Raw genomic sequence first — 46,416 nt, forward strand, 5'->3', positions numbered from 1 at the left:
AATGCTCTCTCCCGAACACGGACGCGAAGCGCGTCGAAGTTTTTTGAAGGGGGTCCGGGGGGAATTTTTTTCCAAAAAAGTTCCCCCCGGAAAATCTCTTATCCCTCCCCCTCCTCCCCTTCCGGATAGACCATCCCGCTCATGGCCAAAAGCACCGCGTCGAGGCCGATCCGGTCCCGGGCCGACGCCAGCAAGGCCTCGCCGGGCACGGCGGCCCGCAGGGCGGCCAGCGTTTCGGCGTCCAGCAGATCGATCTTGTTCAAGACCCGAATCTGCGGCCGTTCGGCCAGTTTCGGGTCGAAGCGGGCCAGTTCCTCGTCCACCACGGCAAAACCGGCCATGGGGTCTTCCAGGTTGATGTCCTCCACGCTCATGAGGTGCACCAGGGCCTTGGTGCGCTCCACATGCTTGAGGAACTGGTGCCCCAGCCCCAACCCCTGGTGGGCGCCCTCGATGAGCCCGGGGATGTCGGCCATGACGACCCGCCGGCCCTCGGCGTCCTCGATGACCCCCAGGTTGGGGGACAGGGTGGTGAAGGCATAGGGTGCGATCTTGGGCTTGGCGTGGGACACGGCGGCGATGAGCGTGGATTTTCCGGCGTTGGGCAGGCCGATGATGCCGATGTCGGCCAGCACCTTGAGCTCCAGGCGCAGTTTCTTTTCCTCGCCGGGCTCTCCGGGCTGGGCGAACCGGGGGGCGCGCATGGTGGCCGAGGCGAAATGCATGTTGCCCTTGCCGCCGCGGCCGCCCTGGCAGGCGATCCAGGTCTGGCCGTTTCGCACCAAGTCCACGGCCAGGGTTTCCGCGCCGTCCTCGGCGATCTCGTAAATCTGGGTGCCCGTGGGCACATCCACCACCAGATCCGGCCCGGCGGCCCCATAGCGCTGCTGCCCCATGCCGCCCTTGCCGTTTTTGGCCCCGTAGACGCGCTTCAGGCGCAGATCGTAGAGGGTAAGCAGGTTGTCCGAGGCCCGAAAGACCATGTCGCCGCCCTTGCCGCCGTCGCCGCCGTCGGGGCCTCCCAGGGGAACGAATTTTTCCCGCCTGAAGGAGATGCTTCCGGCCCCGCCCTTGCCCGATCTGACGGTGATCACCGCCTCATCAACGAATCGCATGGAGATGTCCTGGTGGCCTGTTCGCGATGCTGGCGAACAATGCCATGTGCTTGTTAAGATTGATAAACCAATGCCAGGGAAACATCGGCCCGGGCATAACCGGAGGCGATGCCTTCGGGAATTCCCCTTCCCGGACGGGCTGCGGCGGCGCTAGGGTTTCAGGTCGCCCAGTTTTTTTTCATTGCCCACCACCACCAGGAAATCGCCCTGGCGCAGGGGCTCGTCGGCCTTGGGAATATAGCTGTAGTTTTTCTCACCCTGCAGGCGGTAGGCGATGACCTGGACCCCAAAGGTGTTGGTCAGGGCCAGTTGCCGCAGGGTCTTCCCGGCCCAGGCCTCCACGGTCAGCTCCTTGATGGCCACCTGCTGGTCCATGGGCAGAAACTCAATCAGCCCCGGGTTGACCAGCCTGTGGGCCAGTTGCTTGGCGGCGTAGCGTTCGGGGATGAACACCTCGTCCACGCCGATGCGGCGCAAAATCTTCTCGTGGTCCGTGGACACGGCCTTGACCCAGATTTTCGGCGCCCCAAGCTCCTTGAGGTACAGGGAGATGAGGATGCTGGCCTCCATGGAGTGCCCCACGCTGACCACCACATGGGCCATGTCCGCAACCCGGATCTGTTCCAGGGCCTTTTTATCCGAGGCCTCCAACTGATAAACCTGGGTGAGGACGCTTTGGGCGTTCCGCACCTTTTCCGGGTCGGCGTCCAGGCCGAGCACCTGATGCCCCATGCCCATGAGATTCTTGCCCAGGTAATAGCCGAATTTCCCCAATCCGATAATGCCGATCTGCATGACGGCCATGACTTTTGTCCTCGCCTTTTCTCCGGAAAAATCCCGGGCCGGGAGACATGTCCGCCCGTCGACGCGCCGACACGCCGACGCCGGGGACGGCTATCCGATGAGCATGCCCTGCTCCGGCCACTGGTAGCGCGGCCGCTCCTGGAGCCCCTGGAGCACGGATAAAAACACGATGGGGCCAAGCCGCCCGACAAACATCAGCACGATGACCACGATCTTCCCGGCGGGCGTGAGATGCGGGGTCAATCCCGTGGAAAGCCCCACGGTGCCGAAGGCCGAAACCACCTCGAACAAAATATCCATGAATCGCCCCGGGGCCAGATGATGGGCCATGGTGGCCCCCTCGGTGAAGCACAGCACAAGCAGGGCCACGAGCACAAGCCCCAAGGCGAAGATGGTCAGGGTCAGAGCCCGGTTCAGGGCGCCCTCATCCACGGCGAAACGGCCGATGACCGCCTGCCTGCCGCCGCGCATCTGGGCCCGGCCGAAGGCGGCCAGCACCCGGAAGGTGGTGGTCTTGATTCCCCCGGCGCAGGAACCCGGCGAGCCGCCTATGAACATCAAAAGGATCATGATGACCAGGGAGGCCTCGCCCATATGCCCGATGTCCAGGGTGTTGAAGCCGGCGGTGCGGCAGGTGACGGACTGGAACAGGGCGGCCAGCACGGCGTCGCCCTTGTCCGGTCCGGCCGAACCGGTGTTCATTTCGCCGACAAACAGCAGGATCGCCCCCAAAATAATCAAAAAGGCGCTGGTGGACAGGACCGTGCGGGAATACCAGCTGAGATTGCGGCGGGGAACCAGCCGTTCCCGGGGGCGCAGGCGTTCCCGTCCCAGGCGGTACATCTCCACGAGAACCGTAAAACCGAGCCCCCCCAGGATGATCAGGGCCATGATGACCAGATTGACCCCCACCTTCCCCCGGTAGCCCATGAGGCTGTCGGGAAAAAGGCCGAATCCGGCGTTGCAAAAGGCCGATACGGAATGAAACACGGCCGAGAACTGGGAAAAGCCCTGGGGGTCGAGAAGGTGCAGCACCAGGGCGCCGAGGCTTTCGATGACCACGACGCAGGCCAGAACCCGCAACAGAAAATGCCCCAGATGAAAGGACGGATCCTGCATCAGGCTTTGACCCACGGCGATATGGTCGGTGAGGGAGACCCGCCGCCGCCACAAATAAAAAAAAAGGCTGGCGTAGGTCATGATGCCCAGGCCCCCGAGTTGGATGAGCAGCAGGATGACCACCTGGCCGAAGGTGGAAAAGGCCGTGCCTGTGTCCACCACGACCAGACCGGTGACGCAGGTGGCCGAGGTGGCGGTGAACAGGGCGTCGAGGAAGGAGACGTCCGCCCCGGCATGGCTGACGGGGCTGCACAGCAGCGCCGCGCCGAGAAATATGGCGGCGGCGAAGACGTAGATGGGCAGAGCCAGGGGGGAAAGGAGCTTTTTGGTGGACATGGGTTCGCCCGTCACGGGCTTAAAGAGCCATACGCCAACTCGGGCCGGAAACATAGCCTCCGGGAGGCGGTCTTAAAAAAAGGTGGGGGGCCGTGAAGGCCCCCGCGCAGGAGTTGAAGGAGAGGTCAGAACAATAGGGAGGTATTGTCTGCTCTTGTTTTTTATAATCCAAAAATCGTACCACCCAGCACATGCCTGCCCAACCAGCTAAATAACTCATTATTCAAGCATGATAGCTTGTTCCGCTTTTTCTTTGCACCATAACCGCACGCACCGCCGCAACACTATTCCGGTTTTTCACCACTTCTTCCTGAAAAAATGGAGCCCTGCTACCGGGTGGCCAGGCCGTATTTGCGTAAAAGATCGTACAGCCGCGAGGGCGAAAGCCCCGACAGGGCCGAGGCCCTGGTCACGTTCCCCCCTGCGGCGGCCACAAGCTCCCGAAGATACCGGTGTTCAGCCTCTTCCAGGGCCATGCGGCGATACTTTTTCCAGGCGCTTATGGGCGCGGACTGGCCGCTTTCGGCCCCGGTCCCGCGGCTTTGCCAGGCGAGGGAACCGCCCCGGGCATCGCTTTGTCGGTCGTGCAGGCCCTCACCGGACATTCCGCCGCCCCTTGCCTCGGCAGGGAAGTTCCGACCCGCCCTGCCCGCTTCCGGCTCGGGGGGGGTGGCCGCGCCCGGCCGCCCCCCGGCCCGAATGGCCCGGATGCGGATATCGTCCGGGAGATGCATGGGATAGAGCACGGGCTGGTCCCGGTGCTGCAACAGCACGCGCTCCAGGGTATTAAACAACTCCCGCACGTTTCCGGGCCAGGCATGGGTCGCCAGGGCCGCAAAAAACTCCTCGGAAAACCCCTTGGTGTGGATGCGGTAGCGTTCGCACAGCCGGTTCATGTGATGGATGGCCAGGGGTTTGATATCCTCGGGACGGGTACGTAGCGGCGGCAGGGAGATGACCATGGTTTTCAGGCGATACAACAGATCCTCCCGAAAGCCCCCCCGCTCGGCCATGATGCCCAGATCGCGGTTGGTGGCCGCCACCAGCCGGAAATCGCTCTGGGATTCGTGCTTGGCCCCCACGGCCCGAAACCGGCCGTCCTGGAGCACCCGCAAAAACACCTTCTGAATGGCCGGGGACAGTTCCCCGATCTCGTCCAGGAACAGGGTGCCTCCGTCGGCCAGACGGAAAAGGCCGTCCCGGTCCCGGTCCGCTCCGGTAAACGCGCCCTTGACGTGGCCAAACAGCACGCTCTCCACCAGGGTCTCGGGAAGCGCGGCGCAGTCCACCACCACGAAATTGCTGTTGGCGCGCAAGGAATTGGCGTGAATGGCCCGGGCGAAAAGCTCCTTGCCCGTTCCCGTCTCCCCCGTGACCAGGACCCCGGCATCGGACTCGGCGGCCTGGGCCACCAGTTCCAGGCATTCCTCGATGGCCCGGCTGCCGCCCACGATGCCCTCGCGCTTGAGCACGGCCCGGGGCCGCTTGGCGGCCTTTTGGGCCCGGTATTCCAGGGCCCGGGCCAGGGGCAGGGCCAGGGAGGCCGGGGTCACGGGCTTTTGCAGATAATCCCAGGCCCCGCTTTTGATGGCCAGTTCCGCGCCCTGGGGGTCTTCCTCGCCGGTGACGATGATGACCTCGGGCGCGTCCAGGCCCTGCTTCAAGTCGGGCATAAGCGACAGCCCGTGCCCGTCGGGCAGGCGCAGATCCAGGAACACCACGTCGGGGCGTTCGGCCCACAGCCGGATGCGCCCCTCTTTGAGGTTTTCCGCACAGGCCACGTCATGGCCCATGCGCGTCAACACGCGACTCATGGTTTCGCGAAACACCGCGTCATCATCGAGAAGCAAAAGCCTGGCCATGTTTCCCCGTTTGCGTCCTGTCCCGCAGACGGGTCGCGGCGCCGCGCCCGTGCAGCCCCGCGACCCTTTTTTGCCTCAATCGTTTTTGTGGCGTGCGCCATGGGCCGCAGACATGACCGTCTTCACATAGCGCCTCAGAAACGGCGAATCGATTTTTTTGAGTTTGGGGGTCCAGGCCGCCCGGCGTCTGGCCAGTTCCTCGTCGGACACCTTGAGGGCCAACACCCGGTTCGGAATGTCGATCTCGATGAGGTCGCCCTCTTCCACCAGGGCGATGGATCCGCCCTCGGCCGCCTCGGGGGAGATATGGCCGATGGCCGCGCCGCGCGTGCCGCCGCTGAAACGGCCGTCGGTCAGAAGGGCCACCTCGCCGCCCAGGCCCATGCCCATGATGGCCGAGGTGGGCGAGAGCATCTCGCGCATGCCCGGGCCCCCTTTCGGGCCTTCATAGCGGATGACCACCACGTCCCCGGGCTTGATCCCTCCGGCCAGGATCACCGGAATGGCCGCCTCCTCGCTGTCGAAGACCCGGGCCGGTCCCGTGCGGCGCATCATGGACGGGGCCACGGCCGATTGCTTGACCACCCCGCCGTCCGGGGCCAGGTTGCCGCGCAAAATGGCGATGCCGCCCTCGGGGCTGTAGGGATTGTCTACCCGGATGACGTCCGGATCCTTCACGCAGGCCTTCACGTCCGCCAGATTTTCCCCCACGGTCTTGCCGGTCACGGTCAGGGCGTCCAAGTGAATGAGCCCCATCCCGGCCAGGGCCCCCATGACCGCCGGTATCCCCCCGGCCTGATCCAGGTCGGACAGGTAATGGTGTCCGGCCGGGGACAGCTTGCACAGGTTGGGGGTCGTGCGGCTGACCGCGTCGAAGGCCGTCAGGTCCACATCCAGGGCGGCCTCGGCGAAAATGGCCGGCAGGTGCAGCACGGTATTGGTGGAGCAGCCCAGGGCCATGTCCATGGCCATGGCGTTGTGGACGCTTTTTTCGGTGACGATCATGCGCGGGGTGATCTTTTTGGCCAAAAGCTCCATGATCTGCATGCCCGCCTTTTTGGCCAGACGAACCCTGGCGGCCGAGACGGCCGGAATGGTCCCGTTGCCGGGCAGGGCCAGGCCGATGCTCTCGGACAGACAGTTCATGGAATTGGCCGTGAACATGCCCGCGCAGGAGCCGCAGCCCGGGCAGGCCGACTCTTCCAGTTCGGCCAGCTCCTCCGCCTCCATCTGGCCCCGGCTGACCTTGCCCACGGCCTCGAACACGGTGATCAGATCGCAGCTTTTGCCCCGGGATCTGCCCGGCAGCATGGGGCCGCCGCTGACCATGATGGCCGGGATGTCCAGGCGCAGCATGGCCATGAGCATGGCCGGGACGATCTTGTCGCAGTTGGGGATCATGACCAGGGCGTCGAAGGGATGGGCCGAGGCCATGATCTCGATGGAATCGGCGATGATTTCCCGGCTGGGCAGGGAAAAGCGCATGCCCGCGTGGTTCATGGCCAGTCCGTCGCAGACCCCGATAGCCGGAAAGGCCATGGGCGTTCCCCCGGCCATGCGGATTCCGGCCTTGACCGCGTCGGCCAGGGTGTTCAGGTGGATATGGCCGGGAATGATCTCGTTGGCGGCGTTGACCACCCCGATCAAGGGGCGGTTCATTTCCTCTCGGGTCAGCCCCAGGGCATGTAAAAGCGAGCGATGCGGGGCCTTTTCCAGCCCCTGGGTCATGAGTTTTCCACGCATGTCGGATCGTCCTCCTTTGGCGGGACGGTGTTTCGGCGCAAACGCGTCACGGGAGGGGAAGGATTCCACAGAAGGGTTGATTTAGGCAAGAGCCTACAGACCCGACGCCCGGCTCAGACGCCGACCAGACGCGCAAAAACGGCGCAACACGCCACTATTCGCCCAGGCGTCAGCGGACCCCGGCCGTACCGTGCGACAAGGGCCCTCCCGCCCCGGCCGCACACGGAAAAGACCTTACTTCGCCTCGCTTTTCCCGGCTGGGACGAACCGTACCAGCCCCTCCCCCTCAGACAGGTCCAAACGGTGCGTGGAGCAGGAGATGCACGGGTCGTAGGCCCGCACCAGCATGCTGAGCTTGAGCTCCACGGCGGCCTTGTCCTCCCGGGCGATCAGCGGGGTCAGGGCCTCCAGATCCTTTTGGATGTTGGCATGGTTCTGGTTGGTGGGAATCACGCAGTCGGCGTGGGTCACCCGGCCGTTTTCGTCGTATTCGTAGGCATGGAATAAAAGACCGCGCGGCACCTCCACCGCGCCCACGCCGCGTCCCGCCGTACACCGCACGGTCTGGGGCTTTTCGGCCTGTACCCCGCGCTCCAGAAGCCTGTCCGTAAGCGATATCGCATCTTCAATCGAATGGACAACCTCGACGATTTGCGCAAGCGACATGTAATACGGATTGTAACACGGAGCCTTCAGGCCAAGCTTTTCCGCCGCCGCGCGACCAGAGGCGTTGAGCTGGCCGCTATTGATGTTGAACCTGGCCAGGGCCCCGACCATGTACGCCCCCTCTGCACCCTTGGACCACTTGGCCGTGGACCCGGGCACGCAGTATTCCCGGGCCACGTCCTGGTAGAGCGCGGCCGGACGCCTCGGGGCGGCCGTCGAGGCCACCTCGCCCCAATACAGGCCGTATTCGGAAGGGGAGGACAGGCCCACGTATTCCGTCTCCCGGGTGAAGTCCGGAAAATTGCCTTTGACTGCGGCGAAGAGATCCACCACGGCCTGCATCTCGGGTACGGCCCCGGTCAGAATCTCCCGAAGTTTGAGGAGATCCTCTTCGGTGGGCAGCTTGGCCATGCCGCCGACCATGAGCCGCTGGGGATGGGTGGTGCGTCCGGACACCAGACGGCAGAACTCGTTGGACATGGCCCGGGACTTGACCAGATGCAACAGCTCCTCGCGATGGGTGGAGGCCAGGGGGATCACCGAGTCCACCCCCAGGAGATCGGGCAGCACCAGATAACCGACATGCAGCAGATGGCTTTGGATGTTCTCGCCATGCAGGGCCAGCTTGCGCAGAATCAGCGTCTGCTCCGAGACCATGACCCCCAGGGCCTCTTCCGTGGCCTGGAGCGAGGCCAACTGATGGCCGATGGAGCAGATGCCGCAGATGCGCGAGGCGATGTGGTGGACATCGTGATAGGAGCGCCCGAGCATCATGGCCTCGAAAAAACGCGGGGCCTCAGGCACCTCCCAGCGGCAGGCGGTCACGGTCCCGGCCTCGTCCACCTCGGCGATGATGTTGCCGTGGCCTTCCACCCGGGTCAGATAGTGGACATTGATCTTTTTGGCCGTACTCACGGCCCTTTCCTTGGCTGCCTTGGCCATGGTCGTTCCTCGCGGTGGGAAATCGGTTTGCAATGTCGCGCGCCACCCTCGACGGCCGGACTACAGCCCAGCCTTGGTGTCGCCCAGGAAAAAACGCATGAGATCCTGGACCTGTCGCCGGTCGAACCCGGCCCGGTCCATGACCTGGCGGGCCGCGTCCAGGTTGGCCGTGGGAAAAAGCCCCCGGCATCCCCAGCAGTGGGCCCCCTCGGTGACGCAACAGGCCCCGCACCCGGCCCGGGTGATGATGCCCAGACACATCTTGCCCATGTCGAAGCGGCAGATGTTTCCGGCCATCTTGCATTCCACGCAGACCGGATAGTCCGGCAGCCAGGGGGTGCGGCCAAGAAGGAGTTCCTTGACCACCCGGGCGAACTCCAGACGGTCGATGGGACAGCCCGGTATCTCGGCGTCAACCTGAACCACGGCGGAGAGGGGCCGGGCCGCGTAGGTCTTGTACCACCCGGCCTGGGGCCCGTAGACCACGTCACGATAAAAAGCCTCGCCCATGAAATTTTTCAGGCAGTTGATGCCGCCAATGGCCGCACAGGCCCCCAAAGCCACCAGCACCTTGGCCTTGGACCGGATGTCCCTGATGCGTTCCTCATCCTCGGGCCGGGTGATGGACCCTTCCACAAAGGCGATGTCGTAATCGTCTCCATGTCCGGTCTTGATCTCCCGGAAGCTGACCACCTCCACATGGGCCAGGATGTCCAGCAGCTTTTCCTCCAGGTTGGCGATCTGGAGTTGGTCGCCCTCACACCCCGCAAAATCGAAAAAGGCGATGCGTGGTTTGGCGGATAAAAGACAGGTTTCGTTGGACGAGATCATAACCGGTGCGGTTTCCATGGCGGGCCTTCTTTTACAGCTTCATGGTCGGACGTGCTGATCCACGGACGGACGAACCGCCCCTTCCCCGGGCCGTCAGATGGCCTCTTCCAGGCTTGCGATATCCGTATAGCGGAACACCGGGCCGTCCATGCAGGCGTTTAGGCTGTTGATCTGACAATGCCCGCATTTGCCCAGGCCGCATTTCATGCGGCGCTCCAGGGATACCCAGATGCGATCCGAGGCGATGCCCATCTCCCGGCACTGGCGCAGCACGAACTTGTACATGACCGGCGGCCCGATCATGGCCACGTGGGTGTTTTGAGGCTCCACACTGGCCTTGGGCAAAAGCGTGGTGATGACCCCCACGTTTCCCTTCCAGTTTTCGTCCGGCACGTCCACGGTCTCCAGAACCTCTACGTCGCCGCCCCGGGCCAGGGCCTCGATCTGGTCGATGAAGATGCGGTCCCGGGGGGACCGGGCGCCGATGAGCACGCTGATGCGGCCGAATTCCGCGCGGTGGCGCAGTTGGTAATGCAAAAGGCTGCGGATGGGGATATAGCCCAGGCCTCCGGCCACCAGCAGGGTGTCCTTGCCCACGAACTCATGCACTGGAAAGCTGGTGCCGAACGGCCCCCGGATGCCCACCTTGGCGCCCACGGGCAGTTCGGACAGGGCCTTGGTCACGACGCCGATCTTGCGCACGGCGATCTCGAAGACGTTGGATTCCTTGATGGGCGCGGAACTGATGGAAAACGGGGCCTCGCCCACGCCGTAGAGAGACACCATGATGAACTGCCCGGGCTTGTGGGCCAGGTTCTTGCCGTTGTCCAAGGTGAATTCGTACAGGGTCACCAATTCCGACAGGGCCGACTTGGACACCAGCGTGGCCGGGCGAGGCACATAGGGGGAAAACGTCCTAGATTTCATGGCGGCTTTCCTCCCACAAGGTGTTGAAAATCTCGCACGGGTCCGCGATCTTGCTGGTGCAGGCCCGCACGCACCGCCCACAGCCCACGCAGCCAAGCTCCCCTATTTTATCGAAAATGTATTTCCCCTTGCGCATATACCGGTGCCGATAGCGTTCCGAGGCCTGGGGGCGGAAGTTGTGATTACCCGCCACCAGGGCGAAGCCGTTTAACATGCAGCCGTCCCATTCCCGGAAGCGGTGGCCGGTTTTGAGCTTCTCGTCCACCTCCTCGCGGATGTCGAAACAGTAGCAGGTGGGACAGACGATGTTGCAGGAACCGCAGCCCAGACACTTTTCGGCCTTGCGATGCCACAGGGAGGAGTTCCAGGACCGGCCCATGACATGGGGCGTCTCGTGCCAGTCAAAGTCAAGCTTGCGTCGCAGGCCGAGGTTTCGGGCCCGCACCTGGGCCTTGCGCGCGGCCTCGCGGCTTCCGGCCGTGGCCGGGGACAAGGGCCCGGCGGCCAGGAGCAATTCCTCGCCCTTGCCCGAGCCGATCTCCACATGGAACGTCCCCGGGCCGATCTTTGTCCAGTACAGGTCGAACCCCTGGTCCACCTTGTCCGCCCCCACCGAGGCCCAAAACGCGGTCTCGGACACGGCCATGGGGGTCAGGGCGAAGATCACCGTGGCGTCGCGGCGGGAGAAATAGTTCTGGTCCACGCTGCCGCTTTCCATAAGCTGGTCGAGCTGGGTCACGGCCTTGACGTCGTAGGGATGCACCCCGAAGAGCAGGATGTTTGGCGCGGCGAACACGGGCTTGGCCGCATAGGTCTCCAGGTCGAAGACGACCATGTCCTCGCGCGGCGGCATAAAAAACCGTTTGAGCGGGTTGTAGGCCACGTCGTATTCGAAAGCGATTTCCGTGCCCGGCCTCCAGGGCCCGAAATCATAAAACCCGTTTTCCAGGGACACGGGGACGTGTACCTGACATTGTTCGCTCCAGGCCGCCAAAAGCCCGGGGAGCTGCTCCATCTGTACGGTATAGGCCGTCATGGTACCTCCGCTTTTCCGGCGGGAAATGCGTTTTTGTGTCTGCTGTGCGCCAGCGGACCCCACTCCCTGGTTGCGTACCGGCACGAATCCAGGTTGGATTTTATACGACTGTTTGAGAAGGGTTTCAAGCGTAACGCGTTGAATTGACCGTAATTTTTTTGACAGTCCTGGCGCTTGAACCGGTCATGATTTTTTATATGGGATGTATTTTATACGACTTTTTTTCATTCATTCACCCCCTGCGCGCTTTGGAGCGTCACGCGTGACACGGCCTTTTCATAGTATTCGGCATCTTTCTCCAAATATACCGGTCGATTTCGCCGCTGGTTGATCCGCATGACCACGCATTGCAGCTTGCGCATGCGTAGGTACCGCTCGTGTTCATCCGGGGCGTTGGCCAACAGGTCGGCCGCCGACAGAATCTCTTTTTCCTCCAGTATCTCCGGTGGCAGATATCCCGCGTTTTTCATGACCTTATACGCCATGCGCAAATCTTCCGGAACCATGGAATCGTCCTCGAAGACCAACTTTTGCCCGGCGCCCTCGAGATTGTCGAACTCCCCCCGCTGCATGGCCTCGACAATCCGCTGCTCGGAGATGGCCGCAAAAACCGCCAGCAACGAGCTCACTTGGCCGACTCCGCGAAGCTCTCCGCCAGGGGCCCGCCCATTCCCGCCGTCAACCACGCCACCGCCTCGGCGGCGATACGTGAGACCGCCCGGGATGCGGCATCGGCGATGGCCTCCGGGGTTTCGGAGGCAATGGGGGTTTCCACCGCAAAATCACGCGATCCCACCAGCCGTCGGGCATCCTTGGTCCAGAGTTCCAGCCGCACGCCCGCCACAAACCGCAGCCCGTTTTTGCGTTGGACGTTGAAGGCCGTCACGTTGCCCGACAACACGGCCTGATGCTCGACCCGCGGCCTGTATTTCAACACCCCGGCCACCCCGGGCTGGCAATTGACCGCTCGGATGATCCCACCCCCCATCACATCCTGAGGGGCGCCTTCCCAATACCACCGGGTGCTCGGGGCCAGCACGCTGCCGTTGGCCACCAGCACGGCCGGACGGTCCAGGTTGTCCAGGGCCGTCAGGTCCATATAGGCCACCACGACGCCAGGCGTGGCTGTGGCGTGTCCTGCGCCCTTGTCGCATCCGGCGGTCGCCGCCTCCACCCGCAGATAGTGCTCCACCGGAGGCGCAGAGCCCAGACACCCGGCCATGAGCAGCAGCCCTGCCGCTGCGGCCGCCTTGATGAACATGTTCACGGCAAAACCTCCTTGGGCGGCCTGATGACCTGCCAGGGCCGTTCCTTGACCCGGGCCGTCAGATCCTTGAGATCACGGCTGGTACGATTGAGATTCTCCAGGATGCTCTCCACTTGGCGCTGATCGTAGTCCAGGCTCACCCGCAGTTCCTCGGCCACCTTGCCTGCCGTCTGGGTATGAGTGCGGATTTCATCCAGCGTGACGGTCAATTCCTTCTCCACCACCGCCACGGCCGTTTCGGCCCGCTGCAACGTCTTGCCCAGGGCGTCTGCGGCGGACTCGCCCTTGCCCACAAGCCGCGCCCAATCCGTGCGAAACGACTCCACGGCCGTCTTGGTCTCGGCCAACAGTTGCGGCCCCTGCTCCAGCATGCGGCTGACCAGCTCCACGTTTTTGGGCGAGAGCAACCGCTCGATGTTGTCCGCAATCTCGTCGATCTTTGGCTTGACGCTTTGCAGCATATCCCCGGCCACGGCCGCCAGTTCCTGCATGTCCATGGTCCGGGCGGCCGGGATCTCGCTTCCCGGTTCGATGCGCGGCCCAGGCGCCCCCTGCAGGTCCAAAAAGACATAGTAATCGCCAACCAGACCCTTCTGGGCGATCCTGGCCTGGGTGCCCTGATACAGGGGAAAATCCTCCTTCACCCCAAGACTCACCCGGATCAGACGCGGATCGTCCGGATCGAGCTCGATCTTTTGGATGCGCCCGATGTCCATGCCCCCATATTTGACCGGCCGCCCCGACACCAGATCCTTCACCGTGGCGAACCGCACATGATAGGTCGCCAGGTTTTCCCAAAACCAATGCCCTCCAAGGATCACCATGAACACGGACAGGATGCCAAGCCCAAGCGCCAACGTCAGCGAGGCCTTGACGTATTCTTTCTTTTTTCCGCGTTCATCGAGCATAGCTGCTCCCCTTGCCGGTGTTCATAGGGTTTTTTCCGCGATATCGGGCGCCCTTCCGGCATGGCCGATCTGTCCGGCTGTGATGACCCGGCTTTCCCGCGTGGGCATGCGGCCGAGAAATCTGACGATGAAAGGGTCCGTATTTTTTTTCAACTCCGCAAGGCTTCCTTGGAACAACATCCTGCCTTTGTCCAACACCACCACAAAATCCGCGATGGTGAAAAGACTCTCAAGGTCGTGGGTGACGACCACAATGGTCATGGGAAAGGTCGCCTTGAGTTCCAAGATGAGCTGGTCCAGGTCGGCGGAGGTGATGGGATCAAGCCCCGACGTTGGCTCGTCGCACAAAAGGATGGCCGGATCAAGGGCCATGGCCCGGGCCAGACCCGCCCGCTTGCGCATTCCCCCGGACAATTGGCGAGGAAAATACTGCACAAAGGGTTCAAGCCCCACCAGCTTAAGCTTCATGCGCACCACTTCCTCGATCATTCCCTCATCCAGGCTGGTATGTTCGCGAAGCGGCAGGGCCACGTTTTGCCCCAGGGGCATGGAGCCCAAAAGCGCCCCGTCCTGGAACAACACCCCCAACCTGCGGCGCATGGCCATGGCCTCCTGAGGGCTCATGGAATACAAATCCGAATCACCGAGCCGGATATGGCCGGTTTTCAGGCTGACCAATCCCAGGATATTGCGCAAAAGCGTGGACTTGCCGCACCCCGACCCGCCCAGGATGACGCTGATCTTCCCGGCTGGGAGCACCGTGGTGATGTTCTCCAAAACGACCCGGTCGCCATAGCCGACACTGACGTTTTCGAGAACGATCTCCGGCGCCTTGAGCCTGCCTTGCTTGCGCATACGTTCGTTCCGATCCTTTCCTTCGTCTTTCGCCAAACACCGTTTAACGACGTTGCTTTTTGCGTGAACGCATTCCCCTTTTCTCCGCAACCGATATGTTTCCTCTTCCGAGGTAGCGTCCAAATTTCCTTTTTGGATCGTTTGGTTGTTGAGCAACCAATGCTAACATACTAAAAAAAGACGAGATTTAGCGTAAAATATAATTTAACGCCGTAAAAAACAGATCCAGCAGGATCATGACAAAGATCGACTGCACCACGGCCATGGTGGTTCTTCTACCCACATCCGCCGCACCTTCGCGGGCCATCAACCCCTGGGTGCAACTGATGAGGGTGATGGCCATGCCGAAGGCCGCACTCTTGACCAGGCCCGACATGACATCGCTGACCCGCAAAAAGGTGGCGGTCTGCTCAAAATAGACCTTGCCGCTCAAGCCCAGGGCGGTCGCAGAAAAAATGCCGCCGGCCATGATGCCTACGAAATCGGCCCACAACGCCAAAAGCGGGGCCATAACCAGCATGGCGACAAATTTCGGCCAAATCAAAAAACGGATCGGATCGATGCCCATAACACTTAAGGCATCGATCTCTTCGGATATCTTCATGGTGGCTATTTCAGCGGTGAAGGCCGCGCCGGCCCGGCCCGCCAGGATGAGGGAGGTCAAAAGCGGTCCAAGCTCCGTGACCAGTGAGAAACCCACTAGATTGGCCACATAGCTTAGCGCGCCGACCTTCTCGAGTTGCATGGCCGCCTGCAGGGCCAAGATGATGCCCGTACATCCTGAAATAATGCTGACGATGGGAAGGGAATCGGCCCCGACCCAGGAAAGATGGTCCCAGGTCCGTTCGCGCTGGTAGGGTTTTGAGTGGTAGCGCCGCGTCATCGAGAGCCACAGGCAGCGCACAAGGCCGTTGACCACCTCGAAAAAGACGCCCAAGACCTCTCGCACCGGCGGCCCCCCCTCCAGGCGACCCGGAGCATCGGGCCACCGCATGTCGGTCACATGTAGCTATAAACCGAAAAGTTCTCCGATCTGCGTCAATTCAAAAAGCTTGCGAACTTGGTGCGATATGGCCGTGATGGTAATTTTACGTCCCTTGGCCTTGAGCAACTTGCGGCCTTCGATCAAAGCCGCCAAGCCTGAACTATCCACATAAGACAGATTCCCGAGATCCAAAAACATATCTCCCCTGGTCTGCTCGATGAAGGCCACAAATCGATCACGGACAGCCGGACTGACCGTAAAATCCACCTCGCCGCCAATCGTGGCCGTATTCGTACGTGGATCGGCATCCCAGGTCCAGGTATCGCCGCTTCCCTGGCTATGTTTCCTATCAGACATCGTTTTCCGCCTTTCTTTCCTACTCGCTGGGATTGTATATTGTATTATTTCAAAATGTTATCGTTTGTAACACAACCTACGACGGATCGGCCTGAAGCCACCCCTCAACGAGAGGTTCCGCTTGTCCTCCGAGTCCGGCCAGCACGTCTTTTTGGCTCACCGTGGCGCTGCCGACCTGCCCAACGACTATCCCTGCGCAATAATTAGCCAATATACAGGCATCCAGCAGATCGAGACCACTACTGAGACCGACGGCCAGAGCCGCGATGACCGTGTCGCCCGCACCGGTCACATCAAAGACCTTGCGGGCCATGGTCGGGATGTGGCGAACATTTCCCGGGCCGGAAAAAAGCGCGATCCCATCAGCGCCCAGGGTGATCACCAACGATCTGCAGCGAATTTTTTTGAAGATGGCAAGTCCGGCCCGGATGATCTCCGTTCGTCCCGTCAACCGCAAACCAGCCATCTCTCCGGCCTCTCGAGCGTTGGGCGTCAGCAGATCCACCCCCTGATAGATGTCCCTGTTGGGAACCTTGGGATCCACCAGAACGAGCGGCCTCGGCGACAATTTGGCCGCCGCCTCCAGAACCGCCTGGATGATCGGACGGGAGACAAGTCCCTTGGCGTAATCCGAAACGATCACGCAGGCGTGCCCCGGCATAAGTCGAATCATGGCCTGAATGACCGCGTCGCGGACCCGGCTCGAAACCGGTTCATCGCTTTCCCGATCCACCCTGACCACCTGCTGGTTATGCGCGATGATACGGGTTTTGATGGTGGTCGGCCGCGTCCCGTCCGGAACGATGATCGATTCGAGACCTTCACGTTCCGCAAGCTGCAAGATCGCCTTGCCGGGATCGTCCTCCCCGCACACGGACAGAAGCGTCGGGCTTGCCCCCAGGGCGGCAAGATTCTTGACCACGTTCCCCGCCCCACCCAAGGTGTGCGCCTCGCTCCGCACCCGGACCACCGGCACCGGACCTTCGGGAGATATCCGCTCCACATCCCCCATGAGATAATGATCCAGCATGAGATCGCCTAAAACAAGAATGCGTTTCCCGGTAAAACCAGGAACCGCCTTGGCGATCATTTCCATACGGGAAGAGGGGATCATGTCGACTATCCGCTTGTGAGCCCAAGACGCGCGATGATCTCTTTTCGGGCGTCTTCAGAGGCAAAATGAAAGGTTATGCGTCCCCGACTGGGGGTTCCGGAAATCTGCACCTTGGCGCCATACAAGGATTCCAATTCCCGCTGCAAATCGTGAAGTTGCCGGTCCAGGGGTGGCGCGGCGCGGCGCTCAGCCTTGGATTTTTCTTTTTTCTCCCCCCCCGCGCCCGTTACGGATTCCACCGACGCACACTCTGGCGGGTTGGCCAAGTCGGGCAGTGCGCCGTGGGTTTTGGCGTAGGACGCCATATCTTCGGCCTGCCGCACCGACATGCCAAGCTCAAGAATGCGCACCCACAGGGCATTACGAAGTTTTTCCTCCGACAAGGCAAGAAGCGCCCGGGCATGACCGGCAAAAATGCGCCCTGCGGCCAAATCCGCGCGAATGGGTTCGGCAAGCTGCATCAGGCGCAGGGTATTGGCGACAGCCGACCGGCTTTTCCCCACTCGCTCAGCCAGTTCTTCCTGAGTGACGCCGAAGCGGCTCATAAGCAGGGCAAATCCTGCGGCCTCTTCCATGGGGTTGAGGTCTTCTCGTTGTAAATTTTCAATGAGCGCCAGGGCAAGGCTTTGCTCGTCATCCACTTCACGGACCAAGGCCGGAATCACCTCAAGCCCCGCAGCCGTGCATGCCCGCCAACGCCGCTCCCCGGCCACGATCTCATAGTCATGCGTCCCATCGTTGATGGGTCGAACCATCACGGGTTGCAGCACGCCTTGTTCTTTAATGGAACGCGTCAGGTCGGCCATGGCCTCGTCGGAAAATTCCCGTCGAGGTTGTTCCGGGTTCGGCCGAATCTTCCCAACCGGAATTTCCATGACCTCACTGGTCGTTTTGGCATCTCCCATGCCACCTAAAAGAGCCTCAAGTCCCCTTCCCAACCCACGTGCAGATTGCGCCATATGATCTCCCTCGCCGCCAGCATCGCCGCAATCAACGGCACATATGACGGCACAATCCAAAAAGCTTGACAGTATTCCGTGAAACCTTACCCTCAGGTGCGCATGAAAGACAACCCTAAGGCATCGCTTGAAGGCGATGTCCTTCACACAAAAGCCTTGAAGGAGCACCTCATGTTTTCATCGCCCAAAGAATTCCTCACGCTCCACGACGTATCCGGCAAACCGCTCGGGGTCTTTATCGGGTCCGAAATCTGGGAAACCTGCAAGAATGAGGTGTTGCCGATACTAACGCAGGCGATGCATCCCGAGCCTGTTGTCGTCCAACGGCCTCCCGAACCCCTGAAAGACTGGGAGGCGTTACTTGGGTATTGGGATTTCACCTATCCCCCCGCCTATGATCTTGTCTGCGAAAACTGCGGCGCCGCGACGGATGATTGGCGTGCCGATGACCCCCGCAAATTCTGGCTGACCGCCGCCAACCTGGGCGGGCTTGCATCCTTTCAGTGCCTTCATTGCAAATCCCGGATCATGAAACGGCACTTCAAGAAACATGTGAGCGTGGAATGTCGGCCCTATGTGGATAAATCCTAATTTCACATCCCGGCCTCTCGTCTGCTACCTCACCTTCCCTTTAGCGGCCGGACGATTCGGATCGCGCCGGACAACTTCTTGAGCCAGGGAAAGGTACGCCTCGGAACCGCGCGACTTGATATCATGGGCAAGAACAGGCTTTCCGAAGCTCGGGGCCTCGGAAAGCCTGACGTTTCTCGGCACCAGCGTGTCGAAAACCAATTTGGGAAAACATTTCCAGATTTCACGCTTCACATGGCGGTTCAGCTTGTTCCGTCCGTCGTACATAGTGAGCAGCACGCCGAGCAAGGACAGATTTTTATTAAAACGCTTATGAACCAACTCATATGTGCGTAAAAGCTGCGCGACTCCCTCCAAGGCATAGTACTCACATTGCAGGGGAACCAACAGCTCGGTTGCGGCACAGAGGGCATTCAACGTCACCAAGCCCAGGGAGGGGGGGCAGTCCAGCAGAATGTATTCATACTCGCCAACCAACTCCTGAACCACCGCCCGAAGAAAAAACTCCCGGCTGGACTTCCCCACCAATTCGATTTCCGCCGCTACAAGATCCGTACTTGAGGGCATCACAGACAAGAAGGGAAAATCCGTCTCTAAAACCGCCTCACGCGCCCGCGAAGGTTCATATAAAATCGTATACAGATTCTCTGCTGTTTTTTCTGAGTAGATCCCCAATCCACTGGAAGCGTTCGCTTGCGGGTCACAATCGATTAAAAGCGTTTTTTTCTCCATGACCGCGAGAGACGCGGCTAGATTCACAGAAGTGGTCGTCTTCCCCACTCCACCCTTCTGATTGGCAACCACGACGACTCTAGCCATGTCCCTCTCCCGGCGCATACACACCGAATCAAAACCATGTTAAAATCTAAAAACTTCCAGAGCTAACCCCGTGATCACTTTGCCTCGTCACGATTACCTGAAAATGTTTCACGTGAAACATGTCGCCTACTCGCGAAAAGTTCGGTGACAATATGCCTGAGCGTCCTGAAGGGATTCCACGAGCATGACGCTGCTCTCTACATCATTTTTTTTCACAGCATTAAGTAATTGGTGGGATAAATGCGAAAAATCCTCAGCCTCTCCGATCCAGACGTCATCAGCAATTTGGTGCATTCGTTGACAAAGCCGATAGAACTTGTTCACAGCGATTTCATCAGGCAAGAGCCCTTCGTCGGTCCGAGCTGTGATCTGTTCAAAAACCACCGCCATCTCATGCTTGATCGTCGAGAAATCCATGGACCGTCCCCATCTCCTGTGGAGCAATGCTGAAAGGTTAACGTGGCAAATTCTTTATGGACTATCTGCGCACCATGTCAACTTAAACATGGAAATAGTCACGATACCATTCAATAAACTTTGCGATTCCAACTTCAATTGGGGTGGATGGTTTAAAACCAACATCTGCGATCAAATCATCCACATCGGCAAATGTCATGGGAACATCACCTGGTTGTAGTGGTAAATATTGTTTTTCAGCCTTCTTGCCAAGTTGTTCTTCAATGACTTCTATAAAACGGGCAAGCTCAACGGTATTATTGTTGCCGATGTTATAAATTTTATACGGTGCAACGCTGGAAGACGGATCTGGAGCATTCGAATCCCAATCCGGATTTGCTGTCGGAGTCCTACCAGTAATGCGTGTCACGCCTTCAACAATATCGTCAATATAGGTAAAATCTCTTCTCATTTTGCCATGATTGAAAACAGTAATGGGTTTTCCCTCCAAAATAGCCTTTGTAAAGAGAAAAAGCGCCATGTCGGGTCTTCCCCATGGTCCATAAACTGTAAAGAAGCGTAAACCTGTGCAAGGCAGGCCGTAAAGATAACTGTACGTATGAGCCATCAATTCATTGGATTTTTTTGTCGCCGCATATAAACTGATAGGATGGTCAACATTGTTATGAACAGAAAAAGGCATGTTGGTATTCAGACCGTATACAGAGCTGGAAGAGGCAAAAACCAAATGGCGAACTCCACCATGCCGACAACCTTCAAGAATGTGGGAAAAACCAACAAGATTCGTTTCAACATATGCCCCAGGATTTTCGATGCTATACCGAACACCTGCTTGAGCAGCCAAATTGACGACATGACTAAAGTCATTTTCTTGAAAAAGTTTAAAAACTGCCTTTTTGTCAGCAAGATCAATTTGAGCAAACTGAAAATGTTCATACTCATGAAGTTGTGATAAACGATCTTGTTTAATTTGAACGGAATAATACGAATTGAGATTGTCCAAACCCACTACGGTATGACCCATTTTCAGAAAACGTCGGCAAAGATGATATCCAATAAATCCAGCAGCACCAGTAACAAGAATTTTCATAATCACTCACCATTATTGAAGGTTACAAAATAAAAAAAGTTACCTAGACATTAATTGAGAAAGAATTTGTTTTGAAATGAGAGAAAGTTCATGATCAGTGGATTGAAAAAGAAGCTCGATATGAGGGAAAAAAAGCAATTTAGGACGTGGTATATTTTGTAAAGGAAGTGTTTGCTTGATTGATTGTTCGCAGTCATCGCCAAAACAAGCAACAAGAGATGGAGTAAAAAAAGCAATTGTTTTAAAAAAATCCGAAATTTGTACCTGATAGGTCGATTGACTGAAAATGGCCAAAGGCCAAAAAGCAATAGAACCTTTTGGAAGATGAAAAAAAGGGATAAACCGACGCCAAAAGGTTCTCCTGTCAGAATTACCAAGACCGGCAAGATCTTTTCCTAAATCATAATACGTAAAAAAAAGGAATGCGGTAGGGGGAACTTTTGAAAAGAACTCACACCACGGTGCTTTCCAAGTAGATGGCTGATCCTGCAAAGAAAAATTACTTTTCTCCTTTTTTTCTATAAAAAAATGTCGTATGCCTGCAAAATGCCAAGCACGTAAGCACTCAGGGATGTTTAGACGTGATTCGTCCAATCTAAAATCCTCCAAGCAACTTCAGGTTTTGGAAGAACAGGCCATTTTTCGTAACGACCATGTTTATCAACAACTTCTACATCATTGGTAGTAGATGAAAAACCAGAATTATCACGCCCAATAAAATTAGCGACCATTATATCACACTGTTTTCTAAGAAGTTTTTCTTCAGCATGCATTTTTAATTCACTTGTTTCAGCGCAAAATCCAATCAATTTTTGATTTTGCGATTTAATATATCCTAATTTAGCCAAAATATCAGGGTTTGATATAAATTCAATATGTGGAGCAGTTTTCCCAGTTATATCTCTTTTAAATTTATTTTTACTTTGACTGTAGGGAACGGGAGAAAAATCTGCTACTGCGGCAGCCATACAAATAATGTCAAATTTTGGAAATTCAGAAACCATTGCTTCATACATTTGATGTGCTGTAGTTACAGGCGTAATCGTAATGCTTTCAGGAAAAAAGAAAGTACATGGTCCTTGAACGACATGAACATCGGCCCCACGAAACCATGCGGCAATGGCCAGACAGGCACCCATTAGACCAGTTGAGGGGTTTGACCAATACCGGGCAACATCAAAATATTCGTGGGTAGGTCCTAAACAAACAAGAACCCGTTTTCCAGATAAATCATGGGGACTCAGAGCATGTAAAATTGCTAAAAAAATATCATTTTCATCTGCGAGTTTTCCATGTCCAGTATCACCACAGGCTAGCAAACCTTCTCTTGGAGAAAGAATGGATATATTACGTGACGCTAAAACTTGAATATTCTGCTGAACTGGTTTTGAAGACCACATCATCGAATTCATAGCGGGAGCAATTATTTGCTGATGTGGAAACGCAAGGGTCTGACAGGATAACATATCATCAGCAATACCATGAGCCATTTTCGCAATAAAATTTGCAGTAGCAGGACAAATAACCTGGCATTGCGCAGTACGTGAAGGTGCGAGATGTGAAAAAGGGTCATCCAAAGGATTAAATAATTCAGAATAAACAGGATCAACACCAAGAGCATGAAACGAAAGAGGTGTAACAAATTGGTGAGCAGATTTTGTTAAAGTACAACTTGTATGAATTCCGAATTTAATTAAAGTCCGAAGAACCATAACCATCTTAAACGCAGAAATACTGCCGGTAATACCAACGTGCACACGTTTATTATGAAAAATATCAAATTCAAAATGAGGCTGCATAATATTAATTTCGCTTTAAATTATCAATACGTGTTTTAACAGCAAGAGTATTAGGATATGAATCAACTATTGATTCAAATATCTTTATTGCTGCAGGCCTATCATGTTTAAGTTCATATATATCTCCAAGCAAAAAACTCGATTCTAAATAAATATCTGAATTTTTGCGAAAAGAATTCCTTAAATTTAGAAGTAAAGCTGAAGCAGCATCAAATTCATTCAATCGAAATAATACTTGTGCTTCTTGCAACTGACACAAAGAAAAAACACCATCTAAATCAATTGTTTTATTGCAGTCGCGCAAACTTTTAAGGGCCAAATCAAAATTATTACAAAATAAGTATTGCTTAGACAATTGTATTCGAGCTTCATTTTTTTCTATATCAGTGATTTCAACAAGACCAATATATTTATTCCACAGTTGAATTGACAACTCATTATTATTTAAATCAGATTGTAAAACTGCAGTCTTTTTCAATAACGATGGATATAATTGTTTTTCATTTGCAAATTCGAGAAGCATTGCCTCAAGTAAAGGCAAAGCATTAATCTTATCTTTTCTTAAATTTATAGTAATATCATAAATTCTTTCCCAAGCTTCTAATCGGTATTTTCCTTTAGGAAATTGTTGAAGATAGTTTTTATAAAATTCCTCAGAAGTTATATTTTCACCAGTTAAATACGCTGTTCTAGCGCTATTAATAATTTTACTTTCAATATCATTATCTTGCGAACAACTTTGAGATAAAAAAATTAAGAATATTAATAAAAAGCGGAGCAGGAAAGAATACATTCTATATTATTCCAAATCTGTAGAGTCAGTATTTTCAGCAAGATCAAAACCAATTACCGTATCATCTTCCTCCATGCGTACAAGCATGACTCCTTGCGTCGCTCTGCCAACGGTATTAATATCACCTATGCTCAATCTAATGATTTTATTTGCAGAAGTAAGAAGTAATAACCCATCGTCAGGCTTAACCATGGCCGCGCCGATGACTGGACCTGTTTTTGGGGTCACCTTCATGTTAATTACACCAAGTCCCCCCCGGTTTCGTAAAGGATAGTGTTCAAGAGAGGTTCGCTTTCCGTACCCATTAGCAGATATTGCCAGCATTTCCGTTCGTTCCAAACCAGAGAAGATGACTCCGGCGGTAACTTCATCACCACCGCGCAAGGCAATACCACGTACTCCAGATGCCGCCCGACCCATGGGCCTTACATCATGAGCCCTAAAACGTATGGATAATCCATTTTTTGTTGCTAACAAGATTTCAGCGTCAGGAGAAATCTCTTTAACAACAAGCAATTCATCCGTAGGACGTAGAGTGACGGCGATAAGTCCACTACTTCGACAATTTTTATATAACTCAACAGCAGATTTTTTAACCATTCCACGTTTGGTGACAAAGAGAAAATGGCGATCGGGAGCAAATTCTCGTAAGGTCATAGCAGCGGCTATAAATTCCTCCTTATCAAATGGGAGGAGATTGGCAATATGAGCGCCGCGAGCTGTCCGTCCTGCCTCAGGCACCTGATGAACAGGAAGCAGGAACATGCGACCAAGGTTGGTGAACAAGAGTAATGATTGATGATTAGACGTAGTACAAAAGGATTGAACAAAATCATCGGTACCGGTCATCACACCAGCAATTCCTTTTCCACCTCGTTTTTGCTGTTGATAGTTATCCATCCGGGTACGTTTTATATAACCACGTCTGGAAAGGGTTATAACAACTTCATCATCTGGTATTAGATCAAGAATATCAATTCCTTCAAGATCTTCAAGAATTAATGTCCGGCGTGGGGTGGAAAACTTTTGTTTTAATTCTGTAATTTCATCTCGGATGACTCCAAGTAAAATTTCTTCATTCTCTAAAATACTTTTAAGGTATTCAATTAACTTCAAAAGTTCAGCATATTCTTCAAGCAATTTATCTCTTTCAAGATTTGTAAGTCTTTGTAAACGCATTTCCAAAATAGCTTGAGCTTGTCTTTCCGAAAGACAAAATCTTTCAATTAATCGAGTTTTAGCTTCTAACGGTGTTTTCGAAGCACGAATAAGCGAGACAACTTCGTCAATATTGTCTAAAGCAATCTTTAAACCTTCAAGAATATGAGCTCGTTCTTCTGATTTGCGGAGATCAAAACGCGATCTAGCAAGAACAATTTCTCGCCTATGATTAAGGAAATGCACTAAAATTTGTTTTAAATTTAATAAAGCTGGACGATTTCCAGCCACGACAAGCATATTCATTCCGAAAGATGTTTCAAGAGGAGTAAATTTATATAAAGCGTTGATAATTATATCGGGGATAAAACCCTTTTTAAGATCTAAAACAACCCTGATTCCACGACGATCAGATTCATCACGAAGATCAGAAACGCCTTCAATTTTACGGTCATTAACAAGAGCAGCAATTTTTTCAACAAGTGAAGATTTATTTAAAGCATATGGAATTTCACGAATTACAATAGATGAATGGCCTTTTTTCCGTTCTTCAACTTCAACTTTTCCTCGAATTCTAATACTGCCACGACCAGTAGTATAGGCCTCAATAAGACCTCTACCTCCATGAATGCTGGCCCCAGTTGGAAAATCTGGTCCTGGGATACATTTGATGAGTTGCTTAATATCGCATTCAGGATCATCAAGAAGAACCAATAATCCATCGCATAATTCACCAAGATTATGAGGAGGAATATTGGTAGCCATGCCAACAGCAATTCCAGATGAACCATTTAAAAGAAGATTCGGAACTTTTGTAGGTAGAACTTCGGGTTCTTCCAAAGAATTATCGTAATTAGGGCGGAAAGAAACAGTTTCTTTTTCAATATCAGCAAGAAATTCACTTGTAAGTCGAGACATGCGGACTTCTGTATAACGCATTGCTGCCGCAGCGTCGCCATCAATAGATCCGAAGTTACCTTGACCATCGACAAGAACATCGCGCATGGAAAACTCTTGCGCCATGCGGACTAAAGCATCATATACAGCAGAATCGCCGTGTGGGTGATATTTACCAATAACATCACCGACAACACGAGCAGACTTTTTATATGGACGGTTAAAATAATTGGAAAGCTCGTGCATAGCGAACAAAATGCGCCTATGCACGGGTTTAAGACCATCGCGCACATCAGGGATCGCTCGTCCTATAATAACGCTTAAAGAGTATTCAAGATAGGACTTTTTAAGTTCAGTTTCAATACTAATCAGTTCACTCACTCTACACTCCTCGTAAATATAAGTATTATCAGAATAATACTAAATATCTAATTCACGAACACTTAAAGCGTTTCGCTCAATAAATTCTCTTCTTGGTTCAACTTTTTCGCCCATAAGATCAGAAAAAATATCACCAGCCTCTGAAAGGTCATCAATATTAACTTTAAGGAAAGTTCTATTTTCAGGATTCATGGTTGTCTTCCATAGTTGTTCAGGGTTCATTTCGCCAAGACCCTTATAACGTTGAATATGAATCCCTTTATGCGCCTCATCCATTACTGCTTGATAAAGTTCAAATATACCAGAAATTTCGCGAGTATCTTCTTTTTTTGTAAGTAAAAACTGAAAATTGTTGCAAATATTATTCAATTCATTGAATGACTCAAAAGCTCTTCGATATACTTTTGATTGAAAAAATTCTAACCCAAGTCTAAATCTTGATCGACTAGAATTCTCAAAAATTAAGTACTTTCGCTTCTCATCTTCTTCATCTTGTTCTTCAAATTCCAAGTTATATCCTAAATTAGTTAGAAACTGATAAATATCTGAAGGAATATTTCCAAAATGAAAATCTTCTATTGTAATCTTTCTTTCAAACTTCAAAAGAGTTAATAAAATCTGTTCAGGAATACCGTAAGCTACAGCCTCTGAAATGCGTAGTTGAAGATTTCGAATTTGCTGAACCATTTTTGTCAGTTCTTGTCCACGAAATATCTGATCATTAACTTTTACAGATAAATCTTCTCCAATACGTCCGAGAAGAAATTGTGTCATTTCTTCTTCATCTTTAATAAAACGTTCAAAATCACCCTTATGAACACGATATAACGGCGGTTGCGCAATATATATATGTCCACCATCTATAAGTTCAAGATATTGACGAAAGAAAAAAGTAAGTAATAATGTTCTGATATGTGCGCCATCGACATCAGCATCGGTCATAATTATAATCTTATGATAACGAAGTTTCGAAATATCTTTCTCATCGTCACCAATTCCAGATCCCATGGCAGTAATTAAGGCACGGATTTCTTTATTACCAAGCATTTTATCCATTCGTGTTTTTTCTACATTCAAAATTTTCCCACGAAGAGGTAAAATAGCTTGAAAGCGAGGATCTCGTCCTTGCTTTGCGGAACCTCCGGCCGAATCACCTTCGACAATATAAAGTTCACTTTCCTCGGGATTTTTACTTTGGCAATCAGCAAGTTTACCAGGCAAGGAATGATCAGATAAGGCACCCTTACGCCTAACAAGCTCCTTGGCCTTGCGAGCTGCCTCTCGAGCTCGGGATGCATCGACGGCCTTTTCAACGATCGCTTTGGCATCTTTTGGATTTTCTTCAAAAAAAACATTTATACTGTCATAAATGATTTTTGAAACAATTCCAGCTACTTCACTATTACCAAGTTTCGTCTTGGTTTGACCTTCAAATTGAGGACGGGGAAGTTTAACACTGATGACAGCTGAAAGTCCTTCCCGTACATCATCACCAGAGAGTTTTTGCTTGTATTTTTTTGCAAGATCAGATTTTTCAATATAGGTATTAATTGCACGCGTTAAAGCAGTACGAAAACCCTCCAAGTGTTTTCCGCCTTCACGTGTGCGAATATTATTTGCAAAAGTAAGAACATCTTCTTTATATTTTGCATTATATTGCAAAGCAAATTGAACAACAACACTATCAAGTTCACCTTCACCAGAAATTATATCATGAATGACAGATTCGCCCGAATTCAAATCGCGAACAAACTGACAAAGACCACCTTCAACATGAAAAGATTCACGTTGCTGGTTTCGATCATCTCGAAAATCAATTTCAAGACCACTATTTAAATAGGCAAGTTCCTCAAACCTTTTCCGAAGGATATCATGAGAAAATTGCAGGGTTTCAAAAATTTCCTCATCAGCACGAAAACGTACAGTGGTTCCAGTTGATTCAGATTCACCAATTAATGTAACTTGAGTAACTGGAATACCACGCTCATAACGCTGTTGATAACGTTTATTATTCCTTTTAACAGTGACTTCAAGATATTCTGATAAAGCATTTACAACTGAAACCCCGACTCCGTGTAATCCACCCGAAACTTTATATGCATCATTGTCGAATTTCCCACCAGCATGAAGGACAGTCATTACAACTTCGACTGCGGGCTTACCTTCCTTAGGATGGATATCGACAGGTATTCCGCGACCATTATCACTGATTGTCACACTGTTATCGAGATGAATTGTAATAGAAATTCTATCACAATAACCAGCCATAGACTCATCAATTGAATTATCGACAACTTCATAAACAAGATGATGAAGTCCACGTAAATCAGTTGATCCAATATACATGGCCGGTCGTTTTCGAACTGCGGAAAGGCCTTCAAGAACAGTAATACTATCGGCATTATATGTATTTTGGGTACCATTTTGAATCATGAGATAGATTCCTCATTATAGTAGGTCTCTTCAACTATTTTCATAGGCATGATAATGACAACATAATCAGGATCATCAGAACCGGTTATCCCACAAGGTCCTTCAGATCCCGTCAAAGTTAATGTAACTTTTTCAGAGTTAAAATGCCCAAGAATGTCAATAATATCTTTTGTAGGAAAGGCAATTTGATGTAAATTTCCAGAATATTCAGCAATCAAAATTTCACTAGCTTCGCCGGATTCCTGCCCCTGACTTCGCAATGAAAGTTCTCCAGCGGTTTCAAATTGAAAATATGCACAACGATTAGTGTCTGTATTAAAAATAGCTACACGATTTAAAGCATCTGAAAGTTCCTCACGACTAATTGAAAGCACAGAAGTATCATTTTGAGAAAGCTTAGAAACAAAAGAACTATAATCAGGATATTGATAATAACTCAACGGAAGGCTGAAAGTTTCCTTTTTTTCCGTGCCTCTAAAAAAAAGACGTTTTTGACTGATTGCAAGTTCTATTTCATCAGCTGTCAACCACTTTTTCAATTCAGAAACATATTTCTTTTGAATAAGAATACCTTCACCAGGAAGCATCCCATAAATATCATCATTTAGAAAGGCAGCTAAAGCAAATTGATGTCCATTAAGCCCACAAATCTCAACTTTGGACTCAACATTTTCAGGCTTGAGATACATGCATGCCATTGCTTGCATGGTATCTTCATCACTAATACAATAGGTGACACGATCAATTAATTCTTGAAGAAAATCTCCAGACCAGACAACAACACCACTATCCGGAAAAGATGAAAAATTTTGAAACCAACTTTTATCACTTGTGGGAAGTTTATATTTTTTGCTTCCTTGAGTAATAATAAGATTACCAGTTGTAGGATCCAAACGCATGCCAATTTCACCTGAAGGAAGTTTTCGAATAAGTTCATGGAAATTTTTTCCTTGAACTCCTACTAGACCTTCATCTTCTATAATAGCATTATATTCACCAGTAAATTCAAGACTAGAATCAGTTGAAAAAATTCGTAATGAACCATTTTTAGCTTCAATCCAAAGAGTACGAAGAAAAGCTGCACCAGTTTTTGTAGGTATAATGCTGGATGATTTCTGTAAACCATCAATGATGTCATTTCGAAAAACTTTTACATGCATGGAATTCTCCTTACTGTTCTCTTCAGTGTCATATTAGGAAAAAATAAAACTCTGATGATATAATTAAAAGAATTCTTTATCGTTATCGTTATAGAAAAGATGCATATGTGCATTATGAAGTTATCATCCTTAAATTATTGAAAAATTTGTTAACATAAAAAAGGATCGTAAGGAACCGTGTCGACAAAAAACTCATCACGGGGATTTTTAAGCAAGTTGCCGACATTTTTTCGACAGGGTTTGGAACAATTTTTTCGTATCCTCATTAACAAGCTGTAATTGTGTGATTTTTTTTATGGAATACAAAACTGTACTGTGATCCTTTCCGCCAAAATATTTCCCCAAAGCGGGGTAAGACATCCCAAGAAGGCTACGACATAAAGCCATGGCTGTCTGCCGTGCCGTAACGACATTTTTGGTTCGTTTCGTCCCCATGAGATCATTGATCTCAACCTGGAAATGGGTGGCCGCCACGGAAACAATGTGCTCAGCGGTCAAGTTGGCCCCTTTTCGCTCATCACTTTGCCGGATAAGGCGTCGAAATTCAGGCTCTGTGAGGCGTTCACGCTGCATATGCTCACGGTAAGCGTCTATTTTAAGCAAGACGCCACGAAGTTTGCGGATATTTTCAAAACGCTTAGCCAACGTGAGAATATTATCGTGATCTAATCCAAGTTTTTTCTTTTTGTTGATATTTTCTGTATAATCAACACGTACATCGAGGTCTGGTTCTTTGAGGTGGACAACTAAACCCCACTCCAAACGTGAGCGTAAAGTTGGATCAAGAAAATCAAAAGAGGAAATTCGCTCAGAACTGCAAAAAACCATTTGTTTTTTGCGATCATAAAACATATTAAAAAGAATCGTTAATTCTTCTTGTAAATCGAGATATTTTCTTAAGGATTGAAAATCGTCAACAAAAAGCCATTCAAAACCTTGAAGATATTTTCTTGCCTCATAGGTCTTCCCAGGAAATTTTACTTCAAATATGTTTTTAATATCATCAATATTACCGTAAAAAATTTTTTGTTTATCATTGTGTCTGCTAATATCATTGGCAATTGCCCGAAGAAGATGTGTCTTACCAGTGCCTGAAGGACCACAAATAATGAAAGGATTATATTTGATTACAGTGTTATTGGCTATTTCTCGAGCCAAAGAAACGGGGAAAAAATTTTTTTCATTAGCGAAATATGTATCAAAAATAAAACCGTGGCCAAATGGAAAATCGATATGGCTGATAAATTCGGGAAAAGAGGTATCCTTGGAACTTGTCGGTGCAGAAGATCGACAATGGTACTGCATGACATAGCCAGGTCCCATAAATTGTCCAACTTCTTTTTCGAAAATATCTTGAATACCCTGTCCGAACCATTGGGCAAAATAAGGGTGTGGAAATTCGACAGAAAAAACTTGGATTGGTTCGATCACCTCGACTTCCAGAGGATCGTACCATCGCTTTAAATCCTGCTCCGGGCAGGCACGCGACAGATGTTGGCGCAAGGCGTTTTTGAGCACGTTTCGTCCAATGGAAATGAGGCATGCCAAGTTCAGGAGGTAAAAAAAGAAGCAATATAATGAACGAGTTGAATTGTGCATTCGAGGGTTCCTCCCACCCTTGAACGAACCCATTCAACTTACCCGATTTTGATGCCCAAGCCAAGCCCGGACTCTCCCTGGAACATGGAGGAGAGCGATGACGAAATGAGTGATAATGTGCCAAAATTAAGAGTAAATCCGGCGCATCACGTCAAGAAGGGTCTCCAAACGATGCCGATAGGTGTGCTTGGCCAGAATATGTTTTCGAGCTTTCGCAGAAATGCCTCGCCGTTCGGATGGATTGGACAGGTAATGCCGAACCAGGGTGGTAATCTCACTCGGATCATCATAGCAGGCCGTTTCGTTGGGGAAAAAGGCAAGTTGAAGCTGCTCACGCCGATCCGTGAGCACGAAGCCTCCGCAGGCCGGTATGTCAAAAACACGCTGGTTGATGGCGCCTTTCATCTGCATGCTGGTGCAATTGAGGTTGACCTGGGACCAGGGGTAGAAACGAGGCAAGTCGCGATAATAGTCCACGGGCGGCAGGAGGCGCCAGGAGGGATCTCGCGGAAGGGTTTCCTTCCACCCTCGATCGCCGACGATATTCGGCGTAAAGGGCAGTATGGCCGTCACACAACGTGTCCGGTACTGGCGGGTGGCCTCCCAGGTGAGAAGCAACTCGAAGTCCAGACGGCGCCGGACATCGGGAAGGGATTGAAAAGCGGCAAGCAGATCGGGTCGGGCCTCGGCTAAAAAGTGGGCTACGCTGCGATGGCCCTCCTGCGCAAAATGAACGGCGAGGTCATTGATATCGCCGATAAGCTCGGGAGAATCCGACAATCGGGCCAATGGTTCGCGTACCTGGCGTACCATGGAGCTTCCCACAAAGGAGACGTCAGTCGACCAGCCTGGCTCAGGCGGACGATCCGTGGGGCAGGGTCGACGGAAATGGTCAGGGTCCGTGGCCAAGGGCAAAAAAACGGGGTTGGAAAAACCCATGGCGGTCAAGGAAGCAACCGTGTCCTGGTCCCAGGTAAAGACTGTACACCACGGACTGGTCTGGCGGGGAAAATCGTGAAGAATCAAATGGGGGTTGTCCACGAACCAGGATGCCAGTGGGAGCTTCAGTTCCGACAAGAGATCCATGAGCCGACCTTCGCGGTCCATCCCCAGATGATTGACGGTCAGCAGAAAATCCGGCCGGAATGCCGTGACGGCGGCCAGAAGCGCCTCGATGAAAGCGGTCTGGCCGCGAGCCAAGTCGGGCAGCGGCAGAAAGGCGGTGGGGATTTCAAGGCGATGCAGGGCCGCAGCGATCTCCGCAACAAGGAAATAGTCGCTTTGTACGAGAAGAACCCGGGGCCTGGCGGCGGCGAATTTGGGATAGCTGACCTGCTGCCGGAAACAAGCCCTGGCGCGCAACCGATTGGCCACTTCCGAATAATACCTGGGGTTGAGTCGAACGTAGGCCGGATGGATGACGACCCGGACGCGGCCTCCAAAAGAAGCCGGAAGATGCGACATGGCGGCCTGGGCCGCACGATCCGGATCAGGGTCGGAAACGATGATCAACCGGGCATCTCCGGCAAGGCCGGAGGCCGCCAGGGTGACGTCGAGAATCGGGGTTTCGCGGTCCACCACCACAGTCAGCCCGGCGCCGGCCGCAAGAGCCGCAACAGGACCGCACCCCATACCAAAACCGACGAACACCAGCCCTTCGTGGGCGGCCATGGCCTCCTGGACCGCAGCCACAAGCGAAGATTCCCCGTCCCGGCCACAAAGATGGCGGCGTTTGCCCGCTCCCTCCAGGAGCACGTCAACGAGTCGTCCGGTCTCGGGATCGCTGACGGCGGCGGCGGAAAAGGGCGTGCGCTCCACGTGGCCTCAATTGATGTTGAAGATTTTTCCCAAGGCCTTGCCAGGCATGGTGATGATGCCTTTTAGGATGCGGTAGACCATGTCTCCGAAAAGTTTGGAGCGGTCGATCTCAAGCTTGGGGTCTTCCAAGGGGCCGCGGATGGTCGCTGGAATCTTGGCGCCGCTTTCCAGGGTCGCGGCCACGGAAAGGTCGATGGATTCGTCGCGCAGATCGACATAGCCAGAGCCGTCCACCCGCATCTCCTTGCCTTGAATGAGGAAATCATTGGTGATGGCCACCCCCTCGCGCACCGCATAGGAGGATGACAGAACGGAGAACGGCAAAAGATCGAACTTGGGTTCGGCCGCCGTCTTGGCTGCGGCCGTAGTCGGGACGCTCTGGGCGTTTTGGTGCTCAGGCGCGCCCGTTGCGCCCGTTCCAGGAGAAGAGGGGGGAGGGCTGCCGGATTCACGGATTTTCAGGGCCCCCCGGGTGACCTGGAACCGGGCGGAACCGGAGATGTTGCGGCGAAGGGCGCGTTCCGTAAGGCCGTTGCTTTTAATAGCCAAAACAAACGTTGTGCCTCCCGAGGCCAGCACGTCGCCCTCGGCCCATTCCTTGAGGAAGGTGGCGGCGTCAAAACCGTCAATCTGCAGATCCAGAGACGTCTTGAGCACCACGTCCCGGGCGTCGCCCTTGAGATCGGCTAAAAACCGACCGCCAAAAAAATCCGCCGCTTCATGATGCGCAGAAAAGACGCCGCCCCGGGCAGAAAGACTGGATACGCCGTTTTTCCAGACCAGATTTCCTTTTTTAAGGAAATGGAAGCGGATACGTGCCTCCATATCGTAGGTGCGCAAGGACGCGAGGTCGATGGGCACGTCCTGGTTTGCAGGCGTTGGTTTTTGCGCAGCAGGTTGCGGTGGAAAGTAGCGGTCGAAATCCAAGTGGGTGACGTCCAGCTCGATTTTAGGGCGGCCCAGGCCGCTTCGCAGCACGACCGTGCCTGTGGCCCGCATGTCGTCGAGATGTAGGGAAATGCCCTTGATTTCTGTGCCGACGGCGTTCTCCGCCACCAAAAAGGTCAGCGAACCATGGCGCAGATCATCGTTTGCGGCATGGAGTGGAGCGGCAAAGCCCAGGGCGGGCAGCAGGTCGCGGGGATTGATGTCGGGAAAGTCGAAGGCCCCGGAGAGTTTGCCGCCCTCGTCGCGACCCTTTTTTTCGAGTTTCCCCGTGCCCTTGGTTCCGCTGGCGTCCAGGGTGATGTTGCGGGCGGCAAAGGCGCCTTTGGCCGAATCCAGGCTGAAATCCGAGCCAAAGGCCACGGTCAGGCCGCGTTCGCTCTTCTCGGAGGGCATGGCCAGGGTGGTCGTGCCGGAAAGCTTTCCTTGGCCGATCTGCACCGCATCCTTCCCAAGGGTGGCCACGCCCCGGGCATCGGCCTTGATCTCCCGCAGGGAGGACGGGCCGGACGCCGTCAGGGCGGCGGTCAGGTCGTAGACGCGCGGCGCATCGGGCGTGCCGTTGTGCTGGGCTTTGAAGTCGATCCCGGCCTTGATCCTGGCCAGGGGAAGGTCGCCGGCCTTGCGTCCGGGTTTCAGTTCCCGGTTCATTTCCGCCTCAACGCGGCCGGACAGGGCCGACAGCATGGCCGTTGGGGTGGCTCCGGCGCCCTCGGCCGCAAGGCGCAGGGTGCAGGGTCCGGTCAGAAGACGGTTCGTCAACGCCCCGGAATCGGCGCCAGTCAGGGTGGCGTTGAGCGCCAGGCGGTGTGCGGCGGGGGACAGACCGGCCTCCATGCGGCCGGAGAGTTTGCCTCCGAAAAGATCGCCGCCAAGGGAGGTCACCTCGGCCCTGCCTTGCCGGTATTGCCCCTCAACCGTAAGATTTTTGGCCTCAACCCCGGAAATTGTGGCCTTGCCGACGGTAATGCGACCCGACAGGGCGGGGATGGCGATATGCGCCGTCGTTGGTCCCGAGGTCTCCACGGGCGCACCGTTTTTTGCGGGGGCCATGGCCGCCCACAGGACGGCCAAGCGATCCGGTTCCAGGGTCTCCAGGTGCAGTCCGAGTTCCACGGTCGTTTCCGGACCATTTTTCACGGTCACGCCGCCGCTGATCACATCCGGTCCCAGGCGGGCCTCAAGGCCTGTGAAATCGAGCCGGTCCCATATTCGATCCTGCCCTGGGGTCAGGGTGAACGCGGCCTTGCAGGACAGTCCCGGGGGAGCGGCCATGGCGGATGCTGATGACTCGGGCTGGCCGAGAAACCGGGCTACGGAAAGGGGATCATGCGCGGTCAACTGGAGATTTCCCGTGGCCCGCGCGGCGTCGGCCGTTCCCATGAGCACCAGGGTGGTGGTCCGAACGGGCCGGGAAGACGTTTTCCGGCCATCCGGCGGGGTCTGCGAAATTTCGGCCTCGGCGGTCACGTCCAGGGCCTGACCCCGGACCTCGCCGCGAACATCCGCCGCCAGGATGCCCTCGGGAGTGATGGCCGAAAGAGGATACAGGCGGAACTGACCATTTTCGGATGCCGCCGTGAGCGCGGTCTGGGGCAGGGTCACCCCGGCCAGGGTCATGTCCCGGGCGTCAAGCGTGATGCGGCCATAGGCGTCGGTCAAAAACGACAGGGGCAAGACAAAGCCCTGCCCGCCGGTCCCCCAGGGAAGCCGGTCCAGATTCAGGCCCTCGGCGTGGAGATCGGCCGTCAGCCGGGGACGCGGGCCAAACTGGTAGTCGGCATGCCCGGTCACGGCGGCGTCCCGCAGATGCAGGCTTACGGATTGGAGACTGACCCGATCCGCCGTGGCGGATAGCTGGGCCTCCAGGGTCAGGTCGTCCAGGGGGCTGGTGGTCTTGGCTGGCAATAACCGCTTGGAAAAATCCAGGAAGGAGCGTTTTTTTTCGTCCGGCGCAGCGGACGGCGTAGGGGGGGCGCTTTCCCCGGTGTTGGCGGCCAGCGGCCCAAGCTCCGTGGCCAGTCCCACGGGGCCGTGCAATGCCGCACGCAGGGCCAGGGATGCCGTGGCCTGGAAATGCTCCATCAGTCCGGTCACTTCCGCGCTGCCCGTGAGCACCACATCGGGTGCGGCGGCCGTGAGGTCGCGCACGGCGATGCTCCCGGCCGCGGTATCGCAATCCACAGCGGCCCGCAGAGTGACCCGCCAGGGTTCGCCGCCTGCCGGGTTGGCGAAGCGTTCGTCGCCGGGAACGGCCAACGTGGCCTCCACAAGCGCGCCATCAACGGACAGGCTCAGGCGCTCGGCATCGAAACCGGCCGTGCCCTTGGCGTGGATCTGGGCCTCTACGGCCGGGTCCAGCCCGGTGACGTCGAACGACAGGTGAAAATCGAAACGCTCGCCACGTCCGGTGGCCAGGGTGAAGTGGCGAAGCGCCCCGGAAAAACCCCGGCGGCGGTCATCATAGTGGACCATGGCGTCCTGGATGCGGATGCCGCTGGGCAGGGGGATCACCTCCCAGCCTGCGGGTGCATCGGCCTTTTGCGGGGCGTCTCCGTTCTCCGGGGAGACGAGGGTCGGCGCCGGGGCCGTGGCGGCGCTGAAAAAGGGGAGTCCGTCCCAATTGGGCCGGTCGGCGGCGTCGCGTTTGAGATGCATGGTCGGGCTGGCCAGGGTGATGGCCCCGGGCATGATGATCCGTGAAAAAAGGGGCAGGAGCCGGATGTCCACCGTAACCCGGCTCACGGATAAAAACGGTTCGGGGCCGAACCCCGGGGCGTCGGCCACCGTCAGGTCGTCGGCGTGCAGCATCATCCAGGGAAAGGAGGACAGCCGCACCTCCCCGCCCACGGTCACCTTGCGTCCAAGGGCCTGGGAAAGAGACAATTCCGCGTATTCTTTTATTTTTTCCTGTCCAAGGGAAAATCCGACGATCTGGGGCAGGGCGAAAAAGCCCGCCGCCAGCACAAGGCCAAGCAGGGCGGCCAGACGCAGACGCCGACGCAGGTTCGCGCCCCTGGCCGGTGCGAACGCGGGGTCAGTGGGATGTTTGACGGGGGTGGTCATGGGCGAAAGTCCGCATGGCGCATGGCGGCGGCAAGGTCGGGGCGGCTACAGGCTGATGTTGAAAAGGCTGGCGGCGTCCGGTCCCCGTTCGACCTCCACGATCAAGCGCCTGGTCTCCTTGGTCATGACCAGGAAGGCCCCGGTCGCAGTGGCGTCGGCCACCTGTGTGGTCCAGCCTTTGGCAGCCATGTCCGATTTGTAAAACGCCGCGATGCGCTCGGGTGTGTCCTGGGACTTGAGCCGGACCATGACGGACTTGGGAAAGTCGAGCACCTGGACGATAACGGCCCCGGGATACACGGCCACCTCGCCCTGGAATCTGTCAGGAAGCATCCCTTCGGCGCGAAGCGGCGACGCCAGAAACACGACCAGCAACGTGCCGAGCAGAATAAGTAGTGTACGGTTCATGCCACCTCTTCGCGACCGGCGTCTTCGCGTGCGTGCGCCGCCGGGCGCGCGGCCTGATGACGGCAGCGGTGACCGGCGCTTGGCGCGTGTCGCCTCCTGCGGATTTTCTGCAAGACCCCATGATCCTTCCCCCAAACCGAAGGAAAAGTCAAAGTGGCGGCCGACGGCGTCGGTTGCGTCAGGCCCCCGGGCGCCGACCGGGGCGGTTCTTGTCAGCCGGGCCGGAAGCCGGTACATGAAACCGGCCGGAACGCGGGTTTCCGGTCATCATTCCCTCTTCCGCCCAAAAGGAACGTCATGCCCAAGGTCTATCTGCTCGGCGCCGGTCCCGGCGATCCGGGCCTGCTCACCCTCAAGGCCAAGGCCGTGCTGCAGACGGCCGACGTGGTGGTCTACGACTATCTGGCCAACAAATCCTTTCTGTCCTACTGCCGCCCCGACGCGCAGATCCTCTACGTGGGGAAAAAAGGCGGCGACCACACCCTGCCCCAGGACCAGATCAACCAGCTTCTGGTGGAAAAGGCCAAGGAAGGCAAGGTGGTGGCGCGCCTCAAGGGCGGCGACCCGTATGTCTTCGGCCGGGGGGCCGAGGAGGCCGAGGAGCTGCTCGACGCCGGGGTGGACTTCGAGGTGGTGCCCGGGGTGACCTCGGCCGTGGCCGCGCCCGCCTATGCGGGCATCCCCCTGACGCATCGGGCCTATGCCTCGTCCGTGAGCTTCATCACCGGACATGAGGATCCCACCAAGGCCGACAGCGCCCATGACTGGGAGGCCCTGGCCAGGTCCGCCTCCACCCTGGTCTTTTTCATGGGGGTGAAAAATCTCCCGGACATCGCCAAAAATCTTATGAGCGCCGGACGTCCGGCCGCCACCCCGGCCGCTCTGGTGCGCTGGGGCACCACCTGTCGCCACCGTTCCCTGGCCGCCGACCTGGGCACCATCGCCGAGAAGGCCAAGGCCGCCGGGTTCGCCGCGCCGTCGCTTTTGGTGGTGGGCGAGGTGGTGCGGCTTCGGGACCGGCTGTCCTGGTTCGAGAAGCGGCCGCTGCTGGGGCAGGGCGTGGTGGTCACCCGCAGCCGGGAGCAGGCCAGCGACCTGGTGCGGCTTTTGGAGGACGACGGGGCCTGCTGCTTCGAGTTCCCGGCCATCGAGATCGCGCCGCTTCCCGACGACGCCCCGGTGCGCCGCGCCGCCCGGGAGCTGTCTGGCCATGACTGGGTGATATTTACCTCGGCCAACGGCGTGGAGGCCTTTTTCGCGGCCATGGCCGCCGAGAACCTGGACGCCCGGGCCTTCGGGCAGGCCAAGGTCGGGGCCATCGGCCCGGCCACAGCCGCCGCCCTGGCGGCGCGCGGCATCCGGGCCGACTTTCTGCCCGAACGCTTCGTGGCCGAGTCCGTGGTGGAGGGGCTAGTGGCCCGGGGCGTGGCCGGGAAATCCGTGCTCATCCCCAGGGCCGAAAAGGCCCGGGAGGTGCTGCCTGAGAAGCTGGCCCAGGCCGGGGCGGCGGTCACGGTGCTGCCGGTCTACGCCACCCGGCCCGTGGACCAGGATCCCGAGGAGATTCTGGACGCCATGCGGGCCGGAGACATCCACTACGTGACCTTCACCTCCTCCTCCACGGTGGACAATTTCTTCGCCAAGATACCTCCCCAGGTCTTTCGGGAGTTCAGCCCGGCCGTGGCCTGCGCGGTCATCGGGCCCATCACGGCCAAGACCCTGGAGTCGTACGGCGTTACCCCGGCGGTCACGGCCGAGGAATATACCGTCCCGGCCCTGGCCCGGGCCGTGGCCCGGCACGCCGCCGCCAAGCGGGACGCCGCGTCATGAAAACCCCTGTCGCCGTCCTCATCTCCGGGTCCGGATCGAACCTCCAGGCCATGTTGGACAAGGCCGCCTCCGGCGTTTTGGCGGCGGATATCCGGCTGGTGCTCTCCAACCGGGCCGACGCCTACGGCCTGGCCCGGGCCGCCAAGTGCGGCATCCCCACGGCCGTGGTGGCGCACGGGGCCTACCCCTGCCGCGAGGCCTTCGACGCCGCCCTGGTGGCGGCCATACGGAAATCCGGGGCCGAGGCCGTGGTCCTGGCCGGGTTCATGCGCATTCTGGGGCCGGGGTTCGTCACAGCCTTCGCCCAGCGCATCCTGAACATCCATCCGGCCCTTCTGCCGAGTTTCCCCGGGGTGCACGGGCAGCCCGACGCGGCCCGGCACGGGGTCAAGATCTCCGGCTGCACCGTGCATTTCGTGGACGAAAAAATGGACCATGGCCCCATCGTCATCCAGGCGGCGGTTCCGGCCCATGCCGAAGACGACGGCAAGGCCCTGGGGGCGCGCATCCTGGCCCTGGAGCACCGCATTTTCCCCCAGGCCGTCCACTGGCTGTGCTCCGGCCGGTTGTCCATCGTCGGCCGCCATGTGCGACTGGCCCCGGCCGACGTCGCCCCGGCCGACATGTCCGGGCTCGGCCCCTGCCTGGTCAATCCGCCCCTGGAACAGGGGTTTTGATGAAGAGGCCAGGGGGGAAACCTTTTAAAAAAGGTTTCCCCCCTGGACCCCCCTTCGAAAATTTTGGCGCGCTTCGCGTCCGCGCTCGGGAGAGAGTATTCTCGCCGAACCACCTGGATTTCCGGGCGCATTCCGAGCGGCGCGACGCGCCGCTCGGAATGCGCCCGGAGTCAGGGGGTCCGGGGGAAATGATTTCCCCCGGGCGGGGTTCGGGGCGGCAGCCCCGAGAGAGGGATGGTCAATATGAGCGGCAACACCTTCGGACGCGTTTTCCGGCTGACCACGTTTGGCGAGTCTCACGGCCTGGCCCTGGGCGGTGTGGTGGACGGCTGCCCGGCGGGCATCCCCCTGACCGAGGAGATGATCCAGCGCGAGCTTGACCGCAGGAAGCCTGGCGGTTCGCCGACCTCCACCACGCGCAAGGAGCCCGACGCCGTGCGCCTGCTCTCGGGGATCTTCGAGGGCCGCACCACCGGTACGCCTGTAGGGTTCATGATCGAGAACACCTGTCAGCGTTCCACGGACTACGACGCCCTGAAGCATCTGTTCCGACCCGGCCATGCCGATGTGACCTATCAGGCCAAATACGGCCTGCGCGACCACCGGGGCGGCGGCCGGTCCTCGGGACGGGAGACGGCCTGCCGGGTGGCCGGGGGGGCCGTGGCCCAGGAGCTTCTGGCGGCGTCGGGCATCCGGGTGACGGCCTGCTGTGTGGAGCTTGGCGGCATTGCGGCGGCCGACGTGGATCATGACGGCGCGGTGGATCGCCCCTTTTTCGCGGCCGCCGATGAGGTCGTTCCGGCCTGGGAGGGCAGGGCGCGCGAGGCCGTGGCCGTCGGCGACAGCCTGGGCGGGATTGTGGAGGTTGTGGCCACGGGGGTTCCGGCCGGGCTCGGGGAGCCGGTCTTCGACAAGCTGGACGCCCGGCTGGCCTCGGCGCTCATGGGCGTGGGCGCGGTCAAGGGGGTGGAGATCGGGGCGGGGTTCGCGGCGGCCCGGCTGACCGGTTCCGTCAACAACGATCCCCTGGTTCCTGCGGGCACGGCCCCGGTCACGAATAACGCCGGGGGCATCCTGGGCGGCATTTCCTGCGGCTGGCCCATCGTGGTCCGGGCGGCGGTCAAACCGATTCCGTCCATCGCCCGGCCCCAGTCCACCATCGACACGGACGGTGACCCGGCCACCATCACCGTGGGCGGCCGCCACGACCGTAGCGCCATCCCGCGCATCGTGCCCGTGCTCAAAGCCATGGCGCTTTTGACCCTGGCCGATTTTCTGCTGTTGCAGCGGCGCATGGGTTGAGGGAACAGCCGCAGGCCCCCGCCGATGGTCGGGAGGAAAAAAGAGATGAACACGATACTTCACATCATAAGCGGCGACATCGCAGGCGGAAGTTTAGCAAAGGCCGGACTTCCCGGGGAGGTCTTCGTCTGGCATGACATCCTCTATGATGGTCCCCGGCAGCCAGGCTGGCCAAGTGAAAAGACGCTCTGCGCCCGGGCGCTGTTTTTAGAGGAAACCACCGCAGGCGGCATGGACCGGACGCGTATTCTAAAAGTGCTGCATACGCAGTATCAAAGACTGGCGGAAGCAGCAGCGGTTGATCATATCGTACTGTGGTTTGACGCCTGTCTTTTTGATCAGTCCATGCTTGCCCATATTCTTGCCTGCCTGGCTCACAAAAAAAATAAAAGAGCAGAACTCATTTGTGTTGATGCATTTCCAGGGATCGAACCATTCCATGGGCTAGGACAACTTCAGCCGGAACACCTCGCATCACTTTACCCGGGCAGGCGTCCCGTCACAGACGGGCAGTTTCGGTTTGCAACGGTCGTTGACCAGGCGTTTGCAACACAGGATGCCGCCGTGTTCGCCGAACTGTCAGAAACGGCCGAGCCGCCTCTCCCCTTCGTTCCGGCAGCGGTCAGACGATGGATGCAGGAAGAACCCGACCCGCAAACCGGGCTGGGGAGGCTTGAAGCGCTTGCCCTTGCGGCGATTCGCGCCGGTTGCGAAACGCCGGGCGAGATTGCAAGGGCCGTGGCTGCCGCCGAAACGCCGCCCCGGTTCTGGGGCGATACGACGTTGTGGGCCAAGATCAATGGGCTTGCGGATCGGGCGCCAGCGCTGGTGCGGATTGAAGGGCCCGGGGGCAGGTTGCCGCAATGGGAGAGCCAGGTGTCGCTTACGGACTTCACCATCAAGGCCTTGCCCAGCCAGCCGTCGCACACGACAGCCTGACAGCCGCCGGAAGCCGTCGTTTTTCCAGGTCACACACTCTCCGGTTTCAGTCGGCGAGGCCGCAGGCCTTGAAATACGAATCCGCGCTTGCCGGGGACTCTGGCGGCCACAGGGTGAAACCTGTGGGAAACTGGAACGTCTCGGCATGTTCTCCCGGAGTGTTCCTTTTCCCCGTTGACGTCTCCGCGACGGTTGTGATATTTTTCACATAACGACGATCCGGAGGACCGCCATGAACCGCTGGGGATCGGGCACGGCCCTGTATCGGGCCTCCCTGTGCTACGCCAAGCTGGCCTTTCTCTACGATGAACTGCTCTTTGCCGCCGTGGCCCGGCCCTACGTCAAATACCTGCCCCTACGGCCCGTGGGCGCCGGGCTGGTGCTTTTGGGACTTGCCGTCTACGCGGCGGCCATCATGCGCCTCTATCAGTCCTATGACGCCAGCCGCCTGGAGACAGGAGGCATCTACGCCCTGGTGCGCCACCCCATGTATGCGGCCTGGGTGGTGTGCATCATCCCGGGGCTGTCGCTGCTTGCGGGCGGGATTTTGGTGCTGAGCGCGCCGATTTTTACCGCCCTGATCTACCGTCTGTCCATCCGGCATGAAGAGCAGTGGCTGGAGTCGCGCTTTGGCGACGACTATCGGCGCTACCGCAGCCGGGTGGGCGGCGTGCTGCCGGGGGTGTCCGGCTGAACCTCTTGTCGCCAGGTCCGGGCCTGCGGCGATGACACCCGGCCCGGGTTCTGCTACAAGGATCGCACATATTTCGTGCGGCCGGACGCGGCGAGCGTCGGCCCGCCCATGATGCTTCGGGAGGGAGGCCGACATGCAGGAAGTACCTGTCAGCCGTCTGATCCGGGTTGACGATCCGGAAACCGTGGCCATGTGGCAGCGGCCAGGGGCTGAAATGCCGCCACAGGCCATTTTTGAGCGTTACCGCCAGGGTTTTTTGCGTTTTCGGCGCATTTCCTGGCCGCAAGACCAGCCCATCCCTCCTGATCTGGCCCGATTCCCCTTCATCGAGCCCTTCCTCATGACCAGTGACCAGAAAACCGAGATGGTGACGGTCGAATCCGACCACATGCTGGTCATCCCCTTGAGCGAGGACGGCAACCGTTTCTGGCGTCTGTACGGCTCGTGGACCAAAGCCGGGCTTGTGCCCCGGGACGAACCCTACCTGACGGTGGAAAAGCGGTTTGAGGACGCCCCGGGCGATCTGCTGTTTCGGGCGTTGCGCAAGGAGCTGGGCCTGACCAAGGTCGGGCAGATCCGCGAGACCCAAAAGCTGCCCGAATTGCGCAGGCTTGGCACCTGGAATGCGGCCGGGTTTTTGTTGCTGAAGATCCTGCGTCCGATCCTGGTCACCCTGTCCGCCGACGCCCAGCCCAAAAGCACCCTGTCCCTGTTGCACCATCTGGGGGTCGAGGTGGCCTCCATCCCGGCCGGGGAGGCCTGGCGGGTAGAGGAATTGTCCAGCCCCAGGGCCAGCTGTTTCCGGGCCGAGGAGATGCCCGGGGAACCGGCCGCCCTGTTCAAGGTCTAACTCCTCCCGCCAAGGCCTCGGCATCTCTTGTCCGAGGCGGCATTCCGGCGTACGCTCCGACGAAAATCGGGAACCCCCGTCTCTTTTTCCCGGAACAAAGGTGTCCGGCCGTGCCCTGCGGACACGTTAGCCTGCCCGGTAGGCAGTAGGACGACTCGAAAGCCGTGCCGCCGGGAACGGGGATGCCATGCGCCTTTTGCCATCGACTATCCGGGGCAGACTGGTTTTGTTGGTGCTGCTCTCCGTGCTTCCGGCCATGGGCCTTTTGGCCCTGTTCTGGCACCAGGAACGGGTGCGGGCCATGGAGTTCGCCCAGGAGGAGGCCAGGCAGCTTGTGGCTGGCGCGGCGGACATCCAGGAGCACATGGCCATCGGCGCCCGGCAGATGCTCATGACCCTGTCCCAACTGCCCGAGGTCCGCGAGCGGGATTCCGTTGCCTGTTCGGCCGCCTTCGCCCGCCTGCTCAAGGAAAATTCCTATTATACCAACATCCTGGCCGTTGACGCGGCAGGTGACATGTTCGCATCGGGCATTCCCGCAGAGGGGCCGGTCACACTTCGGGACCGCAAGCATTTTTTGGATGCGGTGCAAACTCGTGCCTTTTCTTCCGGCGAATACATCATCAGCCGGACATCCTACGAACCGGCCTTCCCCTATTCCTTCCCCTTTTTTTCCGATGACGGCCGCCTCCTGGGCGTGCTCATCGCTGCCGTGCGTCTGAGCTCCATTAAGGACTGGTTTGGCGATTCGCACTATCCCGCCGGAACCATGCTCGGCATCGCCGATCATGCCGGCGTCCGGCTCTACCACTATCCCCCTTCGCCCCAGACCAACCCTCTCGGCAAGCCCATCAAAAAGGAGATGTGGGAAGCGGCGCAAACCTCGGGGGACACCGGTTTTGTCCGCCAGACCGGTTCCGATGGCGTAACGCGGGTTTATGCCTTCACGAAATTGCGACTGGGCAAGGGGCATGAGCCCTCTATGACCTTTTTCGCCGGATTGCCTGTGGAAGCGGTCTTGGACGGGGCATCCCGGGCCCACACCCCCCTTTTGGGCCTGCTCGGCGCCTTGGCGGTGATCTCCCTGGCCGGGGCCTGGCTGCTGGGCGCCGTGTCCATCGGCCGCACCGTGGGCACGCTGGTGGCGGCTGCCGAGCGTTTCGGACGTGGCGATTTTTTTGCCCGTACCGGGATCCCCCACGACAAGGGAGAGCTGGGGCGGCTGGCCGGGGCCATGGACGGCATGGCCGAGGCCCTGGAGCGGGAATCGGCCATGCGCCTCGTGGCGGAGGGCGACCTGCGCGGGGCCAAGGAGGCGGCCGAGGCCGCGAGCAAGGCCAAATCGGAATTTCTGGCCAACATGAGCCACGAGATCAGGACGCCCTTAAACGGCATCCTGGGCATGATCCAGCTTATGGAGCTCTCGGAGCTCAGCAGGGAGCAAAAGGAATATCTGTCGCATGCCGCACAGTCCGGCAAACGCCTGACCGCGCTGCTCTCCGACATCCTGGATCTGTCGCGCATCGAGGCGGGCAAGCTCGTGGTGCGCGAGGAGCCGTTTTCCCTGCCGGACCTTCTTGGCGAGGTGGAGATGCTTTTTCGCCATGTCGCCCGGGAGAAAGGCATCGCCCTGGTGCTGCGGCCGGATGCAGACATTCCCGCAAGGCTTGTCGGCGATGCGGCCAGGCTGCGCCAGATTCTCCTGAACCTGGTGGGCAACGCCGTCAAGTTCACGCCGTCCGGGGAGGTGGCCGTGGAAATCAGCCTCCTACCGGGCCGTCCGCCAGGGACGTTTCGGTTGTTGGTGTGCGTTTCGGACACGGGCATAGGCATCCCGGGCGACCTGCTGGCCACCATCTTCGAACCCTTCACCCAGGTGGAAGGCTCCTACACCCGTCGCTTCCAGGGAGCGGGCCTGGGGCTGCCCATCGTCAAACGCCTGGTGCTGCTTCTGGGCGGCGCCCTGGCCATCGACAGCGCCCCGGGGGAGGGCACGACGGTCTCTTTCCATATTCCCTGCCGCGTGGAGGGGGCCGCCGAGTCCACGGACATTCCCCCCCTCCGGCCGGTCGGTTGACGCCACGCGAGAACGTGGTTTCGCGGGAAATGTTCGCCTGAAAAAACGCCCCGGATGAAATCTCATCCGGGGCGTAACCTGTCGGTGCGCCGCCAAAGTCCGTCGCCGCGACCCTATCCGACCATGGCGTTGACCAGCCGCATGACCGCAAAGGCGTCGGCCACATAGAGCACGTCGCATTTGCCCTGGGCCCAGCCGCAGCCCGCGTCCAGGTTCACCGCCCGGCGCTCGCCGATGAACCGCCAGCCCACCACATGCGGCTCCTCGCCGTGGCAGCAGGTGGCCAGTCCCTTGGGATGGCGCGGGGTGGCCCCGGTCTGTCCCACCTGGTGCAGGTGGGTGAGAAACGGCAGCACGGCCTGGCCCTCGCCGCTCATGTCCACCAGGGACTTGCTGCTGCCAAGGGAGGCCTGGGCCTTGGTGGTGAATCCCAAAATGAGCTCCGCCGCCTCGGGGATGTGGGGCTGGCCGTCGGCCTGCTTCTTGGTCCATCCCGCCCCGGCCACGAACAACAGCGCCGCGTCCGGACGGATGGTCTGCTCGTCGGCCGAGGGCGCCAGGATCTCCTTCACCGTGGTGCGCGTGGCCACATCCGCCACCGCCACGGCCTGGACCGCAGCCTGGCCCGGGGCGCCGTCAGAGGCCGCAAACACGCCGCCGGAGACGGTGACGAACCAGGGCCGCTGGGCCCGGGTGACCTCGGCGAACATGCGCTGCCGGTAGTGCCAGCGTTGCACGAAGGCCGCGCCGTCCTTGGCCGCCAGGGCCGTGACGTGGGCGTCCGTGCGGCCGCTGTAGGTACGGGGCGATTTCCGGGTTTGCGCCCAGGACCATGGCCTGCGGCCCT

39 protein-coding genes are annotated in these 46,416 nt (G+C 56.6%); 8 read left to right on the plus strand and 31 right to left on the minus strand.

What is annotated here, in order from left to right; genetic code table 11:
* Positions 1 to 98: 98 nt before the first annotated feature.
* From obgE to V3572_RS14370, 17 genes are all read right to left on the minus strand, one after another.
* Entirely contained in the window at positions 99 to 1,115 is a 1,017-nt protein-coding gene (obgE, locus tag V3572_RS14290; protein ID WP_332111690.1) for a GTPase ObgE, read from the minus strand.
* 150 nt (positions 1,116 to 1,265) lie between these two features.
* Positions 1,266 to 1,919, minus strand: a complete 654-nt coding sequence (locus V3572_RS14295) for a potassium channel family protein (protein WP_332111691.1) — start codon at positions 1,917 to 1,919, stop codon at positions 1,266 to 1,268.
* A 90-nt stretch (positions 1,920 to 2,009) separates the two neighbouring features.
* Entirely contained in the window at positions 2,010 to 3,374 is a 1,365-nt protein-coding gene (locus V3572_RS14300; protein ID WP_332111692.1) for a TrkH family potassium uptake protein, read from the minus strand.
* Between the two features lie 329 nt (positions 3,375 to 3,703).
* Positions 3,704 to 5,236: a sigma-54-dependent transcriptional regulator gene (locus V3572_RS14305; protein ID WP_332111693.1), complete on the minus strand. Its 1,533-nt coding sequence runs from the start codon at positions 5,234 to 5,236 to the stop codon at positions 3,704 to 3,706.
* A 75-nt stretch (positions 5,237 to 5,311) separates the two neighbouring features.
* Positions 5,312 to 6,979 (minus strand): dihydroxy-acid dehydratase, encoded by a 1,668-nt coding sequence (ilvD, locus tag V3572_RS14310; RefSeq protein WP_332111694.1) that lies wholly within the window; start codon positions 6,977 to 6,979, stop codon positions 5,312 to 5,314.
* 234 nt (positions 6,980 to 7,213) lie between these two features.
* Entirely contained in the window at positions 7,214 to 8,560 is a 1,347-nt protein-coding gene (locus tag V3572_RS14315; protein ID WP_332111695.1) for a Ni/Fe hydrogenase subunit alpha, read from the minus strand.
* Positions 8,561 to 8,647: 87 nt separating this feature from the next.
* The gene (locus tag V3572_RS14320) at positions 8,648 to 9,436 is read right to left on the minus strand and encodes a hypothetical protein (protein ID WP_332111696.1); all 789 of its coding nucleotides are present in this window, start codon (positions 9,434 to 9,436) and stop codon (positions 8,648 to 8,650) included.
* A gap of 75 nt (positions 9,437 to 9,511) precedes the next feature.
* Positions 9,512 to 10,345, minus strand: coding sequence for an FAD/NAD(P)-binding protein (locus V3572_RS14325; protein ID WP_332111697.1), 834 nt, complete (start codon positions 10,343 to 10,345; stop codon positions 9,512 to 9,514).
* Positions 10,335 to 11,381 carry a 4Fe-4S dicluster domain-containing protein gene (locus V3572_RS14330; protein WP_332111698.1) on the minus strand — a complete coding sequence of 349 codons (1,047 nt, stop codon included), beginning with the start codon at positions 11,379 to 11,381 and terminating at the stop codon, positions 10,335 to 10,337. Before V3572_RS14330 ends, V3572_RS14325 begins: the two co-directional genes overlap by 11 nt.
* Positions 11,382 to 11,605: 224 nt before the next feature.
* Positions 11,606 to 12,010, minus strand: coding sequence for a DnaJ family domain-containing protein (locus tag V3572_RS14335; protein WP_332111699.1), 405 nt, complete (start codon positions 12,008 to 12,010; stop codon positions 11,606 to 11,608).
* Complete coding sequence (locus V3572_RS14340) at positions 12,007 to 12,642, minus strand: ABC-type transport auxiliary lipoprotein family protein (protein WP_332111728.1); 636 nt, start codon at positions 12,640 to 12,642, stop codon at positions 12,007 to 12,009. Before V3572_RS14340 ends, V3572_RS14335 begins: the two co-directional genes overlap by 4 nt.
* Before the next feature lie 2 nt (positions 12,643 to 12,644).
* Entirely contained in the window at positions 12,645 to 13,556 is a 912-nt protein-coding gene (locus V3572_RS14345) for an MlaD family protein (RefSeq protein ID WP_332111700.1), read from the minus strand.
* Between the two features lie 21 nt (positions 13,557 to 13,577).
* Positions 13,578 to 14,411, minus strand: a complete 834-nt coding sequence (locus V3572_RS14350) for an ABC transporter ATP-binding protein (protein ID WP_332111701.1) — start codon at positions 14,409 to 14,411, stop codon at positions 13,578 to 13,580.
* A gap of 187 nt (positions 14,412 to 14,598) precedes the next feature.
* On the minus strand, positions 14,599 to 15,405 hold the full coding sequence (locus tag V3572_RS14355; protein ID WP_332111702.1) for an MlaE family ABC transporter permease: 807 nt from the start codon (positions 15,403 to 15,405) through the stop codon (positions 14,599 to 14,601).
* Positions 15,406 to 15,420: 15 nt separating this feature from the next.
* Positions 15,421 to 15,753, minus strand: a complete 333-nt coding sequence (locus V3572_RS14360) for an STAS domain-containing protein (RefSeq protein ID WP_332111703.1) — start codon at positions 15,751 to 15,753, stop codon at positions 15,421 to 15,423.
* 76 nt (positions 15,754 to 15,829) lie between these two features.
* Entirely contained in the window at positions 15,830 to 16,867 is a 1,038-nt protein-coding gene (gene rfaE1 / locus V3572_RS14365) for a D-glycero-beta-D-manno-heptose-7-phosphate kinase (RefSeq protein WP_332111704.1), read from the minus strand.
* Between the two features lie 5 nt (positions 16,868 to 16,872).
* The gene (locus V3572_RS14370) at positions 16,873 to 17,826 is read right to left on the minus strand and encodes a ParB/RepB/Spo0J family partition protein (RefSeq protein WP_332111705.1); all 954 of its coding nucleotides are present in this window, start codon (positions 17,824 to 17,826) and stop codon (positions 16,873 to 16,875) included.
* Positions 17,827 to 17,997: 171 nt separating this feature from the next.
* Between V3572_RS14370 and V3572_RS14375 the strand changes: the two genes are divergently transcribed.
* Positions 17,998 to 18,417, plus strand: coding sequence for a hypothetical protein (locus V3572_RS14375; RefSeq protein ID WP_332111706.1), 420 nt, complete (start codon positions 17,998 to 18,000; stop codon positions 18,415 to 18,417).
* A gap of 24 nt (positions 18,418 to 18,441) precedes the next feature.
* Here the strand turns inward: V3572_RS14375 and V3572_RS14380 are convergent, their stop codons facing one another.
* The 13 genes from V3572_RS14380 to V3572_RS14440 form a co-directional block, all read right to left on the minus strand.
* Positions 18,442 to 19,236 (minus strand): ParA family protein, encoded by a 795-nt coding sequence (locus V3572_RS14380; RefSeq protein ID WP_332111707.1) that lies wholly within the window; start codon positions 19,234 to 19,236, stop codon positions 18,442 to 18,444.
* A gap of 126 nt (positions 19,237 to 19,362) precedes the next feature.
* The gene (locus tag V3572_RS14385) at positions 19,363 to 19,653 is read right to left on the minus strand and encodes a GAK system XXXCH domain-containing protein (protein WP_332111708.1); all 291 of its coding nucleotides are present in this window, start codon (positions 19,651 to 19,653) and stop codon (positions 19,363 to 19,365) included.
* A gap of 82 nt (positions 19,654 to 19,735) precedes the next feature.
* Positions 19,736 to 20,743, minus strand: a complete 1,008-nt coding sequence (locus V3572_RS14390) for an NAD-dependent epimerase (protein WP_332111709.1) — start codon at positions 20,741 to 20,743, stop codon at positions 19,736 to 19,738.
* Between the two features lie 39 nt (positions 20,744 to 20,782).
* The gene (locus tag V3572_RS14395) at positions 20,783 to 21,337 is read right to left on the minus strand and encodes a hypothetical protein (RefSeq protein ID WP_332111710.1); all 555 of its coding nucleotides are present in this window, start codon (positions 21,335 to 21,337) and stop codon (positions 20,783 to 20,785) included.
* A complete protein-coding gene (gene coaBC / locus V3572_RS14400) occupies positions 21,319 to 22,542 on the minus strand; it encodes a bifunctional phosphopantothenoylcysteine decarboxylase/phosphopantothenate--cysteine ligase CoaBC (RefSeq protein WP_332111711.1) in 1,224 nt (407 codons plus the stop codon). Before coaBC ends, V3572_RS14395 begins: the two co-directional genes overlap by 19 nt.
* A gap of 4 nt (positions 22,543 to 22,546) precedes the next feature.
* Entirely contained in the window at positions 22,547 to 23,335 is a 789-nt protein-coding gene (locus tag V3572_RS14405; RefSeq protein WP_332111712.1) for a tetratricopeptide repeat protein, read from the minus strand.
* 6 nt (positions 23,336 to 23,341) lie between these two features.
* Positions 23,342 to 25,771 carry a DNA gyrase subunit A gene (gyrA, locus tag V3572_RS14410; RefSeq protein WP_332111713.1) on the minus strand — a complete coding sequence of 810 codons (2,430 nt, stop codon included), beginning with the start codon at positions 25,769 to 25,771 and terminating at the stop codon, positions 23,342 to 23,344.
* Positions 25,772 to 25,810: 39 nt separating this feature from the next.
* Positions 25,811 to 28,204: a DNA topoisomerase (ATP-hydrolyzing) subunit B gene (gene gyrB, locus V3572_RS14415; protein ID WP_332111714.1), complete on the minus strand. Its 2,394-nt coding sequence runs from the start codon at positions 28,202 to 28,204 to the stop codon at positions 25,811 to 25,813.
* Positions 28,201 to 29,364 carry a DNA polymerase III subunit beta gene (dnaN, locus tag V3572_RS14420; protein WP_332111715.1) on the minus strand — a complete coding sequence of 388 codons (1,164 nt, stop codon included), beginning with the start codon at positions 29,362 to 29,364 and terminating at the stop codon, positions 28,201 to 28,203. Before dnaN ends, gyrB begins: the two co-directional genes overlap by 4 nt.
* A 207-nt stretch (positions 29,365 to 29,571) precedes the next feature.
* Positions 29,572 to 30,882, minus strand: a complete 1,311-nt coding sequence (locus tag V3572_RS14425; RefSeq protein WP_332111716.1) for a DnaA/Hda family protein — start codon at positions 30,880 to 30,882, stop codon at positions 29,572 to 29,574.
* Positions 30,883 to 31,089: 207 nt separating this feature from the next.
* Positions 31,090 to 32,781 carry a CgeB family protein gene (locus V3572_RS14430; protein ID WP_332111717.1) on the minus strand — a complete coding sequence of 564 codons (1,692 nt, stop codon included), beginning with the start codon at positions 32,779 to 32,781 and terminating at the stop codon, positions 31,090 to 31,092.
* Positions 32,782 to 32,787: 6 nt separating this feature from the next.
* Positions 32,788 to 36,792 carry an AsmA family protein gene (locus V3572_RS14435; RefSeq protein WP_332111718.1) on the minus strand — a complete coding sequence of 1,335 codons (4,005 nt, stop codon included), beginning with the start codon at positions 36,790 to 36,792 and terminating at the stop codon, positions 32,788 to 32,790.
* 45 nt (positions 36,793 to 36,837) lie between these two features.
* Positions 36,838 to 37,200 carry a hypothetical protein gene (locus V3572_RS14440; protein WP_332111719.1) on the minus strand — a complete coding sequence of 121 codons (363 nt, stop codon included), beginning with the start codon at positions 37,198 to 37,200 and terminating at the stop codon, positions 36,838 to 36,840.
* A gap of 297 nt (positions 37,201 to 37,497) precedes the next feature.
* Between V3572_RS14440 and cobA the strand changes: the two genes are divergently transcribed.
* From cobA to V3572_RS14475, 7 genes are all read left to right on the plus strand, one after another.
* Positions 37,498 to 39,030: a uroporphyrinogen-III C-methyltransferase gene (cobA, locus tag V3572_RS14445; RefSeq protein WP_332111720.1), complete on the plus strand. Its 1,533-nt coding sequence runs from the start codon at positions 37,498 to 37,500 to the stop codon at positions 39,028 to 39,030.
* Positions 39,027 to 39,707 (plus strand): phosphoribosylglycinamide formyltransferase, encoded by a 681-nt coding sequence (gene purN / locus V3572_RS14450; protein ID WP_332111721.1) that lies wholly within the window; start codon positions 39,027 to 39,029, stop codon positions 39,705 to 39,707. Before cobA ends, purN begins: the two co-directional genes overlap by 4 nt.
* 243 nt (positions 39,708 to 39,950) lie before the next feature.
* On the plus strand, positions 39,951 to 41,009 hold the full coding sequence (gene aroC / locus V3572_RS14455; RefSeq protein WP_332111722.1) for a chorismate synthase: 1,059 nt from the start codon (positions 39,951 to 39,953) through the stop codon (positions 41,007 to 41,009).
* A gap of 45 nt (positions 41,010 to 41,054) precedes the next feature.
* Complete coding sequence (locus tag V3572_RS14460) at positions 41,055 to 41,948, plus strand: DUF1835 domain-containing protein (protein WP_332111723.1); 894 nt, start codon at positions 41,055 to 41,057, stop codon at positions 41,946 to 41,948.
* Between the two features lie 232 nt (positions 41,949 to 42,180).
* The gene (locus V3572_RS14465; RefSeq protein ID WP_332111724.1) at positions 42,181 to 42,642 is read left to right on the plus strand and encodes a methyltransferase family protein; all 462 of its coding nucleotides are present in this window, start codon (positions 42,181 to 42,183) and stop codon (positions 42,640 to 42,642) included.
* A 133-nt stretch (positions 42,643 to 42,775) separates the two neighbouring features.
* Positions 42,776 to 43,492 carry a hypothetical protein gene (locus V3572_RS14470; RefSeq protein ID WP_332111725.1) on the plus strand — a complete coding sequence of 239 codons (717 nt, stop codon included), beginning with the start codon at positions 42,776 to 42,778 and terminating at the stop codon, positions 43,490 to 43,492.
* Between the two features lie 187 nt (positions 43,493 to 43,679).
* Positions 43,680 to 45,569: a sensor histidine kinase gene (locus V3572_RS14475; protein WP_332111726.1), complete on the plus strand. Its 1,890-nt coding sequence runs from the start codon at positions 43,680 to 43,682 to the stop codon at positions 45,567 to 45,569.
* Between the two features lie 113 nt (positions 45,570 to 45,682).
* On the opposite strand, the gene V3572_RS14480 is transcribed toward V3572_RS14475, so the two are convergent.
* A partial coding sequence (locus V3572_RS14480; RefSeq protein WP_332111727.1) for an electron transfer flavoprotein subunit alpha occupies positions 45,683 to 46,416 on the minus strand: 734 nt, incomplete at its 5' end.

This window comes from Desulfolutivibrio sp., from assembly GCF_036584575.1.
GTDB lineage: Bacteria > Desulfobacterota > Desulfovibrionia > Desulfovibrionales > Desulfovibrionaceae > Desulfolutivibrio.

What these genes read in the sequence shown, in the direction of transcription:
- V3572_RS14350 (WP_332111701.1), bottom strand. Translation starts at nt 14,411, where the DNA reads ATGCGCAAGCAAGGCAGGCTCAAGGCGCCGGAGATCGTTCTCGAAAAC.
- V3572_RS14375 (WP_332111706.1), top strand. Translation starts at nt 17,998, where the DNA reads ATGTTTTCATCGCCCAAAGAATTCCTCACGCTCCACGACGTATCCGGC.
- V3572_RS14300 (WP_332111692.1), bottom strand. Translation starts at nt 3,374, where the DNA reads ATGTCCACCAAAAAGCTCCTTTCCCCCCTGGCTCTGCCCATCTACGTC.
- V3572_RS14470 (WP_332111725.1), top strand. Translation starts at nt 42,776, where the DNA reads ATGCAGGAAGTACCTGTCAGCCGTCTGATCCGGGTTGACGATCCGGAA.
- obgE (WP_332111690.1), bottom strand. Translation starts at nt 1,115, where the DNA reads ATGCGATTCGTTGATGAGGCGGTGATCACCGTCAGATCGGGCAAGGGC.
- V3572_RS14475 (WP_332111726.1), top strand. Translation starts at nt 43,680, where the DNA reads ATGCGCCTTTTGCCATCGACTATCCGGGGCAGACTGGTTTTGTTGGTG.
- V3572_RS14340 (WP_332111728.1), bottom strand. Translation starts at nt 12,642, where the DNA reads ATGTTCATCAAGGCGGCCGCAGCGGCAGGGCTGCTGCTCATGGCCGGG.
- purN (WP_332111721.1), top strand. Translation starts at nt 39,027, where the DNA reads ATGAAAACCCCTGTCGCCGTCCTCATCTCCGGGTCCGGATCGAACCTC.
- V3572_RS14345 (WP_332111700.1), bottom strand. Translation starts at nt 13,556, where the DNA reads ATGCTCGATGAACGCGGAAAAAAGAAAGAATACGTCAAGGCCTCGCTG.
- ilvD (WP_332111694.1), bottom strand. Translation starts at nt 6,979, where the DNA reads ATGCGTGGAAAACTCATGACCCAGGGGCTGGAAAAGGCCCCGCATCGC.
- dnaN (WP_332111715.1), bottom strand. Translation starts at nt 29,364, where the DNA reads ATGCATGTAAAAGTTTTTCGAAATGACATCATTGATGGTTTACAGAAA.
- V3572_RS14305 (WP_332111693.1), bottom strand. Translation starts at nt 5,236, where the DNA reads ATGGCCAGGCTTTTGCTTCTCGATGATGACGCGGTGTTTCGCGAAACC.
- V3572_RS14435 (WP_332111718.1), bottom strand. Translation starts at nt 36,792, where the DNA reads ATGACCACCCCCGTCAAACATCCCACTGACCCCGCGTTCGCACCGGCC.
- V3572_RS14390 (WP_332111709.1), bottom strand. Translation starts at nt 20,743, where the DNA reads ATGAAAATTCTTGTTACTGGTGCTGCTGGATTTATTGGATATCATCTT.
- V3572_RS14440 (WP_332111719.1), bottom strand. Translation starts at nt 37,200, where the DNA reads ATGAACCGTACACTACTTATTCTGCTCGGCACGTTGCTGGTCGTGTTT.
- V3572_RS14355 (WP_332111702.1), bottom strand. Translation starts at nt 15,405, where the DNA reads ATGCGGTGGCCCGATGCTCCGGGTCGCCTGGAGGGGGGGCCGCCGGTG.
- rfaE1 (WP_332111704.1), bottom strand. Translation starts at nt 16,867, where the DNA reads ATGATCCCCTCTTCCCGTATGGAAATGATCGCCAAGGCGGTTCCTGGT.
- V3572_RS14370 (WP_332111705.1), bottom strand. Translation starts at nt 17,826, where the DNA reads ATGGCGCAATCTGCACGTGGGTTGGGAAGGGGACTTGAGGCTCTTTTA.
- gyrB (WP_332111714.1), bottom strand. Translation starts at nt 28,204, where the DNA reads ATGATTCAAAATGGTACCCAAAATACATATAATGCCGATAGTATTACT.
- V3572_RS14360 (WP_332111703.1), bottom strand. Translation starts at nt 15,753, where the DNA reads ATGTCTGATAGGAAACATAGCCAGGGAAGCGGCGATACCTGGACCTGG.
- aroC (WP_332111722.1), top strand. Translation starts at nt 39,951, where the DNA reads ATGAGCGGCAACACCTTCGGACGCGTTTTCCGGCTGACCACGTTTGGC.
- V3572_RS14385 (WP_332111708.1), bottom strand. Translation starts at nt 19,653, where the DNA reads ATGGATTTCTCGACGATCAAGCATGAGATGGCGGTGGTTTTTGAACAG.
- V3572_RS14320 (WP_332111696.1), bottom strand. Translation starts at nt 9,436, where the DNA reads ATGGAAACCGCACCGGTTATGATCTCGTCCAACGAAACCTGTCTTTTA.
- coaBC (WP_332111711.1), bottom strand. Translation starts at nt 22,542, where the DNA reads ATGCAGCCTCATTTTGAATTTGATATTTTTCATAATAAACGTGTGCAC.
- cobA (WP_332111720.1), top strand. Translation starts at nt 37,498, where the DNA reads ATGCCCAAGGTCTATCTGCTCGGCGCCGGTCCCGGCGATCCGGGCCTG.
- V3572_RS14380 (WP_332111707.1), bottom strand. Translation starts at nt 19,236, where the DNA reads ATGGCTAGAGTCGTCGTGGTTGCCAATCAGAAGGGTGGAGTGGGGAAG.
- V3572_RS14325 (WP_332111697.1), bottom strand. Translation starts at nt 10,345, where the DNA reads ATGAAATCTAGGACGTTTTCCCCCTATGTGCCTCGCCCGGCCACGCTG.
- V3572_RS14460 (WP_332111723.1), top strand. Translation starts at nt 41,055, where the DNA reads ATGAACACGATACTTCACATCATAAGCGGCGACATCGCAGGCGGAAGT.
- V3572_RS14465 (WP_332111724.1), top strand. Translation starts at nt 42,181, where the DNA reads ATGAACCGCTGGGGATCGGGCACGGCCCTGTATCGGGCCTCCCTGTGC.
- V3572_RS14295 (WP_332111691.1), bottom strand. Translation starts at nt 1,919, where the DNA reads ATGGCCGTCATGCAGATCGGCATTATCGGATTGGGGAAATTCGGCTAT.
- V3572_RS14330 (WP_332111698.1), bottom strand. Translation starts at nt 11,381, where the DNA reads ATGACGGCCTATACCGTACAGATGGAGCAGCTCCCCGGGCTTTTGGCG.
- V3572_RS14405 (WP_332111712.1), bottom strand. Translation starts at nt 23,335, where the DNA reads ATGTATTCTTTCCTGCTCCGCTTTTTATTAATATTCTTAATTTTTTTA.